Origin of the sequence: Hyphomicrobium sp. D-2, from assembly GCF_029872155.1 — a bacterium.
Lineage (GTDB): Bacteria > Pseudomonadota > Alphaproteobacteria > Rhizobiales > Hyphomicrobiaceae > Hyphomicrobium_A.
This window is the reverse complement of sequence record NZ_JARXLA010000002.1, coordinates 171,285-228,955: the sequence shown is the minus strand read 5'-3', so window position 1 is coordinate 228,955 and position 57,671 is coordinate 171,285. Positions and strand designations below refer to the sequence as shown.

Annotated in this window: 41 protein-coding genes and 1 riboswitch (1 of these 42 only partly in view); of the genes, 8 read left to right on the top strand and 33 right to left on the bottom strand. The window is 58.1% G+C overall.

Features of this window, described 5'->3' with window-relative positions; genetic code table 11:
* From QEZ49_RS02875 to QEZ49_RS02840, 8 genes are all read right to left on the bottom strand, one after another.
* Positions 1-1,105, bottom strand: the 5' portion of a protein-coding gene (locus QEZ49_RS02875; RefSeq protein WP_280384045.1) for an LLM class flavin-dependent oxidoreductase. The gene continues 338 nt to the left of window position 1, outside the view; only the first 1,105 of its 1,443 coding nucleotides appear in the window; the start codon lies at positions 1,103-1,105; the stop codon falls past the left edge of the window.
* Positions 1,106-1,514: 409 nt separating this feature from the next.
* Positions 1,515-2,456: a riboflavin biosynthesis protein RibF gene (gene ribF / locus QEZ49_RS02870; protein WP_280384043.1), complete on the bottom strand. Its 942-nt coding sequence runs from the start codon at positions 2,454-2,456 to the stop codon at positions 1,515-1,517.
* A 54-nt stretch (positions 2,457-2,510) separates the two neighbouring features.
* A complete protein-coding gene (locus QEZ49_RS02865; protein WP_280384041.1) occupies positions 2,511-3,041 on the bottom strand; it encodes a flavin reductase family protein in 531 nt (176 codons plus the stop codon).
* A gap of 26 nt (positions 3,042-3,067) precedes the next feature.
* Positions 3,068-4,198, bottom strand: coding sequence for a 3,4-dihydroxy-2-butanone-4-phosphate synthase (ribB, locus tag QEZ49_RS02860; protein WP_280384039.1), 1,131 nt, complete (start codon positions 4,196-4,198; stop codon positions 3,068-3,070).
* Between the two features lie 108 nt (positions 4,199-4,306).
* Positions 4,307-5,425 carry a dimethylsulfone monooxygenase SfnG gene (sfnG, locus tag QEZ49_RS02855; protein WP_280384037.1) on the bottom strand — a complete coding sequence of 373 codons (1,119 nt, stop codon included), beginning with the start codon at positions 5,423-5,425 and terminating at the stop codon, positions 4,307-4,309.
* 89 nt (positions 5,426-5,514) lie between these two features.
* Positions 5,515-6,060 (bottom strand): NAD(P)H-dependent oxidoreductase, encoded by a 546-nt coding sequence (locus QEZ49_RS02850; protein WP_280384035.1) that lies wholly within the window; start codon positions 6,058-6,060, stop codon positions 5,515-5,517.
* 231 nt (positions 6,061-6,291) lie between these two features.
* Positions 6,292-7,548 (bottom strand): porin, encoded by a 1,257-nt coding sequence (locus QEZ49_RS02845; RefSeq protein ID WP_280384033.1) that lies wholly within the window; start codon positions 7,546-7,548, stop codon positions 6,292-6,294.
* Between the two features lie 256 nt (positions 7,549-7,804).
* On the bottom strand, positions 7,805-8,872 hold the full coding sequence (locus tag QEZ49_RS02840; RefSeq protein ID WP_280384031.1) for a hypothetical protein: 1,068 nt from the start codon (positions 8,870-8,872) through the stop codon (positions 7,805-7,807).
* A gap of 170 nt (positions 8,873-9,042) precedes the next feature.
* On the opposite strand from QEZ49_RS02840, the gene QEZ49_RS02835 reads away from it, so the two are divergent.
* Positions 9,043-9,381, top strand: coding sequence for a hypothetical protein (locus QEZ49_RS02835; RefSeq protein ID WP_280384030.1), 339 nt, complete (start codon positions 9,043-9,045; stop codon positions 9,379-9,381).
* 355 nt (positions 9,382-9,736) lie between these two features.
* Here QEZ49_RS02835 and QEZ49_RS02830 read toward each other — a convergent pair whose 3' ends face one another.
* From QEZ49_RS02830 to QEZ49_RS02820, 3 genes are all read right to left on the bottom strand, one after another.
* Positions 9,737-12,343 (bottom strand): autotransporter outer membrane beta-barrel domain-containing protein, encoded by a 2,607-nt coding sequence (locus tag QEZ49_RS02830; RefSeq protein ID WP_280384028.1) that lies wholly within the window; start codon positions 12,341-12,343, stop codon positions 9,737-9,739.
* A 477-nt stretch (positions 12,344-12,820) separates the two neighbouring features.
* On the bottom strand, positions 12,821-15,991 hold the full coding sequence (locus QEZ49_RS02825; RefSeq protein ID WP_280384026.1) for a multidrug efflux RND transporter permease subunit: 3,171 nt from the start codon (positions 15,989-15,991) through the stop codon (positions 12,821-12,823).
* 15 nt (positions 15,992-16,006) lie between these two features.
* A complete protein-coding gene (locus QEZ49_RS02820; RefSeq protein ID WP_280384024.1) occupies positions 16,007-17,149 on the bottom strand; it encodes an efflux RND transporter periplasmic adaptor subunit in 1,143 nt (380 codons plus the stop codon).
* 202 nt (positions 17,150-17,351) lie between these two features.
* Between QEZ49_RS02820 and QEZ49_RS02815 the strand changes: the two genes are divergently transcribed.
* Both QEZ49_RS02815 and QEZ49_RS02810 read left to right on the top strand, forming a co-directional pair.
* Positions 17,352-17,930, top strand: coding sequence for a TetR/AcrR family transcriptional regulator (locus QEZ49_RS02815; protein ID WP_280384022.1), 579 nt, complete (start codon positions 17,352-17,354; stop codon positions 17,928-17,930).
* Between the two features lie 63 nt (positions 17,931-17,993).
* The gene (locus QEZ49_RS02810; RefSeq protein ID WP_280384020.1) at positions 17,994-18,188 is read left to right on the top strand and encodes a hypothetical protein; all 195 of its coding nucleotides are present in this window, start codon (positions 17,994-17,996) and stop codon (positions 18,186-18,188) included.
* A gap of 62 nt (positions 18,189-18,250) precedes the next feature.
* Here QEZ49_RS02810 and QEZ49_RS02805 read toward each other — a convergent pair whose 3' ends face one another.
* The 3 genes from QEZ49_RS02805 to QEZ49_RS02795 form a co-directional block, all read right to left on the bottom strand.
* Entirely contained in the window at positions 18,251-19,168 is a 918-nt protein-coding gene (locus QEZ49_RS02805; RefSeq protein ID WP_280384018.1) for an HWE histidine kinase domain-containing protein, read from the bottom strand.
* Positions 19,169-19,412: 244 nt separating this feature from the next.
* The gene (locus tag QEZ49_RS02800; RefSeq protein ID WP_280384017.1) at positions 19,413-20,882 is read right to left on the bottom strand and encodes a DUF1254 domain-containing protein; all 1,470 of its coding nucleotides are present in this window, start codon (positions 20,880-20,882) and stop codon (positions 19,413-19,415) included.
* 64 nt (positions 20,883-20,946) lie between these two features.
* On the bottom strand, positions 20,947-22,476 hold the full coding sequence (locus QEZ49_RS02795) for a DUF1254 domain-containing protein (protein ID WP_280384015.1): 1,530 nt from the start codon (positions 22,474-22,476) through the stop codon (positions 20,947-20,949).
* A 310-nt stretch (positions 22,477-22,786) separates the two neighbouring features.
* Between QEZ49_RS02795 and QEZ49_RS02790 the strand changes: the two genes are divergently transcribed.
* Together QEZ49_RS02790 and QEZ49_RS02785 are read left to right on the top strand one after the other, a co-directional pair.
* Positions 22,787-23,149: a DUF2946 family protein gene (locus tag QEZ49_RS02790; protein ID WP_280384014.1), complete on the top strand. Its 363-nt coding sequence runs from the start codon at positions 22,787-22,789 to the stop codon at positions 23,147-23,149.
* 183 nt (positions 23,150-23,332) lie between these two features.
* Positions 23,333-25,600, top strand: coding sequence for a TonB-dependent receptor (locus tag QEZ49_RS02785; RefSeq protein ID WP_280384012.1), 2,268 nt, complete (start codon positions 23,333-23,335; stop codon positions 25,598-25,600).
* A gap of 152 nt (positions 25,601-25,752) precedes the next feature.
* Here QEZ49_RS02785 and QEZ49_RS02780 read toward each other — a convergent pair whose 3' ends face one another.
* The 7 genes from QEZ49_RS02780 to QEZ49_RS02750 form a co-directional block, all read right to left on the bottom strand.
* A complete protein-coding gene (locus tag QEZ49_RS02780) occupies positions 25,753-28,539 on the bottom strand; it encodes a TonB-dependent hemoglobin/transferrin/lactoferrin family receptor (protein WP_280384010.1) in 2,787 nt (928 codons plus the stop codon).
* Between the two features lie 159 nt (positions 28,540-28,698).
* Positions 28,699-29,670 (bottom strand): FecR family protein, encoded by a 972-nt coding sequence (locus QEZ49_RS02775; protein ID WP_280384008.1) that lies wholly within the window; start codon positions 29,668-29,670, stop codon positions 28,699-28,701.
* 99 nt (positions 29,671-29,769) lie between these two features.
* Positions 29,770-30,267, bottom strand: a complete 498-nt coding sequence (locus QEZ49_RS02770; protein ID WP_280384006.1) for a sigma-70 family RNA polymerase sigma factor — start codon at positions 30,265-30,267, stop codon at positions 29,770-29,772.
* Positions 30,268-30,652: 385 nt separating this feature from the next.
* A complete protein-coding gene (locus tag QEZ49_RS02765) occupies positions 30,653-32,284 on the bottom strand; it encodes an ABC transporter ATP-binding protein/permease (RefSeq protein WP_280384004.1) in 1,632 nt (543 codons plus the stop codon).
* Positions 32,281-33,057: a siderophore-iron reductase FhuF gene (gene fhuF / locus QEZ49_RS02760; protein ID WP_280384002.1), complete on the bottom strand. Its 777-nt coding sequence runs from the start codon at positions 33,055-33,057 to the stop codon at positions 32,281-32,283. The genes QEZ49_RS02765 and fhuF overlap by 4 nt, the downstream gene beginning before the upstream one ends.
* Positions 33,058-33,144: 87 nt before the next feature.
* A complete protein-coding gene (locus tag QEZ49_RS02755) occupies positions 33,145-35,205 on the bottom strand; it encodes a TonB-dependent siderophore receptor (RefSeq protein ID WP_280384000.1) in 2,061 nt (686 codons plus the stop codon).
* A 346-nt stretch (positions 35,206-35,551) separates the two neighbouring features.
* A riboswitch (cobalamin riboswitch) is annotated at positions 35,552-35,751 on the bottom strand.
* A 595-nt stretch (positions 35,752-36,346) separates the two neighbouring features.
* On the bottom strand, positions 36,347-36,475 hold the full coding sequence (locus QEZ49_RS02750) for a hypothetical protein (RefSeq protein ID WP_280383998.1): 129 nt from the start codon (positions 36,473-36,475) through the stop codon (positions 36,347-36,349).
* 16 nt (positions 36,476-36,491) lie between these two features.
* Between QEZ49_RS02750 and QEZ49_RS02745 the strand changes: the two genes are divergently transcribed.
* Both QEZ49_RS02745 and QEZ49_RS02740 read left to right on the top strand, forming a co-directional pair.
* Positions 36,492-37,439, top strand: coding sequence for a hypothetical protein (locus QEZ49_RS02745; RefSeq protein ID WP_280383996.1), 948 nt, complete (start codon positions 36,492-36,494; stop codon positions 37,437-37,439).
* 261 nt (positions 37,440-37,700) lie between these two features.
* Positions 37,701-39,311 (top strand): autotransporter outer membrane beta-barrel domain-containing protein, encoded by a 1,611-nt coding sequence (locus tag QEZ49_RS02740; protein ID WP_280383994.1) that lies wholly within the window; start codon positions 37,701-37,703, stop codon positions 39,309-39,311.
* 33 nt (positions 39,312-39,344) lie between these two features.
* Here the strand turns inward: QEZ49_RS02740 and QEZ49_RS02735 are convergent, their stop codons facing one another.
* The 11 genes from QEZ49_RS02735 to QEZ49_RS02685 all read right to left on the bottom strand — a co-directional run bounded on the left by QEZ49_RS02735 (position 39,345) and on the right by QEZ49_RS02685 (position 55,771).
* Positions 39,345-41,048: a glycosyltransferase gene (locus QEZ49_RS02735; protein WP_280383992.1), complete on the bottom strand. Its 1,704-nt coding sequence runs from the start codon at positions 41,046-41,048 to the stop codon at positions 39,345-39,347.
* A complete protein-coding gene (locus QEZ49_RS02730; RefSeq protein ID WP_280383990.1) occupies positions 41,048-41,749 on the bottom strand; it encodes a Crp/Fnr family transcriptional regulator in 702 nt (233 codons plus the stop codon). Before QEZ49_RS02730 ends, QEZ49_RS02735 begins: the two co-directional genes overlap by 1 nt.
* Before the next feature lie 324 nt (positions 41,750-42,073).
* The gene (locus QEZ49_RS02725) at positions 42,074-42,790 is read right to left on the bottom strand and encodes a response regulator transcription factor (protein WP_280383988.1); all 717 of its coding nucleotides are present in this window, start codon (positions 42,788-42,790) and stop codon (positions 42,074-42,076) included.
* A 174-nt stretch (positions 42,791-42,964) separates the two neighbouring features.
* The gene (locus QEZ49_RS02720; protein WP_280383986.1) at positions 42,965-43,822 is read right to left on the bottom strand and encodes a glycosyltransferase; all 858 of its coding nucleotides are present in this window, start codon (positions 43,820-43,822) and stop codon (positions 42,965-42,967) included.
* 34 nt (positions 43,823-43,856) lie between these two features.
* On the bottom strand, positions 43,857-44,924 hold the full coding sequence (locus tag QEZ49_RS02715; RefSeq protein WP_280383984.1) for a glycosyltransferase family A protein: 1,068 nt from the start codon (positions 44,922-44,924) through the stop codon (positions 43,857-43,859).
* Between the two features lie 8 nt (positions 44,925-44,932).
* Positions 44,933-46,729: an ABC transporter ATP-binding protein gene (locus QEZ49_RS02710; RefSeq protein WP_280383982.1), complete on the bottom strand. Its 1,797-nt coding sequence runs from the start codon at positions 46,727-46,729 to the stop codon at positions 44,933-44,935.
* A gap of 23 nt (positions 46,730-46,752) precedes the next feature.
* On the bottom strand, positions 46,753-48,879 hold the full coding sequence (locus QEZ49_RS02705) for a glycosyltransferase (RefSeq protein WP_280383980.1): 2,127 nt from the start codon (positions 48,877-48,879) through the stop codon (positions 46,753-46,755).
* Positions 48,880-48,900: 21 nt separating this feature from the next.
* A complete protein-coding gene (locus tag QEZ49_RS02700) occupies positions 48,901-49,785 on the bottom strand; it encodes a glycosyltransferase family 25 protein (RefSeq protein ID WP_280383978.1) in 885 nt (294 codons plus the stop codon).
* A 469-nt stretch (positions 49,786-50,254) separates the two neighbouring features.
* On the bottom strand, positions 50,255-51,163 hold the full coding sequence (locus QEZ49_RS02695) for a hypothetical protein (RefSeq protein WP_280383976.1): 909 nt from the start codon (positions 51,161-51,163) through the stop codon (positions 50,255-50,257).
* 124 nt (positions 51,164-51,287) lie between these two features.
* Positions 51,288-53,312, bottom strand: a complete 2,025-nt coding sequence (locus tag QEZ49_RS02690; protein WP_280383974.1) for a hypothetical protein — start codon at positions 53,310-53,312, stop codon at positions 51,288-51,290.
* On the bottom strand, positions 53,285-55,771 hold the full coding sequence (locus QEZ49_RS02685; RefSeq protein ID WP_280383972.1) for a hypothetical protein: 2,487 nt from the start codon (positions 55,769-55,771) through the stop codon (positions 53,285-53,287). The genes QEZ49_RS02690 and QEZ49_RS02685 overlap by 28 nt, the downstream gene beginning before the upstream one ends.
* Before the next feature lie 154 nt (positions 55,772-55,925).
* On the opposite strand from QEZ49_RS02685, the gene QEZ49_RS02680 reads away from it, so the two are divergent.
* Positions 55,926-56,276 (top strand): hypothetical protein, encoded by a 351-nt coding sequence (locus tag QEZ49_RS02680; RefSeq protein ID WP_280383969.1) that lies wholly within the window; start codon positions 55,926-55,928, stop codon positions 56,274-56,276.
* 560 nt (positions 56,277-56,836) lie between these two features.
* Here QEZ49_RS02680 and QEZ49_RS02675 read toward each other — a convergent pair.
* Positions 56,837-57,490, bottom strand: a complete 654-nt coding sequence (locus QEZ49_RS02675; protein WP_280383967.1) for a class I SAM-dependent methyltransferase — start codon at positions 57,488-57,490, stop codon at positions 56,837-56,839.
* Positions 57,491-57,671 lie beyond the last annotated feature (181 nt).

Below are 57,671 nucleotides of genomic sequence, written 5' to 3'. Positions count from 1 at the left end.
GGCCCAGACCGCCGATGCAACGCTCGCGGATAACGTCGCGAACAGTCCACTTCTTGGCGTTCTCACCGTGCGTGAGCGACTCAAGCGTGGTGCGAAGGCTGTCGTTCTCCATCGCCTGCAGCGGCTCATCGGGATCAAGCTTCGCGAAGTCGATGCCGGTCCAACCGCCGTAGAGTGCAAGCATGCCTTCCGGATTGGCGTAGGAAAGGTATTCCTGATACTTCGCCTCAGCAGCTTCATCGCTGTCGCCGGTGATGACGGTCAGCAGCATGAAGATCTTGATCGAGTCGCGCGAACGACCGGCAGCTTCAGCCTGATTGCGGATGTCCGTGGTGATCTGACGGGCCTGCTCGACGCTGGTCGTCAGAATGAACATGCCTTCAGCGTTGCTGGCGGCGAACTTACGGCCACGACCGGAAGCACCGGCCTGGAAGATAACAGGCGTACGCTGCGGTGACGGCTCGCAGATGTGGAAGCCCGGCACCTTGTAGTACTTGCCCTGGTGGTTGATCGGGTGAACCTTGCTGCCGTCGGTGAACACGCCGCTCTTCTTGTCGCGCTTGACGGCGTCGTCTTCCCAGGAGCCTTCCCACAGCTTGTACATGACTTCCATGTACTCATCGGCCATCTCGTAGCGCTCGTCGTGTGCGAGCTGCTGGTCCATGCCGATGTTGAGCGCGGCGCTGTTCAGGTAGGACGAAACAACGTTCCAGGCCACGCGACCCTTGGTGAGATGGTCAAGCGTCGACAGACGGCGGGCCAGCAAGTAGGGCTGTTCGAACGTGATAGCAGCAGTCACACCGAAGCCGACATGCTCGGTGACAGCAGCCATCGCGGAGATTGCGCCGAACGGATCGTTGACCGGAACCTGATCGGCGTCGCGCAGAGCCATTTCGGCCGAACCGCGGTACACGTCATAAACGCCAACCACGTCAGCGATGAAGAGACAGTCGAAGCAACCGCGCTCCAGCTCCATCGCCATGTTGGTCCAGTATTCAAGGTCATTATAGCGGGCCGCCTGGCTGGACGGATGACGCCACGTTCCAGCCGACTGATGGCTGACGCAGGTCATGTCGAAGGCGTTCAGAACAATTCTCTTTTTCATGCGTTTCCTCGTTTACGTTTATTGAGGTGGCGCCGATTTCCCAAAAGGCGCTTTCCTTTAGAAGCGGCTCCCCTTCCAGCCCCAAAGACGCGCTTGCGCGGGTTCTGACCGAAACAGCGTTCCGCAATTATCCGCAGGCGGTACCCTCCTGCCGTTGAGTGCCTGCAAACGCACATCAACCTGTACCGACCGATACATTTATCCAGGGGCGGAGTTTTTGCAAGCATGTAAACTTCAAAAAACGCCGAAAAACACCGATTAATGTGCAATGCCTATTGCGCACACGCAAGCGCGCCGGGCAATTTTGGACCCTACGGTACATTTTAATACACTGCGTGCTGATTTTTTCGCTGGCGTCGCATCAAACACGCGACGCCAAATCAAGAATGATGATGGAACTGGTTATTACTTAGGCAGCCAACAGCTCGCGGGCTTCTGCCCGATCAATTTCCATCTGCCGCACCAGATCATCGACACCTGAGAATTTTAGCTCCGGCCGCTGATGGGCAACAAATTCGACTCGCAACCGCTGTCCGTAGAGGTCGCCCTTGAAATCAAGAATGTGCACCTCAAGCGCAGGCGCGCCATCGTCAAACTGCGGACGCGTGCCGTAGCAAGCGACGCCATCCAGCACACGTTCGCCGGCATAAACACGCACAGCATAAATCGCATGCGCAAGATCAAGCCGATGCACCGGCTGCACGTTTGCGGTTGGGAAGCCGAGCTCCCGCCCGCGCTTATAGCCATGCACAACCGGGCCTTCGATCGTCCAGTTACGCCCCAACAGCCTGTTCGCCGCGCGAATGTCGCCCGCCGCCAAATGCTGCCGGATGTTCGCAGCCGTAATCGGCCCGCACTCTTCGCAGGCGACTGTCTCCATCACCGTCGTCGAGATCGCAAACGATCGCGCCATTGACGCCAGCATTTGCGAACCAATCGACGACCTCGGTCCGAAGCGGAAGTTTGCACCGACCGTAATAGACTTCGGTGCAAACTCGCGCAGCAGCTCACACAACGCCTGGCATTCCAACCAGCTTGCATTCGATGCGAACCCGAGGGCGACAACGTCAGCGCCGCCCTGCAGCTTCAGCCGGCGGACGACTTCTTCGCCCTGCGCCAACGGCGTGCGTGCATCATCGCTCGCTGCATCGAACAACAGCGCGACGACGGGGCTGCCGTCAGCTGCAGACACCTGCTTTGCATGGTGCATCAGCGCCTGATGGCCACGATGAAAACCATCGAAAGAACTGACAACCACGTGACCACCCAAAAGGTGGCGTCCTTTAGTCGAAAGCTCACTGAAGCGCCAAGTGCCAGCCTCTCGGCCGTCCATCGTCAGGGTCTGCAGCATGTCTTTTCTGCGCCGTCGCTCGTTGCAATCAGGGTGTGGGGGATGCCGAACAGATCAGATCTGTTCGATCAGACCATAGCGGGCGTTATAATAGACCAGCGGTGCGCGACGCTCCTGCCCGGTATTGATAACGCGGCCAACGAACAGCGTGTGCGTGCCGATCGGAATCTTCTGATAAACTTCGCATTCAAGATGCGCCGCCGCACCATCAAGCAGCGGCACGCCGGTGCGGCCCAGCGCGTATTCAACAGTGTCGAACTGATCGTCGCCCTTGGTTGCGAAGTGATCGGCCAGCGGCTTTTGATCTTCGGAAAGAATGTTAATCGCAAACGCATCCTTCTTGTCGATATGCGGATGCGTCCGTGCGGTCTGGTTCACCGCGATCAGAACTGACGGCGGCTCGGCGCATACACTGCACACTGCCGTAGCGGTGAAGCCATGCAGCTTGCCGTCGCCTTCAGTTGTAATAACCGTAACGCAGCCTGCGAGCTGACGCATGACCGAGCGGAATGCATCTGAATCGACAGAGCTGTTTGAAGAGAACATTTTCATCACTTTCGAACTCACTGATGATGTCCAGGACATGTTTTTTGTTTCCCCCTTTGAGCCGATTAACTGAGTGGCTCTTGTTCAACGACGGTGAGACCGTATCCTTCGATGCCGACCAGCGTTTGCTCACGCCCGGACAGCAAGACCATCTCCCGCACGCCGATATCGACAAGGATCTGAGCGCCGATGCCGTACTCGCGAAACTGCGGGTCGGGACGGGAATGCGGGCTCAGGTTGCGAATACGGTTCGAGAGCGCATTCGTTCGGCTGTCATTGACCATCACGATCACGCCGCGCCCGCGCCGCATGATCTTGAACATCGCGCTGTGCAGCCCATCGCCCTCTCGGGCGAGAATGACATCGCTGATGAAGTCCGATCGATGCAGGCAAACCGCGACGGGTTCGGGATCGGCATCCTCAAGGCGCGCGTCGACTTCACCTTTGATCAACACCACGTGCTCGCCACCTTCGACGGTGTCGCGATAGACCACCAGACGCCATTCGCCGAAGCTGGGATGATGGATCCATGACCAGGCAACCGGCTTCACCAGTCGCTCGTTGCGCAGGCGATACGCGATCAGGTCCGCGATCGTACCCAGCTTCATGTTGTGCTGACGCGCGAACTTCAACAGATCAGGCAAGCGCGCCATCGATCCGTCTTCGTTCATCACCTCGCAAATCACACCCGACGGATTGAGCCCAGCGATGCGCGAGACATCAACTGCCGCTTCCGTGTGTCCGGCGCGAACCAGCGTGCCGCCCTCACGAGCGATCAACGGAAAGATGTGTCCTGGCGTTACGATATCGTCAGGGCGGCTTTCCGGATTGATGGCAACCGCAATCGTCCGTGCGCGGTCCGCCGCAGATATTCCGGTCGTCACACCCGTTCGCGCCTCGATCGAGAGCGTAAACGCTGTCTGCAATCCGGCATCGTTGCTCTGCGCCATCGCGCTCAGCTTCAGATGCGAAACGCGTTGCGGTGTCAGCGCCAGGCAAATGAGACCACGCGCATAGCGCGCCATGAAATTCACCACGTCCCGCGTAGCGAACTGCGCCGGAATGACAATGTCGCCCTCATTCTCACGACTTTCGTCGTCAACGAGAATGAAGCAACGTCCCGCCCTGGCCTCCTCGATTATTTCTTCAGCGGAACTGATTTGTTCCCCGTGCTGATGACTGGCCATGAAATTCATGACTGCGTTTCCTCGTCGGACCGGGCATTTTGTTTGTTATCGCCCTAGTCATATCGCCTTGGTTAATGGTCGCTGCTTATCAACGCCGACATTCCCGTTTGCTTGCGGTTAGATGACGGTGAACCTGCACATCGGATCGGCTTGCTCCATCTCGCGCACGAGAGGGATGACCCGCTCACCGAAGAAGCGCGCCTCTTCGTGACAGTGCAGGAAGCAGCAAAGGACGAGATCAACGCCGATCTTGCGAAGATTGACGATACGCTCGGCGATCTGCTCAGGCGTTCCGATCAGGTTGGTACGGAACCCGTCGTTGTACTGAACGAGATCACGATCGGTGGAATCCACCCACATCCCGATCTTCTCTTTGGTCGCCTGTCCGGCCTCGCGCACAGCATCGCGGAACTTATCGACCGCCGCGATATCTGCACCGGCGATGATGCGTTCCAGCTCAGCGTTGGCCTCAGCTTCGGTTTCTCGAGCGATGACAAATGCGTTGACGCCGAAGCGTACACGCCTGCCGATTGCCGCTGCACGTTTGCTGACAAAATCAATCTGGCCTTCATGCTCATCCAGCGTGTTGCCGTTCATGAAGTACCAGTCGGAAACGTCAGCAGCCATCTTCTGGGCCGCAATCGAGTTTCCACCCTGGAATATTTCCGGCATCTGGCGATCAGGAATGGTGAGCGGCATGGGCTTCAACGAGTAATCGCTGATTTTCCAGTACTTGCCGTCATAGTCGAAATTGTCTTCCGACCAGACGCCACGCATGATCTCTACGAATTCACGCGAGCGCACATAACGCTCATCGTGCTCCAGCCATTCAACACCCAGCGCATCGAACTCACGCCGGAACCAACCGGTTGCGACATGGATGGCCCAACGACCGTTGAAGATCTGATCCGCGGTCGCGCCATGCTTGGCGACAACAACCGGATGGAAGATGCCTGGAATGATCGCGCTGATGATGTTTATGCGCGATGTGTTGGCGAGCAGAGCCGCAGAAAGGATCAGCGAGTCGTGCTGATACTCGGCGCCGTAGTTGCCGCTAAACCGGATCTGGGTCAGGGCGTATTCAAAGCCACCGTCCTCAGCGATCCGCACGAGCTTGGTATTGTAGTCAAGCCCCCAGTCCGTACGCTGCGGAACTTTACTAACCACCAGTCCACCGCTCACATTGGGAACCCAAAGAGCGAATTTGGTCGGTTGCTTTTTGAACGGCTTGGCCATGCTAGGCAATTCCGCATAAGGCATTTTGGATCTGTCTCAAATAGGTGGGCGCGTAGTTCGTTACACTCACCGCGCCGCGCACCATAAATCTAGCTAGCCAGCGCTCGGGCCGGCGCGAATGCAGCAACGACTTCACTTGCCACGCGCTCAATCCGCTTATTGAGATCTGGGCTCACGACGCGACCATCGGCGAAATCGTCTGTCAGTCCAAACAAACCCGTGGTTATGGTTTGCATGGAGAAAAAGCCCATCAGCGGACGCATCTGATGCTCGAGCATCAAGCCATGCAGGGGTGAGCCGCCGGTTGCGCAAAGCACAGCCTTCCGATCACGCATCGCATCGCGATCAACCAGATCAAAAAAGTGCTTGAAGACGCCCGTGTACGTGGCCCGATAGACCGGAGTACCGAGAATGAGCAGGTCCGCCTGCTCGGTCATCTGGAGCAACTTCTCGCCACGCGCGGTCACCTCTGGACGCGTAAGACCGCACATGAATTCGTGTGCATCATCGGAAAGAGAGATGGATTCCCGCGTGCAGGCCATTCTGCCAGACACCGCAGCAGCAACGGCGTCAATCAATATGCCCGTGCGGGATGGCTTGGTTGGGCTACCGTTGATGGTCACCACAGTAAGCATCGGCGTTTCCTCGTAGTTCGGCTTGTTATTTTTTTTAAGCCAATCGATTGTATCGATCGGTCCATCATGCGACCAAAAGTCTGCTTACGCAAGCAATGATCGCGTGCTTCGCAGCTGCGCTATTACTCAAACGTGCATTTTGCGCATTTATCTTCGCGTTTTTTACACCTCTAAAAAAATTGGCCCGAGCACGCAGGTCTCGGGCCAAGTCAGGGAGCACAATTTTGCCAGTTAGAAGTTGATGAACGCACCGAACGCGAACGTCGACATGTCCTTCGTGTTAACGCCGGGCACATCAACGGAATGGTTGCGATAGCGCAGCCACATGGACATGGCAGCAGCATCGATTTCCTGCACGACGCCAACGCCCCAGAACTGGGACTTCGAGCCGTCAACAACCCATGAGACGTCGTCAGCAACGTTCAACGGCGTGCCGTTGTCGTTAACCATCATCGCGCCATCGGTGCCGAGCAGATACTCGCCATACGGAATGGTTGCACCGAGCTCCGTCCAGGTCCGGCGCAGACCAGCCTTGACGTAATAGGTGTTGGTGCTGGGGTTGTTCAATGCGTTCGGTGTCGGCGTCTGGTCAAGGTGACCGAAGCCGCCGATGGCAAACAGACCCGTCGGCATGTTCTGCAGGTAAAGACCGGCCTGCGTGTACTTCAGCTTGCCGCCCCACGGCGCACCGTGCGCAGAGTCCATCGTCTCGCCGTAGGTGGCGATTGCGTTGACCTTCCAGTCGCCGAGCGTGTTGAAATGACGTGCCGCAATGGCCCATGCATCATCTTCACCCCACGACGTGGAGAACGAGAAGCCGCCATACGCAGGCGAATCGTAACGCACGACATCGCGCGGGAGACCGTCGCAGTCGCCAGGACCACCACCCCAGCCACGGCACGAAACCGCGTTACCCCAGATCATGGAGTTGCCAGGCGCAAAGTTTCCGCGCACATTGAAGCCGAACACGTCATACGCAACCCAGTAGGCCGCAACGAGCGATCCAGACTGGTCAAGCGAAACGATTGCGTTATCGTCAGCGGGAGACTGCAGACCAACGCTCAACTTGCCAAGACGTTCGCTCTTCAAATACCAGTAGGAGTACAGAAGCTGTAGCGAGTTCGGCGATCCGGTGAGGCCTGGGCCTCGCGGGCTGTTTTGATTGGTCGTATAAACGTCGTTGGTGATCAGCTCGACATGCAGCACATAGCCAGCCGACACATCTTCAGTAATTTTGGCTTCGCCGGTGAAGTTGAAGTTACTGGCGAACGCGGTACCCAAGCCGGTCATGTAGACGTTGGATTCAACGCCATCATCCCAGTAGACCATCTGCTCGGCAACCCAGCCGGACAGCTTAAGCGATACGCGGCGATTTCCTTTCTTCGCCGTTGTTGCTTCCAGCTCGGCAATACGCTCTTCGAGATCGGCGCAGCAGTTACCTCCGAAATCCGCTGCCCCAGCGGGGGCAACGAAACACGCACAAGACAAGGCACCTGCGATCAACGCCGCTCGGGTTTTCCCCATTAGTGTCATTTTTTTCCCCATCAGATCTTCGATTCTTGCGACGCTATACTGACCACTCAGTACACACCTAGTGCAAAAAAGCCTCGATCGGTCGCAATCTTACAGATCGTTAACCCATCTACTCCCTTTCGCCGCCCCATTAGGCTTTTCAGCCCCCCGTAGAACACCCGATGCAATTTGCATCGGGTGCTCCTGGGCGCGACTTGAGGGAGGAAAAGGCTCAAGCAACGTCGTCCCAATCGCCCGGCGTTTTCTGGCCGGTCCAGAGGTATGGTTCAGTCAGTCCGATGCCGAACACGAGCGGGATCACCAGAGACCAATTCACGCCCATGTAAGCGTAGGTCAGCAGCTCCTCCATGCTGGAGAATACCGGCCCGATCATCTTGAACAGCAAGCTCGCGACGACAATGTCCAGGACCAGATAGAACGCGCACGCCAGCAAGCCGCCCCACGGCATGGCAATTTTCGAGAACGGCCAGTTGTGGGTGATGATCGGCATCGCATAGTTGATCGATGTCGCGGTGAAGAAGCAGAGCAGCCAGAAGCTGTCGTCAGTGAAATGCCCCATCGACCAGAACGACGAGATCGGCGACTTATCAAACTCCCACAGCCCGGCAGCGCCGGAGATCTGGAAGCACAGCGCAGCCATCGCAAACAGCGTGGCCATGATCACGACCGCACGACCCGGTTGAGAAACACCGCGTGTCAGATAGGTGAGCGTACCGGTTCCAAGTCCAACGAGCAGGAATGGGAACCACCAGGCAGGCACCCACTTCACGGCTGAATGCGTGATCAGATACGTGAGGCCGGTGAACAGGACCAGGTAAAGGAAGAACTGCCGATGCGGCGGCAGTTTTGACAACAGGAAGCCACCACCAGCGAAGCAGAAGAACGCCAGCAGGAACCACGTCGTGCCCACAAGCGGGAAGATCCCGTCAGCGCCAGGGCCGATCAGGAAGATCAGCTTCGCGCTCCACCAACCCAAGATCCACGACGCCGCAACAACGACAATGCCGCGCGTGAGCTTGTTGGAGATGCCGCCAAACGGCCAGAAGCCCACGCAGGCGAAGAAGCACGCCCACCAAGCCGAGAAAATCTGCCAGCTCACGTTGTCGAGCCAGAAGGATTTCAGGATTTCCTCGCCTTGCCATGGTCCGATCGGGTTTTTGATCACCCACCAATTCACGAGAAAACAGGAAACTATTGAAAGTCCATAGATCCAGGCAAATCCGCGTATCGCTTCATTGGCCCGAAACGGTGCCACTGGCACCGGCGCTGGTTTTGTCATTTCCCCCCCTTTAGGGCTTTTGCTGTTATTCGTTCTCGAGTTTCGGAACTTTTTTTATTGAACGGCACGTCCGCTTAACGGCGACAGGGAAACAGGTCTCGCCGTCGACGGATTGTATTTGTACCGATCGGTCTCCTCCTGTATCGACCGGTACATCATGCAAAAGTCCAATGCAAGAGGATCTGGAGGGCGAAGCGTTTTCGGGATCTTCCGCGAAGGGGGCGGGCAAATTTTTCGCTGTATTCATTGCGATACAGCGAGATGAAATGCTTTATTCGACACCATTGAAATGGTTGCAGCGCACCAATAAAAACTGCAGGACTTTTCAAGCCCTAAACCACGGATTTATTGCACCGGCGAATATCACCATCGAGGCGCACCTGGTCGGGGCAGAACCTATTAAACGCCACCAGCAAGCCCAGCTCTGCCACGCCCTGAGCAACCGCAAAACGAACCAGGAAATGCGGTGCAATACTCGAACTGGGATCGACCCAGCGGTGAAAAATTGAAGAATTTTTAAGAATCGGTGCGTCCAGCAGGTCAGTCATGCTGGCGGCACCAATTCGCGCTCCTGACGCCTACTTTGACCGGTCTCGACCTCACCAGGCAGCATGGCAAGCGTGCAGCAACCGGCTGCGTGCAAGCCCAGCGGGGCCGTCAAAACACCACCCGAACACAGCCGAACCCTGCGCGACGGGCACAGGACCGCACGACCGCCGGCAATCGATCTGCTTTCACATACGACCGCAGCGTTGCGTCAACATAGCTGACTAATCAGGGCCAAGGGCATGCACGGACGCGCAATGCCTATGGCGCTAGGGCAAGCACAATTCGACAGCCACCGGCACAGGGCCGCTCATCACGTCACCACGCAACCTTGACGCCGAGCTTGCCGTCGTAGGCGTTGCCGTCAGCGTGTTCGCTGATACCGACGAGATACGATGCGTTGGCGTAGATGGCGGTGCCATCGCCGATGTCAATTGAGAAGCCGGTGTTGATTTCGAATGTCGTGCCGCCCATGTCGGCCGCGAATGGAATGAAGCCGGTGGCAGACGAGAACTTCGTCTTCGGATCGCCGAGGAACTCATACCAGAAGTTCGGACGCACCCATGCGGTGAAGGTGGATGGTGCTCCGGTCAGCCAAGTTGGTGCGCCGAAGTCCTGCGCGAAGCGCACACCCACGCGGCCCACCAGCGAGTTGACGTTGTCGAAGTGCACCTGTGCGGCGACATCCGAACCGTTGTTGAGGTTGATGGTCTGATAGGCGAGCTGCACCTGCGGCTCGATGCTGAAGCCACCAGGCTCCGTGTAAACCGGATAGCCGCCTTCAAGCGATGCACCGAACGCAGCACCATTGGTGGTCAGCTTGTCGATGCGGTTCGACTTGGCGTCAATATCGTACCACGATCCTAACAACAGCGCATCGACATAGGCATTCTCAGGTGTGTAGTGGGTCCAGTAAGCGCCCCATGAGTACGCCATGAAGCTGTTCTCGCCGGCTTTGCCATCGCCGATGTGCTGGACATCGCCGGAGCCATGGCCGATGGCAAAGAACGCACCGGCATGATTGCGTGACGTTCCGACATCGCCATCACGATAGAGGTCCATGCCGCCCTGGAAGGCCCAAAAGTCATAGTCGTATTTCGGGCCGGCACCGTAGATACCTCCTTTGCCATCATCGCGATCGCCGTGCTGACCGATGAGCCGCGCCCAGGCTGCGTTGGGAGCGCCTTCTGCGTAGGCGCTGACCGCCGTACCGCGCCGTTCGTGCAACGTGTCGAGCATCAGGCGACCGTACAGTAGCGTCATCGCCGGCACTGCGGCGTAGAGCGAGGTTTCCTGCCGCCAATCGGGGATGTCGTCGCCGCAGATCGGCGCCGACGGATCGAGTGCGCAGTTCAGCTCCGAGCGCAGATACCAGGCGTTTGGATTGGAAGCATCTTCGCTGCCGCGATAGAGCGAGTATTCATATGGGCCGGCGACCACCGGACCGGCGAGCGCGAACAAGCCCGGCACCGTTGTGCCGCCGTTGATCGCGTCGACGACCAGGATACCGTTGAGTTGGGTAAGGTCGCCAAGTCCGCCGACGTTGTTGACCGCGAGCTGCGACGTACCGGAGCTCATTCCGCCATCGATCACAAGCCTATCGGAAGGCGATCCATCGCCGCCAAGCTGCGTGTTGATACCAAGCGTGCCGCCCTGACCGACGTAGTTCACCGTTGTCAGTGTTTTGAACGGTCCCGCACTCGAACCCGGCGGCGTGAAGTGCACAACGCTGCCTGCTCCGTTTGTCATGCTCGTCACGTTGGAATCGCCGGTAACGGCCCAGTCGGTCGATTGCAGATTAAGGTTGGAGAACCCACCGGTCGTGACAGCCGCGCCGACGAATGTCGACCCAGACCCCGATATAGAGACTGCTCCACCATTGACATTCAACAGCTCAAGTCCCGTGACTGTTGAATCCGTTATAGTCGCGGTTAAAGCGAACCCTGACACGTCGATTGCCGCGCCCGCAGGCGCACTCAACGTACTGCGCGTGATCGTTGCAATACCCGTATTCTGGGTGTGGCGGAGCGCCGCCGATCCGGCTCCAGTTGCATTGACGGTACTGTCCGTCACGACGACAGTATTGGTCGCGATCTGCAAGACAATACCCGCGGTTCCTACGCCGGTCGTCGTGATCACCGATCCATTCTCAATCGTCATCTCCGATTCATGCGTCACCATCGCGCCGTTTCCCGCGGCCGTAATCGTAGAGCCAGAGATCATGACGTTTGAATCGGCGCGGGACCTGGCTCCTACATCGGAAGAGACGATATCGCTGTTTGTTACGGTCATCGTCGCATTATCCCACGCGTACACGCCGTAAGCCTGAGCCTCGATATAGCTATCGTTTATCGTGACAATACCGCTGTTGCGCGCAAACGCGCCTTCGCCGGAAGCGCCTGACGCGATCAGTTCGCTGTCCGTGACTATAACGTGTGCGCCATCATACGACGCCGCCGCATACCCCGTCGCACCCAAGGCGGTAACACGGGTTCCCGCAACCGTTATCGTCGATAAATCGTTTGCGTTGACGCCGTCATAAGCCGAACCAGAAACCGTCACCTCGCTTCCCGAAATACTGATCGTCGATTGTCCGGTCGCGTACAATCCATGCCCCGTACCGAGTGTTGTCACGGTAGATCCATCGAAGATTGTTATCTGCGAATTAGAATATGCTGCCGCGCCCATTGCGTTCGACCCCGAGGTCGAAATGGTCAGCGGAGTGAAGCTTTGGATGACGCCGCTATTGATCGCGTACAGCGCGGCTTGGTTCACCGTCGTGATTGTGCCGCTGGCAGTCACTGTGGTTCCATTCGCCGACACCTGTTGCGCTTGCGCCGTTGAAGCGCAGACAAGCGACGACACAAGCGGCAGCACGCAAAGCGCTTTAACAGCCGGCCCCATGGAGCGGACCGAAGTCAGCATCCAGCGTTGTGCAGGTTTTTGGTTTGACATGGTACCCCGTAAAATTATCGGATACCGGCAGCACAAGCCGACTAGTCAAATTGACGGACCTAGGCTCAAAAATGCATGTCGACATAAAAAACGGCTATTTGCGCAGGACGTTCAAACACTGCACCCACCGCAAACACTATCAGTGCTCAATGCATCTTGAGCCTGATTCGCCCCTGCCTTCTGGAATTATTGCTGAGCCTTGCGCGCTTTATCATCGATCAGGGCAATCAAGCACCACAGCGTTACACGTTGTCCGTCAACTTACTGTCCGCTGACTGCATTGCAGTTTCGCACCGACACCGTAAGCCCGAGCCAGCAGCGGTTGGCCTGGCGCCAAAGCACGCGCGCGAGCCTTGCGCACGGAGATCGCGGCAGAGCACTGCGCTTCGGCTGAAAGTCTCAATGCCGTATGATCGACATACCGTGGCGATGTCGACCAGCCAGCGATCACCCCGAACTGGATGGCGATTGCGCATCGGCAGCAGTGCCAGCTGCTGCATCTGCATTGGGGACGTCACGTCCCGCGCGCCCTTCCTGCAGCCGCTGGAACACGACGTACAGCATCGGGATCAGGAAGATACCGAACACCGACGCTGCAAGCATGCCCGCCAGCACTGGCACACCGACGGCAATCATGCTGTCAGCGCCGGGACCGTTGGCTATCACCAGCGGCACAAGTCCCATGATGAACGCAAAGCTCGTCATCATGACCGGCCTGAACCGCAGCCGGGCACCTTCAATCGCGGATTCGATAACGGATTCACCCGCAGCCCGACGCTCAATAGAAAACGCGACGATCAAAATGGCGTTCTTGGCCGCCAAAGCAACAAGCACCACAAGCCCAATCTGGGCGTAGAGCGTGAAGCTCATGCCCAGCGCCCACAGCGCAGCAACCGCGCCGAGCAGCGAAACAACGACCGACAGCAACACTGGAATGGGGATCATCCAGCTTTCATAGAGCGCCACGAGGAAGAGATAGGCGAAGAGCACCGCGAGCCCGAGAACGATGACTGTCTGCCCGGCGGAATCGATCTGCTCGCGCGCCTGCCCTGTCCATTCGTATGCATAACCCGCAGGCAGTGTCTCAGCTGATACCGCCTGCATGGCATCAATCGCTTCGCCTGGACCACGCCCGGGACCGGGGCCACCGTTGATGGAAATCGCGCGATAGTTGTTGTAGCGCGTAAGCGTGCGAGGTCCGACATCAAGATGAACGTCGGCAATGGCCGACAGTGGCGTCATCTCGCCCGCGCTGTTCCGAACATAGATTGCTGAGATATCCGCGACGCTGCTGCGGAACTGCTGTTCCGCCTGCATACGCACAGTCCAGGTGCGTCCGTACAGGTTGAAGTCGTTGACGTAATAACCGCCCAGCGTCGCCTGCAACGCGGCAAAGACATCGGACAACGATATGTTGAGGGTGCGGGTTTTATCACGGTCGATATCAAGGCGGACAAGCGGTGTCTCAGCCTCGAACGTCGAGAATACCGCGCGCAGCTCCGGCTTCTGATTGGCCGCAACCACCAGCCCGCGCATCGCAGCGGCCATCTCTGGCGGTGTCTGCCCTTGCAGCGCTTCGAGCACGTATTCAAAACCGCCGACCTGGCCCAAACCGGATATTGCGGGCGGATTGACCGCCATCACACTGCCATCCGGGATAACAGAGAAAGCGCCCATCAGCCGTGCTGCAACCGCCGTCGAATGCATCGTGCTTGCGGTTCGCTCCTCGTAGGGCTTCAAGCGAATGAACATCACGCCGGCATTGGAAGCGGCGCCGCCGCCAAGGAAGTCAATGCCAAGAATACTCGTCACGCCATCAACAGCGGGATCGGCGCGGACGATCGCCTCGGCCTTCTGTGCGGCTTCCGAGGTCCGATTGAGCGACGCACCCGCTGGCAGCGTAATGACGCCGATCACAAAACCCTTGTCCTCATCCGGCAGAAATCCCGATGGCGTGTGCTGAAGCAGCCAATAGGTTGCACCACCAATTGCCGCGACGGCTATGATGCTCGCCATCGAAACAGCAACGAGGCGGCGCACGATCACTGCATAGCCGTTCGCCACGCCGTCGATAGCGCGCGTTATGTGCTTCATCACGCCGACAGGATGGCCCGGCTTCAGCATGATTGAGCACAGCGCGGGCGCCAGCGTCAGCGCATTGATCGCTGAGATCACCATCGCTGCCGAAATGGTGATGGCAAACTGCCGGAACAGAACACCGGATGATCCGGCAAGGAATGCCACCGGCACGAAGACCGACAGCAGCACAAGCGTGATCGCGATCACCGGCCCGGCAATTTCCGCCATGGCCTTGCGCGTGGCGTCGGCAGGCGAAAGATGCGGCTCCTCGTGCATCACGCGCTCGACGTTCTCCACGACGATGATAGCGTCATCGACGACAATGCCGATAGCCAGCACAAGCGCCAGCAATGAGATTGTGTTGGCCGAAAAGCCAGCCGCCAGCAAAATCGCAAACGTACCGATGATGGCCACCGGGACCGCGAGCAGCGGAATGAACGTCGGTCGCAAACGGCCAAGAAAAATGAAAACAACCAGCGCAACGAGCGCAAACGCTTCGACCAGCGTATGGATGACCTTATCGATCATCGCCGAAACGAACTCGGCCGTGTTGTATACGTACGCAAACTCGACGCCTTCAGGAAAACGCTCCTGCAACTGCTCAAGGCGCTTGGAGACAGCCGTTGCGACGTTGACGGCGTTAGCACCGGGCGACAGGTAAATCGCCACCGGCGCAGCAGGCTTGCCCTCGTAGCGCGCTTCGGTGTCGAACGACGCTGCCTCAAGCTCTATCCGCGCCACGTCATTGACGCGCACAAACGAGCCATCACCACCCGAGCGGACGACAATGTTGCCAAACTCCTCGGTCGTTGACAGGCGACCCTTGGTCGTCACTGTAAGCTGCAACCGCTGATCGTCGGATAGCGGCGCAGCGCCAACACGGCCCGCCGCAGCCTGCAGGTTCTGCGATTGAATAGCCTGGATGACATCCTGTGCGGTCAGACCGAAGTTCGCCAGCTTCTGCGGATCAATCCAGACCCGCATCGCATAGTCACGCGCACCAAAGATCGACGCATCGCCAACGCCGGGCACACGCTTCAGTTCGTCCAGAATATTGAGGGTGACAAAGTTGGAGAGGAACAACTGATCCTTCTCACCACTAGGCGAGTAGAACAGAAACACCTGCAAAAGGTCCGTTGAGACCTTTGCGATCGTCAAGCCGGTACGGCGCACCTCTTCCGGCAGCTTTGCGGTGGCGAGGTTCGCGCGGTTCTGGACGTTGACCGTATTGATGTCGGGGTCGGTGCCAAGCAGAAACGAGACCGTAAGCGAATACGATCCGTCGTTGGCCGACGTCGACTTCATGTATTGCATACCCGTTACGCCATTGATGGCGTTCTCGAGCGGCTGTGCGATGCTCTCCTCGACCGTAATCGCATCAGCTCCGGGATAGGAAGCGCTGACACGCACGGTGGGCGGCGCAATCTCGGGATACTGCGCGACCGGAATTGTCTGGGTCGCGATCAGTCCAGCCAATGTCAGAACGATGGAGATCACCATCGCCAGTCGCGGACGGCGAATAAAGACGTCGAAAATCATGATGCCGTCCTGTTCTTAGCCCTTGGCCGCGTCTGCAGCGTCCTTCGCTTCGCTGGGATCGACACTGATGCCAGGGCGAACTTTCTGATGTCCGCTGGTGATGACCCGCTCCCCGGCTACCAGCCCGCTTTTGACAACGATGTGCGGCCCGCGCTGCTCGCCAACCTCCACACGCCGCGTCTCAACCTTGTTATCCGGCGTGACCAGCAAAACGTATGCGCCCTGCTGGTCCAGCAGCAGCGCCGCTTGCGACATCATGAGCTTGAGTTCGGGCTCTTTCGCCAACACGCTGACACCGACGATCTGCTGATCGACGAGCAATCTCTCGGGATTGGCAAAGGAGGCCCGCACGGTAATCGTGTCCGTGCCTGCGTTGCCCTGCACCTCGGAAAACTTGATAGCCCCATCGTGCGGATAGGCACTGCCGTCGGGCAGCTTCAGACGTACGAGAACATTGTCGGCCGAGCGCCCTTCCCGGCGCACCTCGAGCAGCACGCGCAGCGGAACAGGAAACGCGACGTACATCGGATCCTGGCGAACCAATGTCACAAGCGGGTTGCTCGATGCGCCGACATATTCCCCGATCGAATATGTAGCGCGCCCGGTGCGACCATCCATCGGTGCGCGGATCTCGGTATAGCTGAGGTTGAGCTCCGCCTGCTTTACAGCCGCCTGTTGCGCTTCGACCGTTGCACTCGCCTGCGCCAGCTTCGAATGGGCATCGTCAAGCGATGCCTGGGAAGAGGTGCCACGATCAGCCAGCGGCTTGGTTCGGTTGTAGGTCGCCCGTGCCAGTTCCTGCACCGCCACCGCATTCGCGAGGTTAGCTTTCGCGAGGGCAAGAGCGGCCTCATACGGCGCATTTTCAAGCGCGAACAGAAGCTGCCCCTCTTTGACCTCGGCGCCTTCCTCAAAGCCACGGGCGGCGATGAACCCATCGACGCGCGCCCGGATGTTCACTTTGTCGATCGCCTGAACGCGCCCGATATATGTCGATTCATCGATCGCATCGCGCATCTGCAGTGTTTCGACGATAACACTTGGCGCGGGCGCAGCAGCCGGAGTTTGGGCGCGTACCACGCTGGTCCAGCCGCTCAGAACGGCGCACGCCAGCAGCGCCGCTGCGGAAAGATGCCCGCGTCTTGTCTCGGTTGCCACCTTCGGGACTGCCCGGCTCAGTTGCCTCACGTTCAACGTCCTTCCATCGCGTGGCGCCAGCCTTCGGCTGCTCCGTGTTCCCACTTGCGCAAAACGAGCGCCGGGCATACCATTTACAAAACGATATCGTTTCCTATTGTCAAGTCGCATGAAGAAGATAAGCACCTCATCCGTGACAACACGCCACCCTGGGCGCCCCCTCGTGCTCAGCGCTGAGGATCGTCGTGCGGCTATCTTGACCGCGGCAGAAGGCGTTTTTACGAACATCGGCTACGGCGCCGCGACGATGGAAGAAATCGCTCGCGCGGCGGCAATGTCCAAGAAGACCGTCTACGGCTTTTTCGCTGACAAGCGGGCCATTTTCTCCGCACTTATCAGCTTTGTTGAGCTGTATCCGGAAGGCGCCCTGGTGGGGAAAAATGCCGCCACACGAGCAGACCTGACCCACCACCTCCAGACCATAGCGGAGCGCGCGCAACTGCACGTTGAGATGACGCGGCTGGTTATCTCAGAGGCTCGACACTGTCCCGAGCTAGCGGCTGTGTTCAGGGAACGGGCAATAAAGCAAGGCAAGCGATTTTTCATCGAGGCGGTGCGGTCGTTTCAAGCCTCACACAACCCAAAAGTTAGCAAAGACGTAGAGGATACCGCCGCAATGTTGTTCGGAGCAATCGTCGGCGATCTGCACTTGCGGGCTCTGTTGGGCGAAAAGCCCCTCTCACGTACAAAACTTCAAAAGCACATCGACAGCGCAATATCGCTCATTCTGCCACGCAGCTAACGACGCAAGCTTAGAAGCAGGCTCACGCGCACCGCATCAGTTGTGGTTTATCCGGAGCATTCCATGCCCATTATATCCTGGCTCCTCCGTCCAATACTGTTCATCTCGGCCGTGATCGCCGGATGGTTTGTATCTACTGATGCAGCAAATTTCGGCGTCGTGCAGATGGCCGTCAGTGTGCTTGTCATCGCAGCCCTTGTTGGCCTGGCTGCCTTCTGGCAACCGATCGCACTCTGGTTTCGCAACCTGATAAAATGACTACAGAAGCTCCGGGATGTGTAGTCGCACATACTGACGCGCTGCCTGCGAAGAAGGCCGCGTCAGCCGTATGGTACAATAAGGGTGGCCTTCATTCCTGACGGCTGCCAGCTCTTGTCAATCGTGCCGCCAAGTGCTGCGGTAACGCCGCGGATGAGTTTAGTGCCAAACCCTGTGCTCTCCGGAGCCGAGGCAATGTTTGGACCGCCGTGTTCGCTCCAGCGAACTGTGAGATACGTATCGTCAGCTTCCCACTGCACAGTTAAACGCCCATCGGGCGTGCTTAAAGCGCCGTGTTTCGCCGCATTCGTGATGAGTTCATGCAGGATGAGCGCCAGAGAAGGCGCGATTGTCTGACCGAGCGGGACCGGCGGCCCTGATAATAGTATGGCGTGCCCGATAAAGGGGCGTAGCTCCTCAGCAAGTATATCGGATAGCGAGGCGCTGTAGGTTTCCGAGCGCGTGAGCAGGTCGTTGGTAGCAAACAATGAACCCAAACGCCCATTGATGGCACTGGCGGTCTCCGGGTCGGCTCGAAGTGTCTGCGAAACGATGGACTGCGCAACGGTCGTTGCATTCTTGTTGCGGTGATTGAGCTCACGCAACAGCAGCGCCCGGCGCTCCTGTTCCGCCGTCAGCTTTTGCTGCGAATTGCGATAAGCACTGCCAATCCAGACGAGTATTCCGCCGGACAAAAGGAACAGCGCGAGGTTGATGGTGCGCGCGGCATCCACCTCAGCAAACCAGCTGGATTGCTCCTGCATGGTGATAAGGCCTAGCACAGTGCTGAGCACAAGTGCTGCTATTCCCGGACCGCGTCCATACATGATCGCGCCCGCTAGCAGAGCGGGATAAAAGGTCGAAAAGATCAGGATCTTCGGATCGATCTGAGCGAGACCGAACCTGAATAGGGCCGCGACCAGCACAAACCCAATAGCACTTGCATAGGCGGCAGCAGTGTCGGCCCACGGTCGGCGCATGCGCGGTTTCCTGCCAAAGCAATATGTGTAGGAGAAACATAATCGCTGGAAGGATTGCGCTTGTCGAGACGGGACGCGCGAAGAAAATATCGCACAGCCGACGGCGGGAAAGCTACTGACTGAGCATAGCTGCTTTGTTCTGGAACGAAACTCCCCGGCGATCTTTTCCGCCGGGGATACAATCAACGTTTGCAGCCGCACTGATTAAGCGCGGCAGAAGCAGCACAAGCCTACGATGCGCACGTTATTTGGTGGCCGCTATTTCAGGCGGCTGCCACGAGCCATCAATGATCGGCTCCTTGCCCCAGTAGGCGCGGATGTAGAGCGAGAAGTCTCCATCGGGTGCTGGCAGCCAGTTGCTTTCCGGCGCATCCTTCGGCTGTTTCGCACTGACATGCAGTGTCAGCGAGCCATCGTCGTTCAGCTTCAGATCGGCATTCTTGGTTCCGAGCGAATGGCGGTGCAGCTTGTTGGGGCTGAACAGATGGTTCTTGTCATAGATCGACAACGACCAGAACCCATCAACCGGCGGCGTCTCCTTGAACGTGATCGTATACTGCTTTGTGGAGTTAAGCTGCTTGCCGTTGGCGTCGCGATCCGTGAAGAAATACTGCGTTTCCGTCGGGCGGTTCTCCAGGATGTTGGAACGCGCGGTACCGGTACGATCGTAATAGTCAACGCCCCACTGCGCGTTGTTCAGCGACCGGTTCCAGTTGTTGCCTGCGGGCTTGCCGTTGTACTTCCACTTGAAGAACGGCGCGATTAGTTCCTTCTCGCTTTCGACTGCCGTCTTCCGCAGCAGTTTTTTGATCGACGGATCCTTGTCGGCCAACGCCAGCAGCCAACGGAACTGCGCGTACAACGCCTCCTCGCCCGGCAGCGGCGGTACGTCCTGCAAAACTGTGCCGAGCTGATCGAAGTATTTATCCGGGTCAACCCAGCTCACTTCGCCGCCGGATTTGCCAGTGCCGGATTTCTTCTCGGTATCGTCAACGACGGGGAGCTTGTTCCACGCGACGGTCTTCATTTTGCCGTCGAACTTATCAAGTGGGTAGACCACGATCTGATCAATCACGCTTTGGATCGCTTTACGATCATCTTCAGTGTCGTTCATGAATACGCGTGGCACGATGCTGGCGACCTTCGTACTTGAACGCATGACACCGCTGATCCCCTCAGGCGCAGTGCCGTTCCAGTTCGGTCCGACCAACAGATAGAAGCCAGGCTTGGTGCCGTACTGCTTACCGAAATGACCGAACTGATCGGTCCGCTGGTCGTAAGCCGCATAGATCCAGAAGCGATCTCCGAAATCAGGCACCTGCACAACAACCGGCTGCGCGTCGAGATCGAAATATCCCAGCCCATACACGACGTCCTGGTTGGGGCACGCAATGAAGCGCTGATCCGCCGCCAGATAATCGTGCAGCATCGCGATTTGCCCGCGCGGAGCAACCGGAAGTATCCCGCCGACCAGCTCCGGGCGCTCCGCCTTGGTGATGCTGGTGTAGCGGTTCAGCACATTCACCATCGGCCATCCCCAGATGTACGCCGTGCGCGCAATAGCTTCGACGAAGCTGTCCGGCGGCGTCACCTCGGCCGAAGGCACCGCGAGCGGTGTAGCCCCCCCGCTCTCAAGCGCAATCGCTGCCGCCGGCATAAGCCCCATCGCACAGGTGCTGAGCAGCGTTGCCTTGAAAGCATTTGTTCTAGTCATTGCACGTCTCCACTACGTTCATGGTGCTTGCAGTCATCGCAGCGCTCGATTGATAGAACCCGCGTTACTGCCGCTCAAAATCGCCCGGCTTCCAGCTGTAATCGATAGCCGACTCTTTGGGTCCGTAGAGCCGCAGGATGGCGAAGAAGCCCTTGTCTGCTGCAGTCGGCAGCCAGTTATCTTCCTTGCCCTCGGGCGCGTTCGGTCCGATGTAAAGATCGATTGATCCGTCCGCGTTGAACTTTGGATTGTCGCGTGAACCGAGCGAGGGAAAGCGGCGCTCAGCAGTTGGCAGCCCTGAAGCGTTCGCCGCGTTGTATAGCGTCAGAGACCAGAAAATCTCCGCCGGGATGTTGGGAGGCAACGTCACTTTATACGCGTGTTTGCCGAGCAGCGGCTTTCCATCCGCATCGTTGAATGCGATCTCGTAAGCTGCGCCCTGCCCTGCCTTTTGCGAAACCATTCCGGGGCTGATCGAATAGTAGTTGGTGAAAAACCAGACGCGTGGCTCAATTTCGTAGAATCCGCCCGCCTTGTTTTCGAACGCAAGCGTCGACGGCTTTTCCGGTCCAGGATACTTTGCATTGTTGACCGGATTGATCCATTGCCGGTCAGCCCACACCTTGTAGCTTTCGCCTGCAATGCCATCCTGCAAACCGATAACGCGGCTTGTCTTGTAGGCTGTCTTGGCAGCCGCATTCAGCATCGACTTAGTTGCAGCGTCCGGCTTGAACGGCTTACCCGCAATCAGCCCCACGTTTGCCAGCAAGCCAAGTCCGTCAGCGCTGGCGAGATGTTTTCCCTCACGATCGACAAGCCATTTGAGCTGTTCAAACGCAGAGAAGTCACTACGCGGAAGCATGTCGGCGGGCACGCCCGATGCATTAGGGAACTGCATCGGCTTGCGTTCAGCCGGCGTGGAATTCAGCGGGTAGATCTGCGACCGCTCAATCAACTCAACCGCCGGCGCAAGATTTTTCGGATCCTTAAAGAAGGAGCGCAGGAAGATGAAGATGTTGTTTGTGCCGGAGCGATAGACGAAGTACCCCTCGGGCACATCGCCATCATAGCCCGGCGGAAGGATAAGAAACTTTCCACCCTTGCCATGATCGGGGCCCGCGAAACCCACATCGCCAAAATACTTTCCGCCATCTACAGGGATAGGCCGCTGCCAGAAATCGAGCAGAATGCCTTGCATGTCAGACGGAGCATCGAACACGAGCGGACCGGTTTCGCTCAGATCGACATAGCTCATCGCGTAGATGACGTCTGAGTTCGGCGTGGTCACCAGTGTCTTGGGATCGAGGCGATCCTTCCAGATCGGCAACACATTATATCCGGTGCCGAACGCAGCGTCGGAACCGAACTTCATGCCCAACGTGTTTATGAGCGGCATCGCCCAGAGATAGGCCTGAGTTGCCTGCTGGAACGCAAGTTCACGCTGCAGCTTTATGGCGGTTTCGGCAGTAGGACGCCCGTCAACAAATGGAGCGTCGGCCAGACCTTCGAAGTGCGTTGCGCCAGCAACGGCGTTGCTTGCTATCGGCGCGCAACAGGCAAAGGTCGCCAGCGCCCACGTACCTACAAATTTCATAAATTTTACTCGCTCACCCTTTTCTCACCTCCTTTGTTACTTGGCACATGGATGTTTCAAATGAGTTGTCCCTGGCATCGCTGCGGACTGCGCAAATTAGCGCCTTGAGACACTTGTTGTTCTCAATCGCGCTGGTTCACTCCCACGCTTGAAACACTGCAGATACATGCTGCACGGCTTGCAGACGACATCACAGCAATAGGCCGTTGTTACTCTGCTGACACACAGCAATACGCATAAATTTGCTCTGCTCGCGGGCCATGTTGATCGCACACACGTGCTCGCCTATCGCTAGTTGGTGAGGTGTAGCGTGCGTAATGGTTGGGCCATAGTTGTAGCATTCGCACTGATCCTGCGCAGCCTGCTGGCGCCAGGGATCATGCTGGAGGCTGGCCCCCAGGCAGGCACATTCACCGTTATCCTTTGCTCCGATCATGGCAGCATCGTTTTGGATCTCGACGGCGATGGCCGTCCTGTTCCCTCCAAACAGAAGCAATCGGGCAGCTATGCGTGCCCCTACGCGGCATCCTCTCAGCTGGCGCTGCTGACATCGCCTACCATCATTGCGGCGCCATCAACGATTGCGGCCGATGATGTATTTGTCGCCGACACTTCTGCGCCTGTTGCCCGGCATGAACTGCCCCAACCGGCGCGCGGCCCGCCCCGCGCCTGATACTAAAATCCATTCGATCCCTGTAACCACGCGCTGAATCTGGCGGAGGCTGACGCACGTACATTCCGTGCGCCAACCTTTCTGTCACCGACGCTGCATGCATCCATTTGGCGACCGCGTCTTCGCGGGCGGACGGGTGCGCGCGCCCAGCGCATAGCTCAATACGAATTGCGAGTTTGTACTATGAGTAAACGTGTAAGAACCGTCGCGGTGTTGCCGTTGTCGGTTGCTCTCGCCATCAGCACTGTGCATGCCGAAGCAGTGGCACAGCAGACAGACGCAGAACAGGCTACGCCGCTGCCCGCTGTAACCGTCGAAGCGCCGGCAGCTTCAAAGGCCAAAAAGAAGGCGATAAAAAATCAGCAGACGGTTAGCCCTGCCCCTCTGGCAGCGTCCGCAACCGAAGAGCCGGAAGCAATGACGCCGGCGTCTGTTGTCACCTCGGTCGAAAATGTGCCGTTCGCTCGACAGCAGACAGTCAACCCGCAGAGCACTCTTGCCAGCAATGACTCCGCGCGGCTGTTCCAGAGCTTTCCGGGCATGAGTTTCCAGACCGGTGGCGGGGTGTCGTCGTTGCCGTATCTCAACGGCTTCGGCGACGACCGCCTCAAGATTGTCGTGAACGGCATGACGCTGACGTCGTCATGCGGCAACCATATGAACCCGGCGCTGTCGTATCTTGATGCTTCGGCGGCTGGCAACGCTTACGTCATTGCCGGCATCACTCCGGTCAGCATGGGCGGTGACAGCCTCGGTGGCACATTGGCCGTAGAATCGGCAACGCCGCGCTTTGCACTGGCCGGTGAAGGCTTCACCGCCGGCGGCCGCATCTCCACCAACTATCGTAGCAACGGCGATGGCATCGGCGCCTCAGTCCACGCATACGCAGCAACGGAAGATCTAAGCATCGCCTACACGGGCTCAACCACCAGCGCGCGGCAATACAAGGACGGCAGCGGCCGCACCGTGGACTCCACCCAATACAAATCGACCAACCACTTACTGCAGACAGCGGGCCGTTCCGGCAATTACCGCTTCGGCGTCGATTTTGGCTGGCAGTCGATCCCCTATCAAGGCTTCACCAACCAGTACATGGACATGACCGACAACAAGAGCTTTTCGGTCAACGCCTATTACAAAGCACAGTTCGACTGGGGTTTTGCTGAGGCGCGCGTATATCGTCAGGCGATCCGTCACTCGATGGAAATGCTTGCAGACAAAGCCAGCCTGGGCTGGGTCATGCCGATGGAAACCCGCGGTAGCGACATCGGCTATGACCTGAAGGCCGGGATCAATCTCGATGCTGCCACCCAACTCCGGGTTGGCCACGAGTATCATCGCTATCGGCTGGATGACTGGTGGCCGCCGGTCGCAGGAACAGCGCCGATGATGGCCCCTGACACGTACTGGAACGTCAACGGCGGTGAGCGTGACCGCGTTGCGGTTTATGCGGAGCTTGAACATCAATGGACCGCGGCCTGGACTTCGCTTGTCGGAGCCCGGTTGGATCATGTTAAGACCGACACCGGCGATGTGCAGGGCTACAGCGATATGATGTATGGCGCCGACGCCGCAGCATTCAACGCTCAAAACCATAGCCGGTCCGACAACAATATCGACGTGACCGCGACAGCCCGTTACGTGCCGGATGCTACGCAGGCCTACGATTTCGGCATCGCTCGCAAGACGCGCTCACCCAATCTCTACGAGCGCTATGCATGGTCGAACGAGTCTTTCATGGCCGGATCGATGGTCAACTGGTTCGGCGATCTCAACGCCTATGTCGGCAACATCGATCTCAAGCCCGAGGTCGCGCACTCCATCCGCGCCAGCGCGTCCTGGCATGATGCTGAGCATCGCGATTGGCATGTCAAGATCTCTGGCTATTTCTCGCACGTAACGGATTACATCGGCGTGGAATCCAATCCCCTCTCCTACATGGGGCCGGCACCGGGCCGACGTGCTTTACGCTTCGTCAATCACGATGCGCAGCTGGGCGGTGTTGATCTTGAAGCGATGAAAGCGCTCGGCCACTGGTGGGGCGACTGGAACATCGGCGGCACGTTCAGTTATGTCGCCGGTCGCGATCTGGATAACGACACCTACCTCTTCAACATCATGCCGGCGAACGCGCGCATCGCGCTGTCGCACTCACTCGGCAACTGGACGAACGTTGCGGAGGTACAGGCCGTTGCCACCAAGAACCGTGTCGATGAAGTTCGCGACGAAGGCCGAACAGGAGCGTTCGCGCTGCTTAATCTGCGTTCCAGCTACGCCATGGACCGCATTCGTTTTGATGTCGGCGTCGATAACGTGTTCGACACCGATTACGAGCTGCCGCTCGGCGGCTACAGCGCATTTCTATATCGCTACGACGCGTCAAATCTGTCCGGAGCTGGCGTGCATGGCCCCGGGCGCAGTTTCAACGTCGGGCTCACTGTCGATTTCTGACGTGTTCAACGCCGGTCCCAAGCAGGCTGGGATTGCGATTGGCTTTGCGGCCATCGTAATTCCAGCCTTTTTCTGTTTCCCGGTGTGGACGATACCGCATGATCGTCGTCGATGAACGGTGCAAGCGTATCGCCCGACGCAGATGGTGCGCGTCAGAACTTTGCTGTCAGGCCCATCGTTGCGGTGCGCCCTGGCGCCAGAAACAAGCCGCCCGCCGGCACGTAGCGTTGATCGGTGACGTTATTGACCGACAGGCGCAGCGTGATGTTCTCGTTGGCCTGATAGACGCTGTAGAGATCGAACACTGAATACGGGTCGGTTGATTCAACAACAGTCATGTTGGCGCCGATGGTCGCGACTTGCCGCGTCTTTGTGGGCGATGTGTGCGTGTAACGTGCTCCGATTGTCAGCCGCTCGTCCATCAGACGTATCCCGCCGTCAACCGTCAGCTTGAAGTCCGGCGGGATGTTACCAGCCACCGCGACCACATCGCCATTGGTCGTGAGTATGCCATTCGAAAAGATATCCGTTTTACCAGGCCACTTCGTATCCAGCCACGTTGCTGCTGCACCGATATAGGCGACGCGCATATCGTAGTTGGCTTCCAACTCAATGCCACGCATGGTTGTGGTGCCATCCATGTTGACGAAGCTCGAGTAAGGCGCGAGACGCGTCGGCGTTGCATCCGTCACCAAGCTGCCCATGACGATGTAGTCTTCAATGTCGCGATGGAACGTCGCCATCTTCATGCGGAAGCTATCGTTGTCGCGGAACAGACCGTCCCTGATGATGTTGGCGCCAACCTCATAGGTCTCGCCCCTTTCACCCTGTAAGTTCGCGTTCGGCGCGTAGGCCGTTCCGACGCCATCGCCGGGCGTTCCACCTGCAAAAAATGCTTCAAGCGTTGTCGGCGGGCGGTAGCTCTGGCTGTAGCTCGCGAACGGGCGGAACCAGTCAACCGGCTTCAGCTCGATCGTGGCGGAAGGAAGCCACGCAGAGTCGGTACGGTCGATGTCCAATGTGTGCCCAGGATAGTCTACAACGGTGACGTCCGATCCAGTGCCACGGATCTCGGATCCCGCGTTGGTCCACGCACCATTGTACGCCTCGCCCATAACGGCGAGCTGACTGCAGTTGCTCGCCTGCGCAGCGGGCGTCACAGGGCTGCCGTTGTTAGGATTGATGCCGGTATCACAGATTCCCTTGCGGATATTGTAGATGGTGACACTGTTGACCTGCGCCCACTCGCCCCAAGTCATTACAGCCTGAGCAATCCTGTTCGGCACCACCGTCCGGGTGGATGTTTGCTCGTAATAGGTCGGCGTGCCTTTCAGGCGTGACCAATCATAGCGCAGACCGCCAGAAACCGTCAGCCAATCAGCAGGCTTGAGCTCGCCATTGATGAACGTGCTCGCCACGTCTCTCTGACCCGGCGGATTGAATGCGGTGTAGCTTGTCTCCCATAGCGGATTGAGCGCAATGGTCTCGCTATTCGCAGAAGAGCTGGCCTTGTCGCGGAACGCCTCAGCGCCGTAGTTGAGCGTGAGTAGACCCGCAGCCGTCTCAAGACGGCTGGTATTTTCCAACGTGCCGCCGAAGCTCTGCGTATCCAGATTAAGATAAGTATCCGGCGGCTGGGTGGATGTCGGAGAAGAGCGTCTGGATTCACGTAGCTCGTCGTTACGCGAATTGTTGAACCAGAGGTTGGTCTTCAGATCGATCAGCTCCGTTTCCGGATTCCAGTTGATCTTGCCCACCACGGTGTCGTTGCGCACGTGCTCGATGTTTCCGCCTATGCCTTCCATCGCGTAGGCGAATTTGATGTCCTGATGCATCCACGACAGCGAGGCCGTCAGCCCTTCGCGATTGTCGAACTCCAGCTTCTGGAATGACGACCATGTCTCGCGACCTAGCGCGTCGTTGAACGAGCGCGCATCGCCGTTCTTGCCCGGTTGATATTCACCCAGCTTCAGTTTGCTGAAACCCGCAGTCAACGACAGCGTATCGGTCAACCGAAACGCCGCCAGCGCCGAACCCTGAAAATCATATTCGTTGGTGCCGCGCAGAACGTTTAGTTCAACGCCGGTTTTAGCTCCCGGCGCGATCAGATCGTCGGCGCCCACCGTGCGGAAATCAACCCTGCCGCCGAGCGATCCGGCGCTGCCCGCCTTCGCATCCGTCGTTTTTGCGATGTCGACTTCGCGTATGAAAGCACTGTCGACAAAGGCCTGCCCCGAGTTGGAGCCATAACTGCCCATACCGGTGCCGAAGCCCATGCCGCGCTGTGCATTCTGGCGCGCACCATCTACCGAAACCACGACACGACCGGAATCCTGCAAGCCGCGAATATTGGGCGACACAGTTGGAAAGCTGCCGTTGCCCTCACCGGAATAGACGCCCGCAGCATTTGACAGCAGATCACGCGTGTCGCGCGTCGGCACTGTCTTGATGGCCTCCCGCGAGATGATGCTAACGGATGCCGGGGTTTCATAAACCCAGTCCGGCGTGCCCTGGAAGCCCGCGCTCGCGGCACTGCCCGACACATCAATCGTATCAAGAGCTATAGCGCCATCCACTGTCGCGCCGCCGCTGTCGGCACTTGCGCCCGAGACCGTCACCGTGTTGCCGTTGGTGAAGCTGTACGTCAGGCCCGTTCCACCGAGAAACGTCGCGAATGCCTGCGCTGCAGTCATCGAACCGCTGACCGCCTGTCCCTGCAGCGCTGCATCGACTTTGCCGTTGATGACCACGGAAAGCCCCGCAGCGCGGCCAATGGCGTTCACGCCCTGCGCGATTTTCTGCGCCGGCACATCGAACGTATAGACGTTTGTGCTGTTCGCCTGTTGGGCAGCGGCCCCATGGCCAACGCCCGCCTCCATGACAGCAGCGCAACCGGCCAGCAACAGCGCGGCAAACCGCGCACTCGTAAACGCATACATATACGCAAACCCCAAACGCACACCAATCAGCGGCCGCGCAACGCATCAGCAGCAGGCCTCTAAAGGGATTCACGGTCGAGCCAGCACATACCCCCACCCTCGCCGCATTTTTTTTCTGCGGCGAAGTTTTTTCGTGCGGGAGCATCGCTAGAAGGGAAACTAGTACACGAGCACTAGGCGGCCCGCGATTGAGCGCATCGAGAACCCAACCGAAGATTGCAACGAGCGCAATGCCGCGTCGGGATCATCCAGCGGCACACTGCCCGACACAATGCGATCACCCAGCGCGGGATTGGCGACGACGATGCGACCAGGACGATAGCGCGCGATCTCTGCAATCACTTCGGACAGTGGCTTATCGTAGAACACCAGTCGTCCGTCACGCCAACCGAGATCCGCATCAAGGTCGCTCGGCCCGACCGCGCCCAGGGTTGCGCGGGCAAACCGCACCTGCTCGCCGGGCGCCAGCCTTGCAGATCTTGCGTTCACATCAACTTCGACCGCGCCCTGCTCCAGCGTTACGATCGCACCATCGCCGGATAGCTTGACGCCGAACTGCGTACCCAGCACGCGCACTTCGCCATCAGAAGCCGCGACCGCGAATGGCAGGCCATTCGCTGTAACCGCAAAGAACGCGTTGCCGCGCAGCAGGCGTATCCGGCGCGATCTGTCGGAATAATCGACATCGATCGCACTGTCGGAATCGAGCAGCACCGTCGAAGAATCCGGCAGCGTCACAAGCCGCCGCTCGCCGCGATGCGATGTATAGTCAGCGGTGAAATTCTGCAGCAGACTCGGCTGCTCCAGCCATAATCCGGCAGCACCCACCGCAATCACAAAAGCAACGGCTGCAGTGCCATTGCGGCGTTTCTTGGCGGCCCGCGCCCTGTTGATTTTTTTCAGATATGGGGCCAGCGCCGCGGCCTCTTCGTCGGCAACCCGTTGGCCTGCGGATTCTGTTGCTTCCCATATGCTGACCGCTCGCGCCCAGGCGGCACGATGGGAAGGGCTAGCGGCCAGCCATGCTTCCAGTTCCGCGCGCTCCGCGTTGGATGACGCCGCGCGAACACGCGCGAGAAACGTCATCGCCACTTCATCCGGATCCGGGCGATGCTGGGGCTTCTGGTCCATGGCGTTCAAGTCAACCGAGAGATGAGGATGGCAAACGCGATCACAGACTTCTGCCTATACCGCTTCATGCCTCAATGCCACGCAAACCGGCGCGCTCGGTCATCGAACTTCGATGGCAGCGCGGATCTCACTGAGCGCGCGGCTCATATGCCGTTCAACGCTGCCGACCGCGATATCCAACGCTGCGGCAATCTCCACGTAGGTATGGCCATGCACGCGGTTAAGCAGAAACACGTGGCGCGTGCGCTCGGGAAGCAACCGGATGGCAATATCGATCTGACGCAGATCATCGCGTGCTTCCAACGCAGCTGACGGCGCAGGAAAACCCACCGCTCGCTGCTCCGGCAGTGTCTCGGCCGCGTATGACGCACGGATCTTTTCGGCGCGGATGTAATCGATGGCAGCGTTGTGGGCGCTGCGGGTCAAATAGGCCGCGCCGCATCCGTGGATGTCGCTGTCGCGTTTCCACAGCCGCAAGAACACGTCGTGGACCAGATCGGCTGCTGTCGAGCGATCCCCGATCATGCGCGCCAGCTTGCGCCGGAGCCGACCGCTTTCCGCTTCGTAGAGCGCAGCGACATCGATCGGATTAGCCATCGGAACTCACACCCTCGCCATGCCGACTTATCAAGTTGCAAAGCCATCGTGCCGACCGCGCGGCAACATGGTCCCGCTGCATCCGCAGTGGCGCTAGCAGCTCTCATCCCGTTCAAGCGCAGGCTGTTTTTGCACGCAATATGAATTATTTAGAGGGCATCTAAGTGCTGCGGAATAACATTACTTCTTCAGTATGGTTTTGACTGTGTTTTCATGGACTTGCCATGCAGTCGCGGCATTTCACCAGCGCCACCAGCAAGTTACGCCACCTCTCGATAGTTCCGATCCGTTGCGCACCCGCCACGCTTTTGCGCAGGCCATCCCACTCTCGGAGGCCATCGGGCTGGTGCGCGTGAGGGCCCATCATGCCGCTGGCTGCTGCTAGTCAAGTTGATGTCGACAGCACGATTGCACGCGGCAGATGAAGCTTCAGAACGTCAAACAGTTCGTCGTGCGCCCGCTGATCCAGCCAGGACGTCGGCTCATCCATAACCAACACATCCGGCTTGAAGATCAGCGCCCGGGCGAACGCGATGCGCTGCCGTTCCCCACCGGACAGTCGCGCAATGACGCTTTCGTCTTGTAGATGATCAGCGAGAGACGAAAGCCCGACCGCGGCCAGCGCAGCGATTGCCGTAGTATCATCCACCTCCTGCTCACCCAGCGGATACACAAGCGCGCGCTTGAGGGTGCCGGGCGGCATATAAGCGTTCTGCGGCAGCACCAGTTTCCGGCCACTGATCTCCAGCCTGCCGCTCGTGAACGGCCACAGGCTGGCAAGCGCCCGCACGATGCTGGTCTTGCCGCTGCCGGAACGGCTGCGCAGCGTGTGCATCTCGCCGGGCACCATGTGCAATGACGGCAGCGTGCCCAGCTCCCGGTCGCGATCGACGTTCCAAGCAACGAGATTTTCAGCACTTAGCCCCGGCATATCCGCAGCCGGCTCGCGTTCGAACGGAGGCAGTGTGCCCAGCTTTTGCGCGGCACTGAGGTCGGCGTCGAGACCGTCGAGACGCTGCGTAACGGCCACCCATTCGGCGAGCTGCTGATAGGCCGTTACGAAGTACGAGAGCGAGACCCGCACAATAGAAAATGCAGAGCCTGCCTGCATGAGTTGGCCGAACTGCAGCGTTTCAGCGAAATAAAACGGAGCCAGCACCAGATAAGGAAAATACAGCGAAGCGTGCTTGAAGCCTTCCGAGAAGAAGCCGAGCAGCTTTTCGCGCCGTATCAACGCGAACCAGTTGTCGACGACGCGCGCGAACCGGCCGGCGAGAATGTCTTTCTCGACCTGTTCGCCATGGAGCGTTGCGATCTGCTCGCCGCTGTCGCGAACACGCACGAGGTCGAAGCGAAAGTCGCCCTCCAGACGGTCGTGCTGATAGTTGAGCGGAATGAGATAACGCCCGATCAGATGCGCCACCCAGGTGCCGATGGCGGAATATATCAGCGCACACCAGACGAGCAGGCCCGGGACCACACGCTGTTCGCCCATGAACGACACGCTGACCGGCGGCGAAATCAGCCACAGCACCGTTATGAACGACGCCAACGTCACAACGGCGCCGATCAGACCAACGCACAGCGACAGGGCATTCTCGGCGAATTTGCGCGTATCGTCCGCGATGCGCTGATCGGGGTTATCCCCGCGCACCGGCAGCAGCTTCATGCGGTAGTGGCTGGCGTCATCAAGCCAGCGATTGACGAAATGCTCGGTAAGCCAGCGGCGCCAGCGCACCGACAGGCTTTTGATGAAATAGGTCTGATAGACGGTACCGACGATCAGCACAGCTGCGATGACGAGATACACCCAGAACTGGTGTACGAACTCGTCCCAGTCGCGCTTCTGCAGGGATTCGAAAAAGTCGTTGCGCCACTGGTTGCGCGCAACCTCTGCCGCGACGACGATCAACTGAAAGGTGATGGCAACCACAAGCAGCAACGACGGCAGCAAGCCGGCACGCGAGAAGAAATACGGCTTGGTATAGCCCCAGACTGACCGAAGAAATATTTTCACAGTGCGGCGCTTTCCAATGCACGCATATGGGCTTTGATTCTGGCTGCGGTGCCGTCGCGCGGACAGGCGCAGCACAGCTTCTCATCGGGAAGCATGTATCGCAGGCAGCACACTCGCCGTCTGCGTCCGGACTCGCCGGGCATGTCGAGATAAACCACCGGCAGGTGCAGCGGGTTGCGCGTGCCGTCGTTCAGATGCGTACGCGCAAGATACGCATCGCAGGCCGCGATCAGATCAGCGCTGCAGCCAATCTTCTCAAGATGGCGAACAACGCCTTCAATCAGCGTCCCCGCGTTGCTCCACAGCACGCGCCGCGTTACGCCGGTTCGCTCGTGATAGCGTTCGATGAACGGCGCGATCAGCCCATCAATCAGCGGCTCCAGTGCGCACGCCGGCAAAGGCAGCGCCTGCACCGGTGTGTCGCCCATCACAACCGCAGCGTTGATCTTGCCATCCGGCAGCAGGATGAGGCGGATGTCATCGACACCGCAAGGCGGCATACGTCCCAGTACAACGCGGGCGCTGATATAAGGCGGCAGCACCATGCCGAAATACCACTTGGACCAGATCGACATCACCGCAAGTGCGGGTGTCTGTCCGTGCTCGCGACAGAACGCATCAACGATAGCCGCTTGCCGCTCCGCCGTGAGGATATCGGCCAACGTTAGGCTGTCGTCCCGCACTCCAAACACAAGCCTGTCACGCAGGTGTGCCAGATCGCCGGTGAATACGTTGCTGAGATCTTCAGCCAGATCATCAAGCGCTTTCGTCATGCTCCGCCTGCGCTTTCAACGTTTCGAAGCCAGACGGGCAGCCGGTTGGGCTGCCCGCGCTTTATTGTATTTCGGTGAGGACGCCGGTCAGTAGCGCATACGCAGGGTCACATCAACGGCGCGGCCTTCGCCGTAATAACACGATGTGAGAGACTCGCAGTTGGTGACGTAGCGCTCGTCGGTCAGGTTCTTCGCATTGAGGCTGAGGCGCCAGTTGTCGAACGCATTGGACAGTACGCCAAGGTCGTAATGCACGGCGGCATCGTACAGCGTAAACGACGGCACCTTGAACGTGTTGGCCGCGTTGCCATTGGTTTCCCCCAGGTAACGCACGCCACCGCCCAGCATAACGCCGCGCAATGCACCCTCATCGAAGGCATAGGACGCCCAAAGCGCGGCCTGATGCTTGGCGAGATAGATCGGCGTTGTTTTTGTGTCGGCCGTTTTTGCGTCAAGGTAGGTGTAGTTCGCCGCAAAACTCCAACCGTTGCCAAGCGATCCACGCCCTTCCAGCTCGAAGCCTTTCGAGTTCACTTCACCAATCTGGATGCGGTTGCCCGGCGTCGTCGGATCGGCTGTCAGCACGTTCTGCTGCGACAGATCGAAGACAGCAGCGGTGAACAACGCATTGATGCCAATCGGCTGATACTTGATGCCCGCCTCATACTGTTCGCCCGTTGTTGGTTCGAACGGCACGCCGAACAGGTTGTTGCCCGGTGTCGGGAAAAACGATTCCGAATAGCTGACATACGGTGCGAACCCACCCGGCAATTCGTAGCTGGCGCCAAGTTGCACCGTGTTGGCGCTGTCATCCTTGGGAACGTACGGCGGATTGGTGAAGCCACCCAGCGCAGCATTATAGGCCTGCGTTTGCTGGGCAGATTTTGCACGGTCGTGACGCAGCCCGGCAACGACCGTCAGATTGCCCGCCGTGATGGTGTCGATGATGTACGCGCCAGCCTGCTCAAAGTCCTGGTAGCGCTTCTGGATGAATGGATTGGCACCCATTGGCTGGCCATAGACCGGATTATAAAGATCGAGGAAATAGTTGGTCCGGTTGAGCGCTACGCCCTGATAGTTGGGAATGTTCGCATAATCGATGCCGAATGCGAGATTGTGCTTGATGAAACCGGTGTCAAACTCGGCACGCATGCGCGTATCGACCTGATAGGTCTCGATCGTGTACTCGGCCATGAACATGTTGCGCGCGGTCGTCGTGCCAGCAACAACGCCACTGCCCTGCATTTCCTGCAGCGTGATGTCGATGTGCCGGTAGGCGGCATTCTGCTCAATCGACCACGTCTCATTGAAGCGGTGGCGAAACTCGTAGCCGATCTTCAGGGTGCGCCTGTCGGTGTCGTGATAGCCCGGTTCGCCCAGGAACAGGTCACGCGAAATGTACTGCCCGTTCGGACCGGGAACGACGGTACCGGCAAAAGGCAGCGGCTGCTGGATCGTCATGTTCGGGTCATACTGATAGGAAGCCATCAGCGTGAAGCTGGTGTCACTGCTGGGACGGAACGTAATAGCCGGCGCGATGAAGAAGCGATCGTTGTCGGTGAAGTCGACCAGACCATCGGCCACGCGGCCCATGCCGGTCAGACGGTAGCTCAGAGCGCCGTTGCCGCCGATCGGACCGCCGAAGTCGAAGCCGGCCTGCACCTTGTCATTCGTGCCTGCCTTCAGCACAACTTCGGTGAAAGGCTCATCGGTCGGACGCTTGCTCGTCAGTGCAACGAGACCGCCGGGGCTGCCCTGCCCGTACAGCATCGATGCCGGGCCCTTCAGGACGTCAACGCGCTCCAGTCCGTAGGGCTCGATGCCCCAGTTGCTGTCGTGCTGCTTGAGGCCGTCGAGATATTGATAGGCAAGGAAGCCGCGCACCTGCGCCTGCTCGCGCGTGATGAAGCCACCGGAAAACGGATAGGCGTTCACACCCGATGAAAACTGCAGCGCTTGATAGACGGTTTCCGCATTCCGTTCCTCGATCTCGGCCTTGGTAACCGTCGAGATCGAGCGCGGCGTTGTCAGCACGGTGCCGGGCGTTTTGGTGGTGACGCTGGATTGGGTGGCGACGAAGCCGTTTGTGCCCGGATCATTACGATCCTGCGGCGCGCGCTCATCTGCGGATTTTGTTGCGAGCGACACTGGCGCAGGGCTTACTGCAGGTTGTGTTGCTTGAGCCTGCGGCTTCTTTTTCGGAGCGGCCTTCTTGGGCACGGCGGGCTGCACGACCAGTGGCGGTAGATCTGCTTCCGTAGTGCTTTGAGCGCTGGCTATGGACGCCGCGGCAAACTGCAGACAGGACGTGATTGCTACGAAAGACGCACTACGACGCCCCAGACACGCAATGCGCGCCCGCTCCAACTTCGATGACATTCCAACCTACGCGATACAAAAGGCGGCACGTCACCGCGAACGAAGCCCAACCGGGAAGACACATGGCCTTTCCAGTTTTGACAACGATCAGAACACCCCGTCTGATGCGTGCTCGCGCGTGACCACGGCTGTCGGCAGGTCTACTGACTCGCGAGTCATCGGTATGCGGTCCGCCTTCCCGGAGGTAGCACCTCCAGTGGCATTTAGGACCACGCCTCGTCGCTTACAGTTGCGGGGGCAGTTGTGGAGTCGGGCGGCATGCCCTCACCACATTCCCTGTTAGTCCTCGTGGGAACCGACCCATCTGATTCGCAACACATTGAAGCGAGAGTCAATTACCGCAAACTTCTATCCACAGCCTGTGTGACATGCAGGCAACTCACCGGTCCGCAGTCTAAGTTGTATGAACCGAAAGATTTGAAAGACACGTCAGAGCGCGCTGTGCATCCGATGCTCCACTAAGGCCTGCGTCGCTTTGCAAAACCCAAGCGCTGAGAAGCTTGGCGAAGTTAGACATGCGGCCGACCGGAACCCTTCCGAAGGCGGCGAGCCGCACACCCGATCAACGCGAACACGTGTGGCTCCGTGCCCGTCACCTGTACGCGCACTGCGATGCTTATAGCCGTCAGACTTGGGCGTACTCGCAGTCGACCTGAGACCAGATCAGAATGCGGGGAACTCCGGCATTATTGCTCTAACTGATAGCAGATGGCGGGCATCTCAAATTCGTCAGTGTACCGTGTTTAATTTGCGACGGTACTGAGCACATCTCCTTATATCTCTGTGAGCGACAATAGAGTCGCGGCGCGAATCACCGATGCTGGTCTGTGTTCAGATCAGTTGGGATCGCTCCATGACGCGCGATGACGTCCGCTGTTTTAGTCACCTTCATACCGTGCCCAGCTAGGCGTCAGGCCTGCGTTGCTGCGATGCGCAGCGCGACACTTCCAATTTTCAGCGGCATGACCGCAACCAGTTTTTCGAGAGGGACGGTCATGATCTTGTCATGCCATGCGCATCGCTGCGCGTTTTCAATCATCGCATTGCTTGCCGTGATGCAAGGAGGGAGAGCGCAAGCTCAGCAACTTATAGCGAATGGCACCAATGAGATAGCCAGCGGAACCTATAATACATCTCCAGCGAACGGCAACGCGGGCATCGCGTTATGGGCACTCAACAGTGGAAGCATCGTCAGCGTCGGGATCGTTACAGCGATTACGAGTGGCTCCAATGCCTACGGCGCCCACGCACAGGGCCTAGGCTCACTGATATCACTGAGCAACGGCACCCAGATCACCACTACGGGCGATAACGCAATTGGGCTCTTTGCGTTGTCTGGTGGCCAGATCACAGGCGATGGGATCACGGTGCACACTTCAGGTGTGGATGCTCACGGAGCGTACGTGGAAGGCTCCACCGCGCTCATCACACTCAGCAACGGCACACAGATCACAACCGCCGGCACAGGACACGGTTTACATGCCCGCGATAGCGGGCAGATTGCGGCCGACAGCATCAGCATCGCGACGAGCGCAGACGAGGCCGCTGGTGCAATCGCAATCGACGGCGGCACAATCAACATTGAGAACGGCTCAAGCGTTACGACGATCGGGGACAGGGCCTGGGGCGCAGGCGCAGTGTCCGGGGGCACAGTCACTATCGACGGCTCCAACATCACGACAAGCGGAGACGAGGCTACCGGCGCAAACGCGACGGCTAACGCCACAATCAACATTTTGAACGGTTCAAGCGTAACAACAAGCGGTGCCCACGCTACTGGCGCACAGTTGCGGGCCTTCAGCGCGATGACTGTCGATGGCTCCAGCATCACGACAAGCGGCGACGGCGGCTGGGGCATGGGGGTGTACCTCAACAGCACGGCTACTGTCGTTGGCTCAACCATTGCAACGAGCGGCATCGACGCAATCGGCACGCAAACACAGACTAACAGCACGACTACGTTCGACGGCTCGAGTGTCACGACAAGCGGCGATGGCGCTTAGGGTGCTTACGTTGTCGATAGCGCCACCCTCAATCTTTCTAATGGCTCAGGCATCTCAACTTCGGGTGCGGGTGCTCATGGCGTTCACCTCGCAGACACCTCCCAACTTGTCACTGCCAACAGCACAATCACAGCGGTTGGCAACGGTGCAGATGCTGTTCGTTCGGCTAGCGGCGACAACATCGCAACCATAACCGACAGCACGTTGAGCGCAGCCAATGGTGCTGGGTTTAATGTGATTGACGGAGAGTTGATCGCGGTGGTGACAGATTCCACAGTGACCGGCGGCGATGAGCTGCTGAACGTCGCCAACGGTGCAACACTGGACATTGACGCGGTAGGATCAACATTGACTGGCGCGGCAACAACAGCGGCTGGTGGAACTTCGATCGTTTCGCTCCGCAGTTCAACCTGGAACGTCATCGATGATTCAAACGTATCTCTGGTCGTAAACGGAGCAGGCAGCCTTGTGCAGTTCACGCCGCCGGGTTCGAGCGCGGGACCGTTCAAAACCTTGACGGTCAACGATTACCTCGGCGCGGGCGGCACGCTTGGTGTCAATACACATCTTGGCAGCGATGGATCGTCATCCGATAGGCTGGTGATCGATGGCGGCAACGCGATTGGCACCTCGTTGCTGTCGGTCAATAACGTCGGCGGTGGTGGTGATCTCACGCGGTTGGACGGCATTCTCATTGTTGACGCACTTAACGGAGCGACGGTGCCAGGCTTGTTCGCGCTGGCCGGCCCCGTCGTCGCCGGTCCGTATGAATATTCGCTCTACCGCGGCGGTGAGAACGGTGCCAATCCCGATAGTTGGTACCTGCGTTCAGAGCTCGATTGCGCGCTGGATCCATCAGCACCGGTGTGTGGCGACGACATCCCTGATTGGCGGCAGGAAACCTCGCTCTATGCAGCCGTGCCGGCGATGACGCTGCTCTATGGCCGTCTGATGCTGGACACACTGCACGAACGGCGCGGTACGGCGGTCAGTTCATACGCTGAAGGCGCACCAAATGCAGCGTGGGCGCGTGTGATCGGCCAGCATGGGGATCGCGACGGCGGTAAGGGTGGCATCTACGGCGCCGGCCCGAAGTACGACTATGACTTCTGGGCCTTCCAGGGCGGTATGGATCTTTATCGCGACGGCGATGTCGGGACATCACGCAATCATGCCGGTGCGTTCTTCGCCATTGGTCACGGCTCCGGCGATGTGCGGCACATCGGCGATGGCAAGGCGGGCGAGAACAGCTTCATGGCGTACTCATGGGGCGTTTACTGGACCCACTACACACCTGAGAACGCCTACGTCGACGCGCTGCTGTTAGGATCGTGGTACGATATTGACGCTAAGTCCAACCGCATCCCGAAGATGAAAACAGATGGCGGCGCCTTCGGTGCATCACTCGAAGGTGGCTATCCGGTTTACACCGGACCCGGCGGCTTCAGCATCGAGCCACAGGCGCAGCTCGCCTATCAGACCGTCAACCTCAGCAACGGATCCGATGTCGCCGCACAGGTGCACTTCGGTAACGTCAATTCACTGGTGGGGCGTGTGGGTGTGCGCTTTGCGCAGGACTTCGGCACCCCGACCTGGCTGACCGGAGCACCATCTACCTTCACCGCATGGGTGCGACCCAACTTCTGGTATGAGTTCCTCGGCGATCCAAAGACGAAGTTCTCGTCTGCCACCGGCTTCATTCCGTTCGCGGCTGACATGGGCGGCACCACGTTCGAGATCAACACCGGCTTTTCCACCGACATCGGCGACGGCGCAGCCATCTATGCCAACGCATCCTATCTCGTCGGCATCGGCGAACATGCAGACGGCAACGCGTACGACGGCAAGCTCGGCGTCAAGGTTGCGTGGTGACGGTAACGGGTAGCTAGAGCACCTGTAACGTCATCATAGGGCAATTTCCCGCTTCCGCGTATCTTCTCCAAGGAGAGACGATCCACCATTCCGCCCGCGCCCCAACGCAGCATCTAAGCTCGCGAGGGTGGTTGGATAGTACCGACACGTGCTTTCCGGATAAAAACGGTGATGATGATAGCGATACCAGACGCCCTCCTCTATCGTCACATCGCTAATCTGCGCCTCCAGGTGCACACCATCCGTGCCTAGCACGTGAAGATCAAACTCTCGGCAGACATCGACAAGCTGATCGCTGGAGCGATTGAACGGTGGAATGAAATATCGAACCAGCTTTCTCGGAAATGTCTTCTTCATTATTGACAGCCCCTCGCTGATGTCGCCCCGCAACTCGTCTCCACTCATGACGGAATGGTCGACGTGATAGAGGCCGTGCAGCGCGAGTTCATCAGGCGCGTCATTCAAAAACGAAACCAGCTCCGTGTGCTCAGCTACGCTTTCACGATCCGCAATGTGCCGGATCACATGGTTGGGCAGCTTTGACAGTGGCGGCATCCCTGAATAGGGCACGGGCTCGCCATCGTAAGTAGTAAAGTCGCACGTGCGTCCCCGCAATGTTACTCCGTGCACCTGACTGTATCCGTGACGCCAGAAAATCTCACAAAATGCTTTGAAGGTTTGCAGCGGCGTATCACACGAAACATCATCGTTACGGAAACGAGGACCTGACACCCGCCGAAGCATGTCGCGAAATAGTTCTCTGTACTGCCCTTCCAACGCTGACCAGGACAGTCGTTGTTGAATCATGGCTGCGTTGGCCGATCCCATCGACCTGACATGCTGCAGATTCTGGGCGCACCACGACAAAGCGCCTTTGAACGCTTCGCTGGTGGACGGCACAATCAGACCATTCTCCCCGTGCCTGACAATTTCCGGGGCAACGCCCACGTTTGTCGTCACAGGAAAGCAGCCCGCGGCCATTCCCTCGATCAGCGGCATGGGATGCCCCTCATGGCGAGACGTAACCGCAATGACGTCACATTGGTTATAAAATTCGTTCATTTTACGCGCCGGTAATGATCCCGACGCCAAACGAAGATCAAAAACACCCTCACACGCAGGCGCAAGAATTGAGTCAACCTGCTTCACGGCGTCCTGCACATTCCCGGCCCATCCAACAACTAGCGGACCGGTCCGCCGTGCTCTCGGGAAAAATTGCCTTGCGTCGAACCCGCTCGGCAATGATCTAACGTCCTGATGCTGCCCTTGCAGCAGCGCCTCTAGGCGTTTTGAGGTGCAGTGTACGACCGTGCAGTCCCGTAAGTAGCGCCAGCCAAATTCCCGCGCATCACACGGACCATAAAGCGGATCATCTTCCCACCGATGGCTCGCAACGTGCTTCACAAGCCGATAGGGGTCGACTTGCATGTTCCTGTAAATGCGCTCGCCCCAAAAAAACAAATAAACGAGATCAAACTGACTCGCATCGAACTCAGCGCCGTCTTCGACATAACGGATGCTAAACTCGAATTCATCCGACAGATTGCTGGCCAGCGCTTGTGCGCATCGATCGAAAATCCATCCCCGCCGATCGGCCATCAGCAATACCGAGGGTTTTCTTCCTCGGCGGCCAACTTTCAACTTTCTCACAATTCGATCAATTACCGCCATTGTCGAGGACAAGCCTGCGACTTGCCCGAACCGCAGCCGCTGTCGGCTTTCGCCGCGCAGCGGCATCAGTCCGCACCCGCTGGCACAAAGCCAGGGTCAGCCATTCCCATTGCCGAATAGTATCCCCTTGCGGCTTCAATCAGACCTAACGCATTGTCGATTGCTATACGACCACGCTCCATGTGGATTACGCCGGTATCTGCAAGGCGCCCTAAAGCCACCGTGACTCCTGCACGCCGCACACCCAACGCCGCAGAAATTTCGTCGTGCGTCAGCGGCAGCTGCGTCGTACTCATCTTTTCGCAGGCAATAAGAATCCACCGCGCGACCCGTTGAAGGATGGTGCCGCGTGCATTCACAAGGGCCGTTTCACGCGCTTGCATCAGCGTAACGTAGGCATAGCGCATCAGCACAGCGCGTAAAGGCGAACCGTGCTGACATAACGTCAGAACGCGCTCGGTATCAATGCGCCAAGCTGGGCCCGAGACCAGTACGATCGCATCCTGATACGCGCGTTCGCATCCCAATACGACTTCAACAGCCGTGCACCCTTCCCGTCCTATTGTTCCAACGTCCGCCTGCTCTCTGCGCGCTGATCGCGCAATGACAGACACCAGTCCGCCTTCTGGGAAATAGATATAGTCCGGACGACATCTCCGGCGCATAACCTGCTGGCGACACGACATCACCACCAGTTCCATCTCACGCGAAATTGATTCTCTTACGTCCGCTTCAAGCGCCGCCAGCAATATGTTTTCGTTACCCATTGCCAGCCCCCCTTTTGGCTTGCAAATACTGACAACATCGCCGTTGCTCTGTGTTCTGACTATATGAGCCGAGCTGCGGCACCGTTCGCATTTTTCAGCGCGTTAGCGTACAGATCCGGTTGCCTTCTCTTGATAACCGCCAAATACAACGGGCTCGCACAGAGGAAGGGATTCCAAGGCCACCGCCTAGGCTGCTCTACAAGAGTTTGCGGCCACCAAACGGGGCGCCGCCGACGGATACCTCCGCAAACGGACCATCTTTCAGCGCACTGATCGTCGCTGGCAAGAGTGTGTTTTGTTCCGATTTGTACCAGACCGCGCAAGTCAGATGCGCGTGACATTACCCGCGTAGATGTAGCCCACGGATCGAATGCTTTTGATAAGTATTGGCTCGTCTGCCACGGGCTCAATCTTCTTACGCAATTGGACGATGCATTTGTCCAACACTCGATCCAACGGCGACCACGATTTACCTTTAAGGCGTCGCATAATCTCGTCGCGCGATAGAGTTCGGCCGGCATGCCTCGTCAGAATGGTTAACAGATCGAATTCCGCAGCGGTAAGCGCGATGACCTCGTCGTTCGCTCCTCGCAGATCGCGGCGGGATACATTCAAAATGCCAAAGTCGAGCAGGTAGCGTTCATCCTGCCCGATCACGTCTTGCCCACCCCGCGTGCCAACGCGACGCTTCAGAACCTTTTCTATGCGCAGCACCACTTCGCGCATGTTGAACGGCTTCAGAATGTAATCGTCAGCGCCGCTTTCAAGTCCTAGCACACGATCATCCGGCGTTCCGCGCGGGGTGATAATAATCACCGGCACATCGCAAATTCTGCGCACGGTTCGGATGATGTCCGTCCCGTCGGTGTCAATTGCGCTGATTTCAAGTGTGACTAGGTCAATGGCGGCGCTTCGCACGCAGTGAATGAGAACATCGCAATCCGATGCGACAGTAACTTCAAACCCGTTGCGCCAAAGCTCATGTTGTAGAGGCGCGCATGCCTCTTTATCGTCATCGAAGATAGCAATGTGATGGCTCATCGGAACGCGCCACACTAGGCAGCCGGCAGCCGACTGCAATCCCGACTGAGCGGAACTCCCCGTAAAATACCCACCGGTAATTACGGCGACAAGCACAACAAAAAGAACGTAATTCAGCACATTTGAGATTATGTACCGCCTGCGCGCCCAGTGCGCACTCATCTCGGGGTCGCATCAACCAAAGGCACGCACCACAGCGCTGCTTGCCAGACGCATCAAGCGCTCACCCATCGGAGCCGTCGTGATCTTGCCGATCGCCAATGCAATATTTTCTTCTGAAGCATCCTTCAGCGCGTACTGCCCACGCCAACCCCCAACTGAATGCTTTTCAGTTAACATATGTAAATATGATCCTTGCGGCGGCATGTGATACTTGGAGATATCCGATTGGCGAAAAATCTCGTTCCATAAATGCAGCATCACGCTGTTTGACGCTGCACAAGCGATTGCATCACACTTGCGTGGGTCCAACAGATCAAGTGCATTGCTCCAATGTACCGGGTAGCATGAGGAAGACGGTCGCGCTTCCCAATCGCGATTCAGTTCCGCGGCCTTTCGCGTAATGAGCCTTGGACCGATCTCCCCCCAAGCCACGTTGCGCCCAAGCCGGAGGGCGTCTCTCAGACACTCAACCATCAAGCGATCACCTGCCTCAAAATACAGCACGGCTCCGTTGATGAAGTCCGGGTCTTCGCGCGCGAAGAAACTGTGGCAATGGGGAATTCTCTCACTGAGGCAAATGACGTCGGTATCAATCCACCAGCCGCCCAGCCGCTCTAGCAAGAGATAGCGAAACAGGTTGGAGCAAGCTGAGAACGACCCTTTGCCGAAACCGCCGCTGTACGCGAAGCACTGCTCCTTTGGCAAAATTGCTGCAGCGTCGCGTAGCTCTACGCCTCTCGGCACTTGAAGACGATTCGAGTAGCAGTACAGGGCAACCCTGTGGCCATGATCGATGAACGATCGCATGCAAAGCGCTTCGTAAGGCGATAGATCATCGCCAACCCAGAATGACTGAAACGTGTGACGCATTGCCGTTCTCCACCTTTACGTTTCTGGTGTTCGATCACGCAGGTGCAGGCGTTTCGCTGTTCGCCACGCTGAGCCTTCTCGGCTTCCGCACCGCGGTTCCGACGCAGCGCATAAAGCGTCCCGGCCCCATCGAGACCGCGCGAATAAGCGCCAACAGGCTCAACGCATCAAGATCGCGGCGCAAAAGTACATCGACAAGCGCCCGCTGTACGCAGCGCGACTGGCGACGGTCGATCCTGGCGCCTAGCAGTTTGCGCAGCGGATCCGCGCTTGGCTCGTCTCGCAGCTGCTCTAACGCTGCATAGATGGCTGCCGATGGCACCAGCGCTTTCATGATTGGATCTTCGTACGGAAGCGCGCTACGCAAGCCATGCGTCGGATCGGGGCGGCCAGCTATCCGCAGGGCGTGCGTCGCCCGGGCCAAATCCGCTGACGCCATCTGCCGTATCGCATGGCGATGCGAAACGCTGTCGTCATGCACGCGGTAGTAAATCCCAAAGAACTCGCCGTTATCGATCTTGCCATTCTCTGCAACGCGAATGAACATGTCATAGTCCTCTGCGTGTTCGTAGCAGGATCGGTAGCCCCCTATCGCTAGTAGAGCGCTGCGTCGAATCATGGCCGATGGCTGCGATACCGCAGTCCCGCGCTTAAAAGCGGCCCGAACCACCTCCGCACCAACGGGGCGACGCAAGTCGCGCAGAATTAGACCAGTGTGGTCCACCACATGAAGCTGGCAGCCTATCGCATGCAGGTCCGGATCTTTCTTCATCCGCTGCACCTGGTCCGCCAGCCGATTTGGCAACGAGATATCGTCAGCGTCAGCGCACGCCAGTAATTCTGTGGTGGCACGCGCGAGGAGTTCGTTGCGCGTTTCAACCTGGCCCCGCCGTTCGCGCCGTATGAGTTGAACTCGTGCATCGGCGCGCGCAAGCTCGTCCAAAATCTCACCCGATCCGTCATCAGATCCATCATCGACGACCAAAAGGCGGAAGTTACTGAAAGTTTGCCCGAGAATGCTCTCGACGGCAGTCTGTACGTATGGCCGGGCATTGTGGACCGGCATCATAACCGTCACCTCTGGTGTCACTTTGGCCTCCACAGTCCGCCTCATGCCGATTTCTGTAGCCGTTCAGTGGTCGGTGAACTCGAAAACTGTACCTTGTAGAGATGCGCGTAAAGGCCGCCGAGCTGCATCAATTCCGCGTGCGATCCTGCTTCAGCGACGCTGCCTTCCGAGAGCACAATGATGCGATCGGCCGCCGCTACAGTGGAAAGCCTATGGGCAATAACAATTGTGGTCCGGCCTTTCATCAATCGGGCAAGCGCAAGCTGTATGTGCTGCTCCGAGTGGCTGTCCAGCGCAGCGGTCGGCTCATCAAGCAGGATGATGCGGGCGTTCTTCAGAAACGCTCGCGCAATTGAAATACGCTGGCGCTGCCCACCCGACAGCATTGCCCCCAGCTCCCCAACTGGCGTGTTGTATCCGTGCGGAAGGGACTCAATGAATGTGTCGATGTTGGCTGCGCGCGCCGCGGCCCTGAGTGCGGCCTCTGAAGTGCTCGGTGCACCTGCTTCGATATTCTCGCGAATGGTTCCTTCAAAAAGGAACACGTCCTGGCTCACGAGGGAAATTTGGCTTCGCAACGACAACGTCGAAATGTCGGTCAGCTGCTGGTCGTCGATGGAAATTCGTCCCGCATCCGGATGCCATAATTTTTGAATCAGATTGAACACCGTGGTCTTTCCGCTGCCCGACAGCCCCACGATTGCTGTGACCTTGCCGCCCTGCGCTTTAAAGCTCAAATCCCGCAACACCGACGCGTTCGCCTGATAGGCAAATGACACACCGTCAAACGACACTTCTCCTCGGTCCACCGCCAAAGCCGGCGTCGCGTCTCTCGATTCCCGCACCGGCGTATCAATAATCGCGTACAGTGTTCTTGCTCCGGCCGCCGCCGCCGCTAGCTGCAATTGCAATCGTGACAACCTGCGCAACGGGTCCGCAGCCATAAGCAATGCGGTCAGGAAGGCAAACAGCTCTCCCGGCGTCTGGCCCGATGTAACACTGCGCCAGCCAGCATATGCGACGACACCCGCAACAGCCACGCCACCAGCTGTTTCAATGAGCGGGTTGGTTAGCGATTGAATTTGGGTCAGCTTGTTGTTGACACGCTCAACGGCACCGATGGCATCGCCCATGCGCTGCTCCATCACGGGCTCAAGCTGAAATGATTTTACAATTCGGATGCCTTGGGCCGACTCCCGCATAGTGGCGACGACATTCGTCATCGACTGAAATTCGCTGTTGGCCGCGTTGCGCACGCGCTTGGTCAGTCGCCTGAGACCAACCGCAATAATCGGCCCCACTACGACCGCCATTGCCGTCATCATGACATCTTGCGACAGCATCACGGCCAGAAGACTCAATAGTGTGAACAGATCGCGCCCGACGCCAAGCGCCAGAATGTTCAGCACGTCGCGCACCGCTCCGGCGCGCTGGCTGATGCACGTCACAAGCTCAGCTGACGATTGGCGCAGGAAAAAGCTGGCGTCCATCTGCAAGACATGGCCAAACAATCGTCGCTGCGTATCCGCCACGATCCGGTTGCCTATCTGCGCCAGCGACACTTCCTGAAAATAGGCCGCAAAGCCCTTCACGATGAACAGGCCGCAAATCACTAACGGTAGCCAGACCATCGCGTGCCGGTCCTGCGCAACGAAAATGCGGTTCACCACATCCTTCATCAGCCAGGCCGTCAACGCAGTGCAGCCGGCGAAGATGCTCATAAGTACAAACGCACCCGCATAGCGCCGCGCATAGCTCCCAAAGTGTTCTAACGCGAGCCGTCGCACGATCTCGAAGGTCGATGCGTCGATCGGCGCGCGTCTGCGCGCCGCTAGCATTCCGTTCCGCCAACCCGCCATTTTCATCGCAATGACCGTGACAGATGGCGCATGATACGTACGGCCGCGCGCTGCTTCAGGTTTAACGGCGCACCCGCGCGCGCAAACGAGGCCACTCGGGTCTCGATCTTCCGAAGATCCTTTGATCGGTTAAGGTGGGCGGTTCTTTCGCAAGGCTGATCGGCAAAAAAAGACTCGCCCAGATACATGTACTCGCCGATGAACTCCCAGACATGCGGCGGAATGCTGTCCGCCCGCATCGCACCGAATACGCGCGCGTTTGCCCTTGCAGTGCCAAGCGACATCGCTTCCGACCAGCGTGCTGACAGCGCCTCACTGTGTCGCCGGTAGCGCCACAAAACCTCCGGAACAACACGCACCTGCCAGCTCTGCCGAAAATAGCGCAGCCAGAACTCCCAGTCCTCGGCCTCTCCGCCAACCAGCTCGCTGTTATATCCGATGTCGCGAAACACCTCGGTTACGCCAAGCACTGTGTTTTTCAGGTCGTTCCACAGCCCGTGCGAAAAGTGCTGATAGATGCACGGCCCCCGGATGCCAGATTGCGTGCCAAACAGTTCGTACCAGCCGTGCACGCACCGCGTGCCTTCATCATAATTTGCCGATAGTGCCTCTCGGGAGGCTGCAATAAACCGGGGCTCTAGAAGGTCATCCGCATCAACGAAAGCAAACAGCGGCGTACGACAGGCCTCAAGAAGACGATTGCGCGTTGCCGCCAGACCGCGCCAGGGCAGATGTATGACGCGCACACCCTTCATCTGGACTGCGGCATTTAACGTGGCCTGAGCCGCACTGGATCGGCTGCCGTCATCGCCAACGACGATGTCCGCCGCCTGCACATCCTGTCGATGAATCGATTCTATCGTTTCAAGAAGATATGCCTGCGGCTCGTGGGCAGGAATGAGAACCGAAACGGGCGCATCAGCCCATTGGTTTGTCGTGACGACCATCGCCGCTTTGGGCGGGCTGCACAGGCGTTCATACGCATCACAGTACGAAGTCGGCGCCGTCCGGCTGCGCGCATATGCACGCACATCGTCCGCATACAGCGACCACGACCGATCCAACTGTTCCAGCGTAACAGCGCCAGCGTCTGGCTCTCTATCGTCAATCGTGAAATGAGATCTCAGATCTTCAGGTATGAATTCTGCCTGAGCCGATCCCGCAAGAGCCAACGGACGAGCACCACACAGCAAGCCTTCAACAAACGCGTAACAGAATGTCTCCGGTCTCGACATATTGAGCATCGTGTGGTGCTCGCCTATCCGCCGCAGAGCTACATCACGCGGAAGCTTGCCGGTAAAGTGCACCCGTTCCGGTGCAACCATCAGAGAGCGACGAATTTCCTGGGAAAGTAGCGATGGCGTCCTATCCTTGCTGTGCAAGGTACCCACAAAATCAACATTCCAGCCGGGGTCCGTGGTCTCCAGCGTATTTGCGACGCGAACAAAACCCGCCAATCCTTTGAAGGCGGAAACGGTGCCATAATATAGCAGCGTCTTATGATGACCCTTTTGCCCAATCTCTCGTAGCGGCAGATTTCCCAGCGGCTCCGGCACAATCGCGATGCGCTCCCGCTGCACCGTATGCACGTCTGCCAGCGCACGGGATGCCGCCTGCGATGGACACACGACCAGATCCGCCAGCTGCAGGCAGTGATGCTCAAGATTGATGCGCTGAAACCACGAGCGGGATGTGAAGCTCGCGCTGTTCCTCGCGATGGCATATGTCAGGCCATGATTGAACACCACAATCCTGCATTTTCGTAATGCCGCATCCACGTTCCGCCGTTGCAGAAGGCAGTACAGCGGTGCCTTCCAATCAGTTCCTTCGATAATGTCGAACGCAAAGCGGCGCTGGAGATCGAGAGTCCATTCGGCAACCGCGTGCGATACCGCTAAGTCCGGATCAATCCCATCGAGATTTCCGGTGGACAGCAACGGGTCCGGATATGTGTGCAGACAATAGTTCTTCTGCTGCTCAGACGTGCTTATCGGCGCATCGCTCCGCCAGGTCAGAACGTGGCATTCATGCCCCCTCGCCGCTAACGCCGCCGTCGCTTCACCGACGTACGTTGCGATTCCGCCACCGCCGCTCTCAGGAACTTCTGGACTAATGTAGAGAATGCGCATCGAGCTAACCCACCGGATCCGTTACAGCGCCTGCTCATTTGGTCTGACCAGTACGTGCGGAGCGGTCGCTCGGATCTTCCACCGCCCGGCGCGAACACCGATGTTTTCAATGAGGCACCGCACCCAACAGAAAAATCCGAGACGCCGAATATTGAACATCGCGCTATGTGGCGTATGAAACAGACTGCCGCACGGGTACTGCAGCGTCGGCCGATGCACACCGCGACGACGCCGCGAGCGCTCGCCATATTCCAGCACCGCTGACTTGTAGAGTCCGCTATGGCCAATAAGCCGCGGAACAACGCCGTAAACATTCGTCCCAAAAGCCCATGGCTGCCGCAGGTCGGTGTCTACCGGCCATTCCCGCAGGCAACGTGTCAGAAACTTTTTTGCGCCAGCAGCACTCATCAGGTAGCCAACTGCGCCGCTGGGAATGCGGGAATAGCAAACAAGCTGCCGCCCCTGCACAAGCCGTCCAATCGATTTGAATGCGTGACTGGGATCGGTTCCAAGTTGAACGACATCCCAATCAGTCGGCAACGTACTGAGTATCTCAGCGACGTCGCGCGACAATGAACGCGGCAGCGTCGCGTCATCCTCTACGATAAGTCCGTAAGGCAGCCCGCGCGCGATAATCTGTTGCGTCGCCAGAAGATGACTGGCGTAACAACCTATCTCGCCATCGCTCAGCTTCGAAGTCATACGCCCGTGTTCGAGAAAATACGTCCGCATGGCAACAGGCACGTTGCGACCGTCGACCGCCACGATCCGATGAGCAGAAATGTGTGCACCCGCCAACTCTGCTTCAATGAAGCGTCGGCGCTCGGTGTCTTTGTCGCGATTGATGAAGAACGTCGGGACGGATTCGACCACCGCCAACGGCGGTCGCTGAGACATGCAGTTCATTGCGCGTACTCCGATTTGAATCGACGACAGTGAATTACGCCGATGCCACTAATCGCTACGGGTACGCATCAAAATGAATGGGGCGAAGCTACGCGCCATGCGTCGCTGCACCACTGTTGGTGCTAATTTGACGGCGCGACAGCGTCAAAGCCGATCTCCGTACCAATACGCACCAGCGTGCGTTGACCGTACGTTTGGGTACGCTGAAACGCGTTAGCGACTTTGAAGTCGCCAAAGCTCCATTGAATCTGGATGGTCGCAACACCGCACCGATCACACATTGGCGAGCTGGCGGTTTGACACGATGCTTGCGCGGCTCGTCCCAAAAATGCCGCTGCTAGCCCTCGCAAAAGGTGCTCGCGTGCGGGTTCATTGGATTGCCGCGGTGGTCATTGCGATTCTGGGATCTCTAGCGCATACAATCTGGTGACCTGCGCCGCGCCGACACAGCTTCGGCTACTCCAGAACGCTATTGTTCGCGCACAACAGTTGTCGTCAGCGCATCCAGGAATATTTTCTTTTTGTAATCGCCATACACGCCACTCACCCCGCAATCGAATGAAGTCGCTCCCATTGCGCACAGGCGCTTGATTTCCTCCACTGCAAGCATGACGCCATAGCCATATCGACTGCGTCGCATGGCGGCGATGTTAACGCCAGAGTGCGAGCGGCCATCGGACACGGCGAGTTGCACAGCTTTGCATGCTCCATCGGCATTGTGGATCAGTGCCGATACTGTAAACCAGCTGTACGGAACACGCGGATGGTTCTCAATCGCGCCGCGCCAGCATGCATCGCCAGAGTGATGATAGCGCGGATCCTTTAGCGTGTCGTACCAGCGCGCAAATCGTGCTTCGTTGCCCTGCAACGTCATGTGCTCCAGGCGACAGTTGAGCAGCGCTGCCGCCCCCGAATAGGTTTCCCGCGATGGAAAATGATCTCTGGGACGCGCGCTGACAGATGAGCAGCGCTGCAAATAACCATCAAATGTCGTCAGCCTCAGCAGCCAGAATGGCAAAGGTTCAGTCTTCGCCGTACGCAGCGCAACAGCCTCCGCGCTGCTGGTAAAATGCGCAAATGGCGACCATTCGTTCAAGGCGCGGGGCGCATAAACGTCGACACGACCGTCGTTCTCCTCGACGATCATTGTTTCGCAAAATCGTTCTATGTCCCAGGAGAAATGCCAGGCACCGCATGCCGGCTGAAGGCGTTCACGTACAATAAGACCAATCGCCTCCCGCACCGGCAGCGTTCGAGGACGCCGACTAAGCGCTCCAGTGCGTGGCGACCATTTTAACGCGTGCAACAAACTTGCCGACCACACCGTGGAAGCGACGCTGGCATGCGCCGATGCGAATGTTTTGCGCACGCGCCCCATGGGCATAAGGTTCCTGCGTATCGCTAAATCACCGAGCTTATTGCAACCGACCGGGCGGCCTTTCTTACGGCCCGCCCGGGCTCATCTCTTCATAAACTCTATTTCCGTTGGTCCTCGCATACTCTTACCAGGTGAGCTGCGCGCCGGCTCGTCCACCCACGGTATTGCTGGTGCCATGGCCCGCGTAGTCCTTCTCATGGACACTCACACCGACAGCACCTGAAACCGCCAGCCGATCACCAGTGCCGAGTAGATCGTAGCCGAGCACACCGATTGCGCTAAGACCGAGAGCGACGTTCTCTTCCCAGTAGGCAATGTTGCCAGCAATTCCGAACGTTTCGCCGGCGATGAGGTCCGGGTTCTCCAGCGCCATGGCAATCGCGACACCACCGCCGAGCTCGCCGAGCGCGCTGTAGATCTGCCCCCCATCGGTCGCCAGATGCCCGTTAGCGTCGGACGTCACGACCTCAAGCGGACCGGACTGCCGCGACTTGCTGAGACCGGACGTTATGCCCGGCGTTGTGTATGTCGTGGACCCGTTCTTGGCGCCAAGTGAAACCTCGTTCGAGAACTCCGATTGCGCGCCATAACCGATCGCCGTCGAGTTCGTGTGATTGGATGCAACTTGCGCATCGCGTCCGATGGCGCTGGAGTTTTGTGCCGCCGCCCGGGCATTCGTTCCCACAGAAAGCGAGTTCGATGCGGTTATGTTGTTACCTGCGTTAGTGCCAATCGCGATGTTGCTGGATCCCACCACATCGTTGCCAGCGTTGGCGCCGCTCGACTGATTATCGAACCCGGCGACGTTGTTTCCAGATCCGATACCCGACGTCTGATTGCCGACGCCAAGAACCGAGTTGCCGGAAAGCGATCCCGTTGCTTGGTTCGCGAAGCCAGCGACGCCGTTGCCGACACCGATGCCTGAAGCAATATTGCCTATGCCGAAAACGTCGTTACCTGAGAAAGCGCCCGACGCCTGGTTTGAAAAGCCTATGACCTCATTGCCTGCTTCAAGTCCGCTGGCACTGTTGTTCACGCCGATCACTGCGTTGCCCGATTCCATGCCTGAAGCCTGATTTCCGACACCCAGCACAGCATTGCCGACATTGTTGCCAAAAGCCTGATTGTCAGCCCCAATCACAAAGTTGCCGCTCTCGTTACCCGAGGCCTGGTTGTTTACGCCAGCCACAAAGTTTCCACTTGCGTTGCCCGCTGCCTGATTGTTGACACCGACCACCGCGTTGCCGCTTTCATTGCCTGTGGCCTGGTTATTCAAGCCGGCAACAAGGTTGCCCGACCTGTTGCCGAACGCGCGATTGTTTTCACCAGCTACAAAGTTTCCGCTGTCGGTGCCGCTTGCCTGATTGCCTTCGCCGAGAACGAAGTTACCGACGCGCTCGCCGGTCGCCTGATTGTTCAAACCAACAACGAAGTTGCCTGCCTGTATGCCGCGGGCAAGGTTCCCTGCACCAAGGACGAAGTTACCGGAGTCCGTGCCCGCGGCCTGGTTATCGCGCCCTAGTACGAAGTTGCCGACGGTGTCGCCAAATGCCTGATTGTTGGCGCCCGCTACAAAGTTGCCGGCGTCGGTGCCGCTAGCCTGATTGCCATCGCCGACGACGAAGTTGCCGACGCGCAACCCGCTACCCTGGTTGTTATCGCCGACGACGCCATTGCCACTTTCTGTGCCGTTTGATTGATTGCCATTACCGAACACCGCGTTACCGACGAGCGTCCCGTTGCCGATGTTGCCATCGCCAATCACAAGATTACCCGTCCCAACACCGGACGACTGATTGCCATCACCGAACACAAGGTTACCCGATCCCGTGCCGCCAGTTTGGTTGTCGCTACCGACCACGATATTGCCGGAACCATCACCGTTCGCGGTATTTCGATCGCCGACAACCACATTGCCCGACAGCGTTCCGGTTGCATTGTTGTCGTTGCCAACCACCACGTTTCCGGACAGGAACGAATTGGCACTGTTGCGGTCGCCGATGACGACGTTCCCGGATCCGTCTCCGAACACCTTGTTGTTGTCACCGACCACAATGTTGCCGGAACCATCACCGATCGCCTTGTTGGCGTCGCCGTCCACGATGTTTCCTGAGAAGTTTCCTATGGCGATGTTGTGATCACCAAACACCAGGTTTCCTGAACCAACACCCGACGATTGATTTGCATCGCCATCCACGGCATTGCCCGAAAACGCGCCGCTGGTTTGGTTGTTGCTACCAAACACGCCGTTACCTGAGACCAGCCCTGCTGCCTGATTGTTGTCGCCCTGGACGATGTTACCAACGCCGGTGCCCGACGCCTGATTTCCGTCGCCGCCCACCAGGTTGCCGCTGCCAAGCCCAGAAGCCTGGTTGCCCGTGCCTCGACAAGATTGCCCGAGAAAGAACCTGCAGCCTGGTTGAAATCGCCGCTGACGAAGTTGCCACTGGCAAACCCTGCCGCCTGATTACCAAGGCCGGCGACCACGTTGCCGGAGAACGATCCGTCAGACTGGTTGAAGTCACCATCGACGCCATTACCCGAGCATAAGCCGGCAGCCTGATTGCCCGTACCCTCAACGATGTTGCCCGAGAACGAACCTGCGGCCTGATTGAAATCGCCGCTGACGAAGTTGCCGCTGTCAAACCCTGCCGCCTGATTACCAAGGCCGGCGACCACGTTGCCGGAGAACGATCCGTCAGACTGGTTGAAGTCACCATCGACGCCGTTGCCGGAGCCAAAGCCGGCAGCCTGATTGCCGGTACCCTCGACTACGTTGCCGCTGAGAACACCGTTCGCGACGTTACCGGAACCGGTCACACCATTGCCGGACAGCACACCGATCGCGGTATTGAAATTACCGTTGACGAAGTTGCCGGAAAGAAACCCAACGGCGGTATTGCCGCTCGATCCTACGACATTGCCGGAACCGAAACCGACCGCCGTGTTTGCATCGCCTTCAACGTCGTTACCCGACAGCGTTCCGAACGCGCTGTTCGCCGATCCGCTGACAAGGTTGCCGGAACCCGAACCAACCACATTATTGAAGCTGGCGCCGTTCCCGTAGCCGTTGCCGGAAAAATCTCCAATCACAACGTTGTTGGCCACATCATTGCCGCCGCCGTTGCCGGAGACGTTGCCGATGATCGTATTGTCGTTGAAGTTTGTGCCATTGAGCGTGCCGGACGCATCTCCCATCACCGTATTGTTGGTGTAGTTCGCGCCGTTACCCAGCCCGGACAGATTACCGAAGATGGTATTGTCGGCAAAGTTTGCGCCGTTCCCGGTGCCCGACAGGTTGCCAAAGATCGTATTGCCGGTGACGCTGCCCAGATTGGCGCTGCCTGATCCGTCCCCGACAATGAAATTCTTCGACACCGTTGTGGCGCCGCCGGCCAAACCGTTGCCAGAAGCCGAACCGTTACCGAACACGACATTGTCACTCACAGTGGCGGCACCACCGGGAACGCCGTTGCCGCTGCCGGAGAGATTGCCGAACAGAAGGTTGTGCGTCACCGTTGCGTCGCCGCTTCCGGCCGCGTTCGTGCCGTTGAGACTTCCCGATCCCTGACCGTTGATCCAGTTGTCCGAAACTACGGCTTTGCCACCGAGAGTACCGGTGCCGTTCAAGCTGCCGGAAGTATCGCCGGTGATGAAATTGTTGCTGACTTCAGCCTCACCCAAACCCGCCAGCCCGGTGCCGTTGCTGGAACCGGAACTATCGCCGGTAATGATGTTGCCCGCGATTAAAGCCTGCCCGCCCGTGCCGCCGGTTCCGTTCAACGATCCCGAGCCGCCACCGTTAATCGTGTTCCCGGTGATGGTCGCGCTGGCGTTGCCGACCTCGGCGCTGCCGTTTCCGCTTGCAGAGTTGTCGCCGTTGACGGTGTTGTCCCACACCTTCGAAAACGCCGTGCCACCAGCACCAACCGCCAGCGAACCGTCACCGGTTGCCGAACCGTTGCCGTGCACGTCGTTGTTCTGCAGATCAGCGGTGGCGTTACCTGCGCCCGCCAGTACCGATCCATTATTCGCGCCCGCGCCATCGCCGCTGAATTCGTTATTCACAATCACGGCATTTGCGTTGCCAGTCCCCAGGAACACACCGCCATTACCAGAACCGGCCCCGTCGCCGTTGAAGAAGTTGTTGCGCAGATCCGCTGTCGCAGTGCTGTTCGCGCCTACGCCGACAAAGCCATTGCGGCTGCCAGAGTTCGGCCCATAGATGACGTTGTTGGATAGATTGGCTGTCGCCGTACCGGCACCGGCAAAGATGCTGCCATTGCTGTTAAGCGAGGTTGCGCCATCAACGTAGTTGCTTCGCATGATGGCGGTCGCATTGCCTGCGCCAGCAGTGATGCGACCATTGTCGCTGCCTGCATTCGTTCCGAGGATGGTGTTGTCGGTGATGACGGCCGTCGCCGTGCCCCCCAACGACGAGTTGCCGTTGTTGCGAACCGCTCCACTGCCGCCGATGATGTTGTCGACGAGCGTCGCCGATCCGTTGCCTGAAACTCCAGCGTTTCCGTTGTCACGACCGGCATTGCTGCCGTTGACGAAGTTTCCGACAATGACGCTGTTACCGGCTCCGGCGAGAGCATGTGCCATTGTTGCGCAGTGAATCGTTAAATCCTGCACCAACAGTGTTGAACTGGAGCTGCGCCCCCGCGCCCAGCGCTCCCTGACCGTTCTCGCGCAGATTGTTCGAGCCTGGTGCCGTATTGTCGGTACAGACGATAGATCCGATAAAAGGACCGTTGTTTTGTCCGCCGCCGGCGCCGAATACGTTGTTGGAACCGCCGCCGCCGCAGTTCGCAGCAAGAGCGGCAGTTGGTGCCATCAGGCTCACAACCGATGTGAATGCGATAGCACTGACAGTGGAAAGAAGATGCGCTTTGATATGCGGCATCGCGCTGAAAACAGCGTGCATTTCGTCCATCCCCCAAATAAAAATCCAGCAAAGACTAGGCATGCCAAGGAAATGGCGCCGGAATTCGCACAAAAACTGAATGTGCGTTTCTATTTAGCAGAACCAAATACTGCTGCATTGTGCGACATCGAACAAACAGCGGCACGTTATGGCATCTACTATTCGGCAACCAATTTTTATTGAGGTTATTAAATTCATTTTGCGAACAGCAACTCGAAACCTTCAACTGGGCCAACGGCAGCTTGTTAAGTAGAAAATCAGCAACAACAACATGATCCCTCCAACAACGTTGCATGTGACTGTTTTTATTGTTGTTTGCTAGCTCCCATCGTGAATTTTCGCACGCTAAAACAAGCTATGCCGACCTGGATAGCACCAACAATCGACCGTACTCAAACGCACAAAAAATAATTGATTTTTGGTACGGCACCGTACGCCCCAACGCTGCAATTCTTCGTTTTTCAATTACAGAGACGACTCAACGTTATTCAACTCAATCCGGTGACCTTAAGCGGGCGAGCCTTGGCCATTAGAGCGAGCTGTAAATTATCGAATATGCTTTTTGCTGCCAGGCATTCAAATGCCTTTGCCATCGCGCACGTTCACGCAACGCGCGTCATCTTTCAGCGAGAACTCGGCGTCTCAATATATCGCCACCGGCACGCGATTTTGTAAGGGCGAGAAGAGCGGCGGGGCAAGAACCCAATACTGACGCCCGGGTGCGGGGCTTTTCAGTGTAGGCGTCAAACCTTCCGACAAAGGAACGTCACCAGCCAGTCTCGCGGCGGATTGCGGAAGTCAAACGGCTTCCCGTTCATGTCGATTGTCTCGATCACCTCGAATCCAGCCTGCTGCAACTGGCGCACCTGGAAATCTGGATAGACGTAATAGAGGAAGACATCGGCGCGTTTGTCTGTCAGTTGAACCCAACCACGAGTCCGCAATTCAACGGGATCGAGGTGAGCATTCCGTGCCTGTGCTTCGGCATCGTCGAACGGGAAGGCATGCAGCGAGTGCGTCGAAAAAAAGAACAAGCCCTCATCGTCAAGCACAGCGTGAACCTCGCTCAAAATCTTCTGCCTGTCCTCGTGACCAACGCTGTCCAATCCAGCAAATGCGAACAGCACGAGGTCAAATTGCGCGACACCCAGATGGCGCAGATCGCGGGCATCACCGACAGAGAACGCTTCTTTGCAGAACGGAAAGCGTGCCCGGCACGCTTCAATCATGGGAGCCGAGTAGTCGAGACCGATATAGGTCCGGCATTCGCCCATAAGATGCAGGCTTGTTCGTCCACCGCCGACACCGATGTCGAGGACGCGTGCGTCCTTGATGAGCAGGTGCATAGGTTCGGAAAACAACTTCCTCGCCGGCATTAAGGTGCGAACGGCTAGCATAATCAGCAACGGCCTCAGGCGACAGCGCAACCCGATAGTTCTGGTCCTCAGCAAGCCGCATCTGACCACCTTCCAGGCGGGAAATATGTACGCAGGCTACCAAGTCATCGGTCATCTCTCCACGCCGCAGTCGGTCGGAAACCGTACCGACGCCGACGCAACCTCGCTCTCGTGATGCATC

Bases quoted from the DNA above. Each gene is read 5' to 3' on its own strand.
- ribF (WP_280384043.1), bottom strand. From the start codon at position 2,456: ATGCTGCAGACCCTGACGATGGACGGCCGAGAGGCTGGCACTTGGCGC.
- QEZ49_RS02865 (WP_280384041.1), bottom strand. From the start codon at position 3,041: ATGTCCTGGACATCATCAGTGAGTTCGAAAGTGATGAAAATGTTCTCT.
- ribB (WP_280384039.1), bottom strand. From the start codon at position 4,198: ATGAATTTCATGGCCAGTCATCAGCACGGGGAACAAATCAGTTCCGCT.
- sfnG (WP_280384037.1), bottom strand. From the start codon at position 5,425: ATGGCCAAGCCGTTCAAAAAGCAACCGACCAAATTCGCTCTTTGGGTT.
- QEZ49_RS02850 (WP_280384035.1), bottom strand. From the start codon at position 6,060: ATGCTTACTGTGGTGACCATCAACGGTAGCCCAACCAAGCCATCCCGC.
- QEZ49_RS02840 (WP_280384031.1), bottom strand. From the start codon at position 8,872: ATGACAAAACCAGCGCCGGTGCCAGTGGCACCGTTTCGGGCCAATGAA.
- QEZ49_RS02835 (WP_280384030.1), top strand. From the start codon at position 9,043: ATGCAAGAGGATCTGGAGGGCGAAGCGTTTTCGGGATCTTCCGCGAAG.
- QEZ49_RS02830 (WP_280384028.1), bottom strand. From the start codon at position 12,343: ATGCTGACTTCGGTCCGCTCCATGGGGCCGGCTGTTAAAGCGCTTTGC.
- QEZ49_RS02825 (WP_280384026.1), bottom strand. From the start codon at position 15,991: ATGATTTTCGACGTCTTTATTCGCCGTCCGCGACTGGCGATGGTGATC.
- QEZ49_RS02810 (WP_280384020.1), top strand. From the start codon at position 17,994: ATGCCCATTATATCCTGGCTCCTCCGTCCAATACTGTTCATCTCGGCC.
- QEZ49_RS02805 (WP_280384018.1), bottom strand. From the start codon at position 19,168: ATGCGCCGACCGTGGGCCGACACTGCTGCCGCCTATGCAAGTGCTATT.
- QEZ49_RS02800 (WP_280384017.1), bottom strand. From the start codon at position 20,882: ATGACTAGAACAAATGCTTTCAAGGCAACGCTGCTCAGCACCTGTGCG.
- QEZ49_RS02795 (WP_280384015.1), bottom strand. From the start codon at position 22,476: ATGAAATTTGTAGGTACGTGGGCGCTGGCGACCTTTGCCTGTTGCGCG.
- QEZ49_RS02785 (WP_280384012.1), top strand. From the start codon at position 23,333: ATGAGTAAACGTGTAAGAACCGTCGCGGTGTTGCCGTTGTCGGTTGCT.
- QEZ49_RS02780 (WP_280384010.1), bottom strand. From the start codon at position 28,539: ATGTATGCGTTTACGAGTGCGCGGTTTGCCGCGCTGTTGCTGGCCGGT.
- QEZ49_RS02775 (WP_280384008.1), bottom strand. From the start codon at position 29,670: ATGGACCAGAAGCCCCAGCATCGCCCGGATCCGGATGAAGTGGCGATG.
- QEZ49_RS02770 (WP_280384006.1), bottom strand. From the start codon at position 30,267: ATGGCTAATCCGATCGATGTCGCTGCGCTCTACGAAGCGGAAAGCGGT.
- fhuF (WP_280384002.1), bottom strand. From the start codon at position 33,057: ATGACGAAAGCGCTTGATGATCTGGCTGAAGATCTCAGCAACGTATTC.
- QEZ49_RS02750 (WP_280383998.1), bottom strand. From the start codon at position 36,475: ATGATTGAAAACGCGCAGCGATGCGCATGGCATGACAAGATCATGACC.
- QEZ49_RS02745 (WP_280383996.1), top strand. From the start codon at position 36,492: ATGCAAGGAGGGAGAGCGCAAGCTCAGCAACTTATAGCGAATGGCACC.
- QEZ49_RS02735 (WP_280383992.1), bottom strand. From the start codon at position 41,048: ATGCCGCTGCGCGGCGAAAGCCGACAGCGGCTGCGGTTCGGGCAAGTC.
- QEZ49_RS02730 (WP_280383990.1), bottom strand. From the start codon at position 41,749: ATGGGTAACGAAAACATATTGCTGGCGGCGCTTGAAGCGGACGTAAGA.
- QEZ49_RS02725 (WP_280383988.1), bottom strand. From the start codon at position 42,790: ATGAGCCATCACATTGCTATCTTCGATGACGATAAAGAGGCATGCGCG.
- QEZ49_RS02720 (WP_280383986.1), bottom strand. From the start codon at position 43,822: ATGCGTCACACGTTTCAGTCATTCTGGGTTGGCGATGATCTATCGCCT.
- QEZ49_RS02710 (WP_280383982.1), bottom strand. From the start codon at position 46,729: ATGCTAGCGGCGCGCAGACGCGCGCCGATCGACGCATCGACCTTCGAG.
- QEZ49_RS02705 (WP_280383980.1), bottom strand. From the start codon at position 48,879: ATGCGCATTCTCTACATTAGTCCAGAAGTTCCTGAGAGCGGCGGTGGC.
- QEZ49_RS02700 (WP_280383978.1), bottom strand. From the start codon at position 49,785: ATGAACTGCATGTCTCAGCGACCGCCGTTGGCGGTGGTCGAATCCGTC.
- QEZ49_RS02695 (WP_280383976.1), bottom strand. From the start codon at position 51,163: ATGGGGCGCGTGCGCAAAACATTCGCATCGGCGCATGCCAGCGTCGCT.
- QEZ49_RS02685 (WP_280383972.1), bottom strand. From the start codon at position 55,771: ATGGCACATGCTCTCGCCGGAGCCGGTAACAGCGTCATTGTCGGAAAC.
- QEZ49_RS02675 (WP_280383967.1), bottom strand. From the start codon at position 57,490: ATGCTAGCCGTTCGCACCTTAATGCCGGCGAGGAAGTTGTTTTCCGAA.